The organism is Microvirga aerophila, assembly GCF_003332305.1.
GTDB lineage: Bacteria > Pseudomonadota > Alphaproteobacteria > Rhizobiales > Beijerinckiaceae > Microvirga > Microvirga aerophila.
In genome coordinates this window covers 1-48,048 of sequence record NZ_QOIO01000046.1, presented here as the reverse complement: position 1 = coordinate 48,048, position 48,048 = coordinate 1, and the positions used below count along the sequence as shown (strand labels likewise).

The window sequence follows — 48,048 nt, the reverse complement described above, 5'->3', positions numbered from 1 at the left end:
ACAGCTTCCCGGCGGACGAATGCCAGAACTACCTCAGCAACTGCGGATACGAGTTCACCTAAATCGAATCCGCTCTAAAGGGACGAACTCCTCAGCCAAGTCGCGCCATTCGGGGTTCTCCCGCTCGATCAGTGCAACTTTCCACGCCTGATGCCACTTCTTGAGCTGCTTTTCGCGAGCAATCGCGGCTTCCGGGTTCTCGAAAATCTCAAAATAGACCAGCCGATCCACATTGTAGCGCGCGGTGAAGCCTGGAACCGCGTGGGTCTTATGCTCGTACACGCGTTTATGTAGGTTGTTGGTGATTCCAGCATAAAGCGGGCCATCCTTTCTCGTCGCTAGGATATGGACATAGAATGCCTCACTCATGCGCGAGCTTCCCGGACGATCCCGGCTCTTCGCTGCGCTTCCGCCTGGATTGCCCGGTTTTCAGCCCGCTCAACGGATTGCTCTCGTCCCACCCATAGCGCACCGTATCGAAGCGCATGGAGCGCGCGTCGACCATGAGAAGCCGGCCAACCAGGCTCTCGCCGAACCCCACGACCTCGCGGATCACCTCCATGGCCATCAGGCTCCCCATGACCCCGGCGAGGGCGCCGAGGACGCCGGCTTCCGCGCAGGTGGGAACAGCTCCCGGCGGCGGGGGGGAGGGGAAGAGACAGCGGTAGGTGGGGTTCGGCGTTCCGTTCGAACCCTGCTCGAAGGCTCTTATGGTCGTCAGCGACCCATCGAACTGGCCCAGAGCCGCCGTGACGAGAGGCTTCCGCTCGAAGAAGCAGGCATCCGACACCGCATAACGGGTTTCGAAATTGTCGGACCCGTCTGCAACAAGGTTGTATTGCGCGATGATCTCTCGCGCATTCCCATCGGTCAGTCGAACCGGGTGGGCTTCGACCTTCACATGCGGATTGAGGCGCTCGACCGCGTCCGCCGCGCTGTCCACCTTTTTACGCCCGAGGTCGGATGTCGCATGGATCACCTGACGCTGCAGGTTGGACAGGGACACCTCGTCATCGTCCACGATGCCGATGGTGCCGGTTCCAGCTGCGGCGAGATACTGAATAAGGGGCGCGCCGAGCCCGCCTGCGCCGATCACGAGAACGCGAGCTTCCTTGAGTTTGATCTGTCCCGGCCCTCCTATGTCACGAAGGACGAGGTGGCGGGCGTATCGGTCGATTTCATCGGGCATCAGGGACATTGGGAGAGCTTATCCACATGGCGGCAGCCATCAACCATCCTGGGAGGAAATCGCCCGGTTGTCTTGACAGGATGCTTGGCGTCATGGCCCTTCCCGTGCCATCGTCAGGCGCAACCGGGTAACAAAGCCCGAGTGATCTAACAGGGAACTATGCCGATGACAGTCACCAAGTTCGGTCTCGCACTTGCAGGCCTCGCCTTTTCCGCTACGGCAGCCTTTGCGCAGCAGGCCGCCTTCAAGCCCGCCGTGGTCTATGATCTCGGTGGCAAGTTCGACAAATCCTTCAACGAGGGCGTCCATTCAGGCGCGGAGAAGTACAAGAAGGATACGGGGACCGACTATCGCGATTTCGAGCCGCAGAACGACGCCCAGCGTGAGCAGGCGCTCCGCCGCTTCGCCCGCGACGGTTTCTCGCCCATCGTGGCAGTGGGCTTCAGCCAGGAATCGGCCCTGAAGAAGGTCGCCGACGAGTTTCCCAAGACCCAGTTCGCCATCATCGATTCCGTGATCGAAAAGCCAAACGTGCAGTCCATCGTGTTCAAGGAGCATGAGGGCTCGTTCCTGGTCGGCCTTCTGGCCGCTCAAGCCTCCAAGACCAACAAGGTCGGCTTCGTGGGCGGCATGGACATCCCGCTCATCCGCAAGTTCGCCTGCGGCTACGTCCAGGGCGTGAAACACGCCAAGAAGGACGCCGAGGTGTTCCAGAACATGACCGGCACCACGGGCGCTGCCTGGAACGACCCGGTGAAGGGCGGCGAACTCGCCAAGAGCCAGATCGACCGCGGCGCAGATGTGATCTACCACGCGGCCGGCGGCACAGGCGTTGGCGTTCTGCGCACTACGGCCGACGCAGGCAAGCTCGGCATCGGCGTCGACTCGAACCAGAACAACCTGCATCCCGGTAAGGTTCTGACCTCCATGGTCAAGCGTGTGGACGTGGCTACCTACAATGTGTTCGACCAGGCCAAGAAGGGCACCTTCAAGGCAGGCGTCTCGGTGCTCGGCCTTGCTGAGGACGGCGTAGCCTGGGCTCTCGACGACAACAACAAGTCGCTCGTCACGGCCGACATGAAGGCTGCTGCCGACAAGGCCGCAGCCGACATCAAGTCCGGCGCCATCAAGGTGCACGACTACATGTCGGACTCGAAGTGCCCGATGTAAGGTGAAATCCTACCGGGCGCGGGTCTCGAGACCCGCGCCCGGTAGCCTCTTTGCGTGTTCGTCTTTCATTTTTGATTGATCCCGGCCTTGGGTTTGACGCGCCGGGAGGATTGTCGAGGCTTATGTCCCCCGCCATCCAGCTGTCCGCCATCAACAAGAGCTTCGGCGAGGTTCACGCCAACAAGGACGTCAACCTCGTCGTGGAGCGCGGCACGATCCACGGCATCGTCGGCGAAAACGGGGCCGGGAAATCGACCCTGATGTCGATCCTGTACGGGTTCTACGAGGCGGATTCCGGCGAGATCCAGGTGGGCGGAAAGCCGGTCGCCATCCGCTCTCCGGCCGACGCCATCCACGTCGGTATCGGCATGGTGCACCAGCACTTCATGCTGGTCGAGCCGCTCACCGTGGTTGAGAACGTGATGCTCGGCGCCGAAGGCGGTGTTCTCCTGCGGGGCGGCGAAGCCAAGGTGAGGGCGGAGCTTGCGCGCTTGTCCCGCGATTACGGCCTTGAGATCGACGTGAATGCCACGGTGGGCGATCTGTCGGTCGGTCTCCAGCAGCGTGTCGAAATTCTGAAAGCGCTTTATCGCGGCGCCGACATTCTCATTCTCGACGAGCCTACCGCCGTGCTCACGCCCCCCGAGGCGGATGCGCTCTTCGAATTGCTGCGGGCGCTGAAGGAACAGGGTAAGACGGTCATCCTCATTACCCATAAGCTGCGCGAGATCATGGCCATCACGGACCGGGTCTCGGTCATGCGCCGCGGCGAGATGGTGGCCACCGTCGAGACCGCCAACACATCTCCGCCGGAGCTCGCGGAGCTCATGGTCGGACGTCGCGTTCTGCTACGCGTCGAGAAGGAGGAGCGCACACCCGGCGTACCATTGCTGGAAGTCGAGAACCTGTCGGTGATCGATCATCGCGGCGTGCAGCGGGTTGCTGATGTCTCCCTCACGGTTCGGGCCGGCGAGATCGTCGGCATTGCGGGCGTTGCGGGCAACGGGCAGAGCGAATTGCTGGAAGCTCTTGCGGGTATGCGCCAGCCCGTTGTCGGAACCATGCGCTTCGGAGGCCAAGAGATCCGCTTCAGCGAGCACAACCCGCACCGCATGCGCCAGCTTGGACTTCTGCACGTGCCGGAGGACCGCCTACGCATGGGGCTCGTGCCAGCGTTCCAGGCTTTCGAGAGCGCGGTGCTCGGCTTCACAGATGAGCCGCAACTCGGGCGTGGGCCTATTCTGGATCATGACCGCATGGTCGCGGACCTTGCGGCCAAGATGGAGCATTACGACGTGCGCCCGCCCGCGCCGCGGCTCAAGACCTCGAAATTCTCCGGCGGCAACCAACAGAAGATCGTGCTCGCCCGCGAAATCGAGCGCAGCCCGAAAGTTCTCCTGGTCGGGCAGCCCACGCGCGGGGTCGATATCGGCGCCATCGAATTCATCCACCGGCGCTTGATCGCGCTGCGGGATGCGGGCGTGGGCATTCTTCTGGTCTCGGTTGAGCTCGACGAGATCATGAACCTGTCCGACCGCATCCTCACCATGTGCGGCGGCCACATCACCGGCGAACGCAAGGCATCCGAGACCAACGAGCAGGATCTCGGTCTCCTCATGGCTGGCGTTACTGACGAGGCCGCCTGATGCAACCGCGCATCACCCTTGTGACTCTTGGCGTGACCGATCTGCCGAGGTCCCGCGCCTTCTACGAAGCCTGGGGCTGGACAGCTTCGTCCGCAAGCCAGGAGGGAGTCGCCTTCTTCCAAGCGAATGGCTTGGCGCTGGCGCTCTTCGGCCGCGCCGATCTCGCCAAGGATGCGGGAGTCGAGGACCAGCCCACCGGCTTTGCGGCCATATCGCTTGCATACAACGCGCATACGAAGGACGAAGCCGACGAGGTTTTTGCTCGCGCGCTTCAAGCCGGCGCCCGTGCGGTCAAGCCCTTGCAGGATGTGTTCTGGGGCGGCTATTCGGGCTACTTCGCCGATCCTGACGGCCATCTCTGGGAGGTGGCCTGGAATCCCTCCTTCCCCCTCGATGAGCAGGGCCACATGTTCCTGCCGGATAGTCTCAAGTGAGCGCTCCCATCGACCTGCCCAAATGGGCCGACACCATCGTGGTGCCCGCCGTCTCGGTCGTCGCGGCCTTTCTGGTGGCTGGCCTCGTCGTGCTCAGCATCGGCGAGAATCCGCTGACCGCCACCCGGTGGCTGCTGCAGGGCAGCCTCGGCACCGGCGAGGGCTTAGGTTTCACCCTGTTCTACATGACGGACTTCATCTTCGTGGGATTGGCGGTGGCGGTCGCCTACCATGCGGGCCTGTTCAACATCGGCGGAGAGGGGCAAGCGACGCTTGCGGGCCTCGGCGTGGCCCTTGTCCTCAACAATCTCACGTTCCTGCCAGGCTTCCTTCTGATCCCGCTCGGCATTCTCGGCGCCGCCGCCTTCGGGGCCGCTTGGGCGGCCATTCCCGGTTATCTCCAGGCCAAGCGCGGCAGCCACATCGTGATCACGACGATCATGTTCAACTGGCTCGCAAGCGTGCTGATCGTCTATCTGCTGGTGAACGTGCTGCGGGAGCCGCAATCCATGAATCCGGAGACCCGGGCCTTCCCGGAGCAGTCCTACATCCCGTTCATGCACGATGCCCTGGCTGTTTTCGGCATCAAAGTGCCGGCCTCTCAGCTCAATCTCACGCTCTTCCTGGCGCTCGCCGCCTGCTACGGTGTCTGGCTGCTCATCTACCGCTCGCGCCTGGGCTATGCGATCCGCGTCGTCGGCTCGAACCCGACGGCGGCGGTTTATGCGGGCATTTCGCCAGCGCGCGTCATCGTCATCGCCATGGTCATTTCCGGCGCACTGGCGGGCGGTCTCGCGGTGAACGAACTCATGGGCTATCAGCACCGCCTGCTGCTCGAATTCACGGCTGGCTACGGCTTCGTCGGGATCGCCGTCGCGTTGATGGGGCGCGCCCATCCGGTCGGCATCATCCTGGCGTCGCTCCTGTTCGGCATCCTCTATCAGGGCGGCGCGGAGCTTGCCTTCGAACAGCCGGCCATCACCCGTGATATGGTGGTGGTCATCGGCGGCATCATCATCCTGTTCGCGGGTGCTCTCGACGGTCTGTTCCGGCGCCTCGTTGCCAGGATGCTGATGCGATCCAGCATGGCGAGGGCTTGAGCCATGGATCTCGGAGTTCTCGTCACCATCTTCGACTCATCCCTGCGGCTGTCCATCCCGCTCCTTGCCGCCTGTCTGGCAGGTCTGTGGTCGGAGCGTTCGGGGGTCGTCGATATCGGGCTTGAAGGCAAAATGCTCGTGGCGGCCTTTGCGGCGGCGGCGGCGGCTTATATTTCAGACTCCGCGTGGGTCGGTCTCTTGGCCGGCATTGCTGCCTCGGTCGTCTTTGCGCTCATTCATGGCTTCGCGTCCATCAGCCAGCGCGGCAATCAGATCGTGTCGGGCGTTGCCATCAACATGCTGGCGGCGGGCTTGACGGCAATTGTCGGCAATGCCTGGTATGGGCAGGGCGGACGCACGCCGCCTCTGGAAGGCGCGCAGCGCTTCGGGGATGCGATTTTCGGCCACTCGGCGCTTGTCTATTTCGTTCTGCTGGCTGTGCCGCTCACCTGGTTCGTGCTCGGACGAACCCGCTTCGGTCTGCGCCTGAGGGCGGTCGGCGAAAACCCTGCGGCTGTCGACACGGCGGGCATTTCAGTGACGGGCCTGCGCTATGCAGCCGTCGCTATCGCCGGAGTGTTGTGCGGACTGGCGGGAACCTACTTGTCGGTCGGCCAGTCTGCGGGTTTTCTCCCCAACATGACGGCGGGCAAGGGCTTCATCGCGCTCGCGGCGCTGATCTTCGCCAAATGGCGGGCTTGGCCGGCGCTGGGCGCCTGCTTCCTGTTCGGGCTTCTCGATGCAGTTGCCATCCGACTCCAGGGCATTTCTCTGCCCGGCATCGGCGAGGTGCCGGTTCAGGCAATCCAGGCCCTGCCTTACCTCATGACCGTCATCCTGCTGGCAGGCGTCATCGGAACCGCCATTCCGCCCCGCGCATCCGGCGTGCCCTATGTGAAGGAGCGCTGATATGGCGTCCGTCGACGAACTTTTTGAGGCCGCCAAGGCCATTCAGGCGAAGGCCTATGCGCCCTATTCGCGGTTCAAGGTCGGAGCCGCCATCGCGACGGCCACAGGCAAGGTGTTCGCCGGCTGCAATGTGGAGAACGCCGCTTACCCGGTCGGTAGCTGCGCGGAAGCAGGGGCCGTTTCGGCTATGATCGCCGCCGGCGAAAGCCGCATCGCGCAGATCGTGGTGATGGGCGAGGGTGAGAACCTCGTGACACCTTGTGGCGGCTGCCGCCAAAGAATCCGCGAATTCGCCGCCTCCGATACGCCAATTCACATCGCAGGACCTGAAGGGATCCGGAAGAGCTTCACCCTCGACGAATTGTTGCCCTTCTCGTTCGGACCCGACAATTTAAGCAGCCCATAAGGCAAACCCTGAAAGGGCTATGCCGCACAACAAGAGACGATGATGCACCAGAAGGTTCAGGAGGCCGCCGAGTTCGTGCGCACCCGCGGCTTCGATGGCCAGTTCGACGCAGCGTTCGTGCTCGGCACGGGGCTCGGCACTTTGGTCGATGACCTGACTGATGCCGTCAGCCTTCCCTATGCGGATATTCCGCATTTTCCGAGGAGCGGCGTCTCGGGCCATGCCGGACGTCTCGTTGCCGGCACGCTTGAAGGAAAGCGCGTCCTCCTGTTCCAGGGACGCGCCCATTATTACGAGACCGGCGATGCCGGCGCGATGCGCGTGCCCGTTGCGCTGGTGCGAGAGCTTGGCATTCCGGTGCTGGTCCTGACCAATGCGGCCGGCTCCGTTCGCGCTCACATCCGGCCTGGCAGCCTCGTGGCCATCGGCGATCACCTCAACCTGTCCGGCGGCAACCCCCTCCTGCGCGATCACACCGAGGGGCGTTTCGTGTCTCTGACCGGTGCCTATGACGACGGGCTCCGGGAGACGTTGCAGAGGGCCGCGAAAAGCACAGGCATTGAGGTGCCGGAGGGCGTCTATGCGTGGCTGTCGGGCCCAAGCTTCGAGACCCCGGCCGAGATCCGCATGGTGCAAGTCCTAGGCGGCGATCTCGTGGGTATGTCCACCGTGCCCGAGGTGATCCTGGCGCGCTATTACGGTCTCAGGGTCGCGGCGGTTTCGGTTGTGACCAACCTTGCAGCCGGGATCGAGGGGGCGTCGCCATCGCATCAGGAAACCAAGGATACGGCGGCTGAAGCTTCCGATCGGTTCAAGTATCTCATTCGTGCATTCGTGGCGGAGCTTTCCCATGTCTGATGTCGAAATCGCACAGCGCGCCCTGCGCTGCCTCGATCTCACCGATCTCACGGAGACCTGCACCAATCAGGCCATCGATACGCTTTGCAAGAAGGCCATAGACCCACGCGGCCCTGTCGCGGCGGTGTGCCTCTGGCCGCAATTCGTGGTGCGCGCGCGCGACGCGCTGAAAGGCTCGTCCGTACGTATTGCCACGGTGGTCAACTTCCCGGCAGGCGGCGAGGATGTAGGCCGCGTCACGGACGACGTGCAGGAGGCTTTGTCCGACGGTGCGAACGAGATCGATCTTGTGCTGCCCTACGAGGCCATGCGGCGCGGTGATCTCGGGATCGCGACTGAAATGGTCGAGGCCGTGCGTGAAATGATCGACCAGGGCCGCCTTCTCAAGGTCATCCTGGAAACTGGCGAACTCAATGATCCCGCGCTGATCGAGACAGCAAGCCGACTTGCCATCGACGCGGGGGCGGATTTCATCAAGACCTCGACGGGCAAGACGCAGGTTTCCGCCACGCCTGAGGCGGCCGAGATCATGCTCGACGTAATCAAAGCTTCGGGCCGTCCCGTCGGTCTCAAGCCCTCCGGCGGCATTCGCACGGTGGCAGATGCGAAGCTCTATCTCGACACAGCCGACCGCATCATGGGACCGGGCTGGGCAAGGCCGGCCACATTCCGCATCGGGGCCAGCAGCGTCTATGACGCGCTGATCGCCGCCATCGAGGGGCGCGCCGCAGCGACAGCCGCCGGGACCTACTGACATGAGCCACCACCTTCCACAGGAAATCATTCGCCACAAGCGCGACGGCGGCGTGCTCGCGGCCGAGCAGATCCAAAGCTTCATCGAGGGCCTGACCTCCGGCCGGGTGTCGGAGGGGCAGGCTGCCTCCTTTGCCATGGCGGTGTTCTTCCGTGGCCTTTCCGTGCCGGAGCGTGTCGCGCTGACTCGCGCCATGACCCAGTCAGGCGAGGTGTTGAAGTGGGATCTTCCTGGTCCCGTACTCGACAAGCATTCGACCGGCGGCGTTGGCGACACGGTCAGCCTTGCGCTCGGACCTGCGGTGGCGGCCTGTGGCGGCTACGTGCCGATGATCTCCGGACGTGGCCTTGGACACACGGGCGGGACACTCGACAAGCTCGATTCCATTCCAGGCTATGTCTCGCAGCCGGATATCGAAACGTTCCGGCGTGTCACGCGCGAGGTCGGCTGCGCCATTATCGGCCAGACCGCTGATCTCGCTCCGGCCGACAAGCGACTCTATTCCATCCGGGATGTGACGGCGACCGTCGAATCCATCGACTTGATCACGGCCTCCATCCTTTCGAAGAAGCTCGCCGCCGGGCTTCACGGTCTCGTCATGGACGTGAAATTCGGCTCTGGCGCATTCATGGACAATACCGCTGACGCGCGCGCCCTGGCCGAGAGCCTCGTGCTGGTTGCCAATGGCGCCGGACTTCCCACGAGCGCCCTGCTGACCGACATGAATGAGTCGCTCGCATCCGCCGCCGGCAATGCGGTGGAAGTCGCGTACACGGCCGATTACTTGACAGGCCGCCGCCGTGAGGCGCGGTTCCATGAGGTGACCGTGGAACTCAGCGCCGAGATGCTCGTGCTGGGCAAACTCGCGGCGGACATCTCCGAAGCACGCGCCAAGATCGAGGATGCGATTGCGTCCGGCAAGGCCGCAGAAATCTTCCAGCGCATGGTCGTGGCGCTCGGCGGCCCTTCGGATCTTCTTGAGAACCACAGGAAGCATCTCACGGCTGCACCGGTCGTCCGCCCCGTTCATGCGGAGCGTCCCGGAACCGTGCAGAGCGTTTCGACGCGCGAAGTCGGCATTGCGGTCGTGGCTCTAGGCGGAGGGCGCACGAGGCCGCAGGATCCGGTTGATCATGCGGTCGGGCTGACGGAACTTGCGGGCGTCGGCGAAAGGGTCGATGGTGAGCGCCCCCTCGGCATCGTGCATGCCCGCAGCGAGGAAGCCGCGGAAGCTGCCGCTCGGGCTGTTCGCGCGGCTTACATGGTTGGCGAAACATCGGCCCCGTCGGGAAAGTTGATCCTCGAGCGTATCGGAGCAAACGCGTGACCCTCCTTATCGCCGTCACATGGGATCCTCAGCCATGGGTAGAACGCTTCAAGAAACACTTGCCCAAACATGACGTCGCGGTGTTGGGCCATGGCGACTTCGACAGAAGCCGCATTCGTTATGTGGCGACCTGGGGTCCGAAGCCCGGAAGCCTGTCGGACCTGCCGGCGCTTGAGGCGATCTTTTCGCTCGGAGCCGGTGTTGATCATCTGATGGGTTATCAGGGCCTGCCCGATGTGCCCATCGTACGTGTGGCGCAGGACGACCTTACCCATCGCATGAGCGAGTACGTGGTGCTGCACTGCCTTATGCATCTGCGCGATCAACGACGGTTCGACGCCGCTCAACGCGCCAAGCAATGGGATCAGGAGCGTTCTCCGCCGATCGCAAGCGAAGTGCGTGTCGGCGTGATGGGGTCGGGCGTGCTGGGGCAGGATGCAGCGCGCAAGCTCAAGGTCATGGGTTTCGACGTGGCTGCATGGAGCCGCAGCCCGAAGAACGGCGACGGCTACAGGATCTACTCTGGCGATGATGGCCTTGCAGAGTTCCTGGCCCGCACGGACATTCTCGTGAGCCTCCTGCCGCTGACGCCGGAGACGCGCGGCATCCTCAACCGCAGGCTCTTCGAAAAGCTTGCCCGCGACGGGCAGCTCGACGGTCCGATCCTGATCAATGCCGGCCGCGGCGGCTTGCAGGTTGAGGAGGACATCGTCGCATGCCTCGACGACGGAACACTGAAGGCCGCGACTCTCGACGTGTTCCAGGTTGAGCCATTGCCGCAGGATTCGCCGTTCTGGACGCATCCGCAGGTCACCGTGACACCGCACAATTCAGCGGTCAGCGATCCCGAGATGACGGCGCGCTACATTGCAGACCAGATTCGGCGGCATGAAGCGGGAGAGCCGTTCCAGAACGTGGTGGATCGCAAGCGCGGTTATTGATCCTCAGATCAATCCGTATCCGCGCAGTCCATCCCAAAGCAGTTTCAGGGCCGTGATGGCGAGCAGACTGTAGCATAGGCGGTAAAGCTGCCGCTGATCCAAACGCTGATGCATCCTGTAGCCAGCCCAGACGCCGATGGGGATGACCGGGAGGCACAGGCCCATCAGCGTCCATAGCTCGGTGCTGGGTTTTGCAAGCACAAGCCACGGAATGGCCTTCATCACGTTCCCGACGGCGAAGAAGCTGCTGCTCGTGCCCGCATAGACGGCTTTCGGCAATCCGAGGGTCAGGAGATACATGGCGATGGGTGGGCCGCCCGAATGGGCCACCATCGACGTGAGGCCTGAAGCGGTGCCGGCAATGAGGGCTTTGGGAGTCGAGCGGGGTCGCTGCACGACCTGTCCCCCGCCGCGGAACCACAAGCCCGTGAAAACCAGCGTTGTCAGCGCCACCACGATGGCGACGGCGTTCCGGTCGATCACGGTCATGACCAGGAACCCAAGCCCGATGCCGCAGGCAAGGCCGGGCAGCAGCACGATCAGGTCGATCTTCGACCATGTGCCGGGACGCCAGTAATAAAGAGCGGCGACATCCATCACGATGAAGAGGGGAGCCAGCAAGGCTCCGGCGGAAACCGGATCCATGACGAGCGCCAGGAGCGGAATGCCGATGACCGCGAGCCCGCCTCCGAAAGCGCCCTTCATGAACGCGATCAGAAAGACGCCGCAGGTCGCGACAATCAGAACAGTTGGATCAGGCACCGGCTTGGCCGCCGTGGCCTAGAGGCGCTTGATCGCGGTGATCGGACCATAGCTCGTGCGGCGGATGCGCTCTTCCGCAACCGCGAGCGGTTCGACATAGACTGTCATGGTATGGCCCGTGGCGTGGATCATGTTGGTCTCATCCACCATGAGGCCCACATGGCCCTTCCAGAACACCAGGTCGCCGCGCTGCAGGCCGCCGAGGCCGGGAGTGATTTCCACAGGACGTCCTAGACGCTCCTCCTGCATGTCGCTGTCCCGGGGCGCTTTGATGCCGGCAGCCGCCAGAACGGTCTGCACAAGGCCCGAGCAGTCGAGGCCGATGCTGGTCTTGCCGCCCCAGAGATAGGGGGTATGCAGAAGGCGTTCGGCAACGCTCACATAGTCCATCTCGAAGGTGTCCAGACCGGTCAGGTGAGCGGAGAAGACGAAACCACCCGCCGCAAGGCGCGCATAGTCACCCTCGATCCCCGCAACGGCGAGTTTCGAGTTGAGCGTGAGATAGCCTTGGTCGGGCAGTTTCAGGCTGGGGCCAGGATACACATAGGTGCGAACGGCGCTGACCCTGTGGGTGGTCTCTGGTCCCGGATCACCCAGGGCTTCGCTCGACAGATAACCCACATAGCCGTCATCGTGCAGCTGAACCCAGGCCCAGCCCTCATGCTCGTCGTAAACCGTGACGCTTTCGCCGCGGATCGCCTGGGTGTCGATAGGCGCTTCCCGCGACGGATGACGATGCAAAGATGCATAGGCTGCGACAACCTGTTGGCGCGTGCCGGTCACGAAACGTTCCGCCTCCACCTGCCCGCGCAGCTTCTCGTCGGCCAAGTCGGCGCGGAACGGGGTGATGCGGCGGTCGAAGGTCATCGGGGCAGCTCCTTGGCATGGGCGGTGATGACATCCCCTAGCCGTTCCACCGCCAGAGCGCCAGCCACCGTGCGCTGGATGACGACATTGCGCCGGTCCGCTTCGTCCCTGCGACGGGCGACAAGGTCAAGCTTGCCCATGGTGTCCAGGGCTCGCGTGATCACGGGCTTGGTGACGCGAAGCTTCCTGGCAAGCCCCCGCACCGTATGCGGAGGAGGTTCAAGATAGATGGTCAGCAGAATGGCGATCTGGCGCGAAGACAGGTCCCCACCGTGATGCACAAGGTCAAGATGCACGTCGTGCCAGAGCTTCAGCGACTGGAAGGCACGCAACTCTACAGACATGAGGGCACCGTTCGTTTCGGCGCCGTATTATTTGACCTTGAACAAAAGGGTGCAAGTCCCTCCGGCGGCCATTCTCAGGAGCGGTATCGATCCTTCAGGAGCGCATAGATCAGCCGGGCCGCCTGCACTTCGCCGCCTTCGGGACGGCCAGGCTTGGCGGCGTTGTTCCAGGCGAAGATGTCGAAATGCACATGGGCTTTGGCGGCGCTCACAAACCGGCGCAGGAACAGGGCGGCCGTGATTGAGCCACCCATGGGCCCACCGGTGTTGTTCATGTCCGCATACTTGGAATCGAGCTGGGCCTGATAGGGCGCCCAGAGGGGCATGCGCCACACTGGATCGTTCACGGCTTCTCCATGACGGGAGATCTCGGCCGCAAGCGCATCGTCGTCGGTATAGAACGGTGGCAGATCGGGACCTAGCGCTACGCGGGCGGCGCCTGTCAGCGTGGCGAAATCGACGATCAGGTCGGGATTCTCCTCGTCCGCCAGCGTGAGTGCGTCGGCCAGGATGAGGCGGCCCTCGGCATCCGTGTTGCCGATCTCGACTGTGATGCCCTTGCGGCTCGGCAGGATGTCGCCGGGGCGGAAGGCATTGCTGGAGATCGAGTTCTCCACGGCCGGGATGAGGACGCGCAGGCGCACCGGCAGGCCCGCGCCCATGATCATGTCGGCAAGCGCAAGGGTTGCGGCCGCGCCGCCCATGTCCTTGCGCATGAGCAACATGGATGAGGATGGCTTGATATCGAGGCCACCTGTGTCGAAAGCGACGCCCTTGCCGACAAGGGTGATCCGAGGCGCATCATCCTTGCCCCAGGTGAAGTCGATAAGACGCGGGGCCGTGGACGAAGCACGACCAACAGCATGGATCATGGGAAGGTTCTGCTTGAGCAGATCGTCACCGACGATGCTGCTGAAGGAAGCGCCATGCCTCTCGGCGAGGTGGCGCGCCGCTGTCTCAATCCCGTCCGGGCCGAGATCGTTCGTCGGCGTGTTGATGAGATCCCGGCTCGACGCGATCGCATCGGCAATGCGGGACACCTCGCCCGCATCGACCCCCTTGGGAACCACGAGGCGGACCGACTTGGATGCACGCTTGCGATACCGATTGAACGAGTACGCGCCGAGAAGCCACGCGAGCGTTGCAAGCTCCGGGCGCGCAACGTCGGTCTCGAAACGATAGACGCCGTCAGGCAAAACATTTGGAAGCTTGCCCACCAGGAATGGGTCGACGCGCTTGGCGCTCTCCTCATCGACGCCGAAGGCGACGCCCAGAAGATTGCCCTCCGCATCAGGCAGAAAGCAGTGAGTTCCGGCTTTTGCCTCGAAGCCTTGAGCATTTGCAAAGCCTCGGGCGCTCAATGGAAGTGTCGCGGCCACCTCAGGCCATGTGCCCTTATCGGCAAGCCAGATGGGAAGTGCGGGCTCGGACGCGGAGGCAAGAAGCGGATGAGGCATCGATAAACTCAATGGCAAGAGGTTGCTGGACTCAATGCGAGCAGAGAGGTCGCCGTCTGTTCGGTCGGTTGGTCTACGCCTTGGCCCGGGAATGATGGCGCACGATCCGCGCCAAGCCGGCGATCAGTGCTTCCTGCGGCGAGCGAACCTGCGTGGCGATGCCGTGACGGCCCAGCGCATGGATATAGAGATCCGCCCGCGGCGACTCGGCCAGAATCGTAACGGAAGCAGGCTTGCCGAACTGGGACAAGGCTCCGTTGATCTCGTCGCCGGTGAGAAGTCCCGAGAGGTAGGGAGCCAGAAGTCCGGTATCCATTCGTCCGGATACCACGGCGGCCCGCGCGCCGAACAGCAGATGAAGCAGGCCCACGTGGCTCGTCCCGCTGTTGCGGTCGGCTGCGGCCAGCCCGAGATTGAAGCCCTTGGGGTCCTCGGGCTCGGTCGCCGGCCGGCCGATCATGGAATGCTCTCGCAGGACCGCATACATTTCGCCCGTCATGTAAGTGGCGAAGCGCTCGATCTGTCCGCCCTTGATCTCGATCCATTTCGGATGCGTGCCAGGCGAGCACACGATTCCGTCTTCAACGCCCGATCCGAGGACGAGCGTTTCCTCGCCGCGCATCACATCCGATGTGCCGGGAGCGGGCTCGCAGAAAAGTCCCGGCACGATGTAGGCGTTGCGTCCATTCCCAAGATCGACAGGGATCATCGCATTGGCGATTTCCTCGGGGCCAGCAGGGCATGTGGCGTAGGGGGCCATGACCCAACCTTCGCGGCTGCCTACCATTCCGACGAGAAGCACAGGGGCATCGGGTTCGGCTTCGAGCCAGTGCCCGCATTGCCGCATGAACACATCGCGGTGCTGTCCGGATTTAAGGGCGGACACCCCTTCCTTCGACGACACCTCGTCGAGAATGGTCTCGTGTTCGATGAGATATCCGCGGAAACGGGTGGTTCCCCAATCGGCGACAATGAAACGCAAAGGCTTTGATCCTGCTGACTCGTGAGCGTGGGCCTAACGGACTATTCGCTCAGCGCGTTCCATACATCCGGTCACCGGCATCGCCGAGGCCCGGAACTATATAGCCGTGATCGTTGAGATGGTTGTCCACGGCCGCTGTCCAGATATGCACGTCGGGATGAGCCCCGCGCAGTTTCTCGATGCCTTCGGGGGCCGCCAGCAGGCAGACGAAGCGCAGATCCTTGGCGCCCCGTTCCTTCAGGCGGTCGATGGCCGCCACGGCGGAATTGGCCGTCGCCAGCATGGGATCGAGCACGAGGACCATGCGGTCGGCTAGGTCCGACGGAGCCTTGAAATAGTACTCGACGGCCTGCAGAGATTCCGGATCGCGATAGAGGCCGATATGAGCCACGCGTGCGGCAGGAACGAGGGTCAGCATGCCGTCGAGAAAGCCGACGCCCGCGCGAAGGATCGGCGCGAAGACGAGCTTCTTGCCGGCGATCTGCGCGCCTTCCATCGTGGTCATCGGCGTTGCGATCTCGATCCGCTCGATCGGAAGGTCGCGGGTGACCTCGTAGCAGAGAAGCATGCCGATCTCGTTGAGGAGCTGGCGGAAGCCCTTCGTCGAACGCTCTTTGTCCCGCATCAGCGTCAACTTGTGCTGGACTAGCGGATGATCGACTATCGTGACGCCCTGCATGCCTTGTCCCTCTTTGATCGCCGTGTGCTGATTCATCTAAAATACCGTTCCGTCGCTGATGATGGTGAGGGGAGGCGAGCCGTCCTGGCGCCGTTCCTTGGCCAGTCTGCGTCCCGTCGCCCAGGTGCCGCCTTCGAGCACCTTGGCAAGGGGGAAATCCTCTGCCTTGAAGCCCAGCTTCGTTCTGATCGGTTCTGCAATGCGGTCGAGGAGCGCCACCGTCAAGGCCCGCCACTCGACCACCAACGGGGAATCAACCGTGTGGGGGCGGTCTGCATCTGCGGGATCCTTCAGGGACAGAACGCCTGCATCCAGAAAAAGACCGCCATTGCGGTACTCGGGCAGGCCCGTGAGACCGTCGACATCAACGACCGTATAGCCGGCCCACTCAAGCGGTTCGATCAGCGAATAGGACAGCCACTGGGACAGTTTGTGGAACGGCACCATTCCCTTTGTCATGTCGGGTGCGTCCACCAGCGGATGATGCCACGTGTCGCCGAGATCCACGCCGCCGATCTTGGTGCGGCCGGGCCAGATGGGACCGAGGTGATTGAGCAATGCTTCCAGAATGGAGGTCGCTTTGATGGTCTCGCCATCCGCGGTCGCGGCGATCACGTCGAAAAGTCCGCCGGGCCGCGGATCATCATGCTGGCCGAAAATATCTGGATTGGTGGCAACGACTCTGCCCAGGCGGTTGAGAAGGGCCGCCCGGCCTTCGACGCCGATCAGCGGATTGTCGGGAGAAACCTGGAAACCTGCCGCAAGGTCATCCGGCATGAACGCCAGCAGGATGTCCGCGTCCACACGAAATGGGTCCTCGGGACGGCTGGAGAAGGCTCCCCCGATGAACATGTCGAAACTTGCAACCGCCAGACCCTCCGAGCGAACGAAGGTCTCGCCTGTGCGGCCTTCCTCGTAGCGCCATTGGGGGCCGGCTCCCGCATCGAGCAGGACGGACACGATGGCGAGGTCGAAGGCCGCGCGGGCCATCTGAGCAGCGTCGGTCCAGGGCGCGCCGTGCATGACCGCATCCCACCGGTCATAGCCACCTGCCGAAAAGTGGCGCCAGCGGGCATGAAAGGGAATGTCGAGGGACGGATAGGCCGTGCGGATCGTGGCTACCACTTGGTCGGCGCAGGCATCGAGCCGGCTCAGATCGACAGTGAAATGCGCAAGCCGTCCTTCAAGGCCGAGCTGGAGCAGATGATGGGCGCGTTCTCGCACCGCTGCGGCTGACAAGAGGCCCAGGGCAGCCTGGGTGTCTGATGGAAGGTTCGGTTGATCCGTCACGCAAGGCCCCAATGCTCTCCGAAGGAGGAGCGATATCACAGTCTCGGCCTGCGCATCACTGGCAGGCCGAGCCAGTTGAAGAGAAGGTTAAGACCTAGAAGCGCTCCAGATCCCTGCCTTTGACTTGGCTGAGGTCGGATGCATCCGGTGCGCCATCCGGCGTGTAATATCCGGCCGCTTTCTTGGCTTCCAGCTCCACCTGGGCGTCCGGTGGCACCAGTTCGGCGGGGATTGGCACTCGCTCCACCACCTCGATGCCGGAGCCCGTGATGGCGTCGTACTTCATGTTGGACATGGACATGAGCCGGTCGATCCGGCGGATGCCGAGCCAGTGCAGCACATCGGGCATGAGCTGCTGGAAGCGCGCATCCTGCACGCCCGCCACGCATTCCGTGCGCTCGAAATAGGTCGTCGCCGAGTCGCCGCCCTCCTGCCGCTTTCGCGCATTGTAGACAAGGAACTTGGTCACTTCGCCCAGCGCCCGGCCTTCCTTGCGATTATAGGCGATGACACCCACGCCGCCGGATTGAGCTTCCCTGACGCATTCCTCGATTCCATGAACAAGGTAGGGGCGGCAGGTGCAGATGTCCGAGCCGAACACGTCGGAACCGTTGCACTCGTCGTGAACACGGCAGGCGATCCTGCGCTTCGGGTCGCTCAGGCCAGCCACGTCGCCGATGATGTACACCGTGATGTTTCCGATCGGCGGCAGGAAGACGCTCATATCGGGACGCGTCACGAGTTCCGGGAACATGCCGCCCGTCTGCTCGAACAGCGTGCGCCGAAGCTCCCCTTCGGAGCAGCCGAAGCGAGCCGCGATGCCGGGCAGGTACCAGACGGGATCGACCGCCACCTTGGTGACAGAGATGTCGCCGGATTCGTGCAGCACGCCCCCGTCGGCCTTGAGGCGCTTCAATCCCATGGCGGACAAGATTTCCGGCATGTTGAGGCGCGCCTTGGTGATGGCGATGGTGGGGCGGATGTCGACGCCGCCCGCAATTTCGTCTCCATAGACCTGTCCGACCAGATGCCCCCAGGGATCAAGGGAAACGATCTTGCCAGGCTCGAACCATTGCGGATGCGGGCCGATTTCGGCGGTCGGGTGTGTGTTGTGAAGATCCGGCCGCGCCACGGGGTTGAGAGCCCGGGATGAAATCGCAAGCGCCCGATACAGGGAATAGGAGCCGCCGTGGGCGCCGATCACGTTGCGGTCGGCCGGATTGGTCACCGATCCGATGACCGGCCCGCGCTCCTTCGGGTCCTGCGCGCCCCACCTGATGGGATGGCGGCTCGTGGCCGTGGAGGGCTCAGGATGGGAGGTGAGACGGATATGGGTCGAGCGGTTGGGTGAGCTCATAAAATCATCTTCCACGCGTGAACGGGAAGACTCCCCAAGGACCGTGCGGAGAGTCTCCTTACGATCTATGGGAATCTGATCCAAAGTTGCGGTGACGTCAACGTCTTAGAGCGCCGCTTTGCAAGCCCGTCGTCGCAGTGGCTCAAAGCCAGGACTTTCCCTTGCGGCTCTGCGGTGCGCCCAGATGGGTCAAAACGCTTGCGCCAATATCCGCGAAGCTGCTGCGTTTTCCGACCGTGCCAGCCTTGATGTCCGGCCCGAAGCACAGGATTGGGATATGTTCCCGGGTGTGGTCGGTGCCGCGCCAGGAGGGATCGTTTCCGTGATCGGCGGTGATGATGACGAGATCGCCTGGGCGTAGGGACGCCTCGATCTCCGGCACGCGCCGGTCGAAGGCTTCGAGTGCGGATGCATAGCCGGGGATGTCGCGCCGATGACCGTATTCACTGTCGAAATCGACCAGGTTGGCGAAGACGAATCCCCCGTCCGGCAGATCCTTCATGGCATCGATGGCGGCCGACAGGCAGGCGTCGTTGCCATTGGGCTTCACCTCGTGGCCCGTACTGCGATGGGCGAAGATGTCGCCGATCTTGCCCACGGTGACGACGGAACGGCCGGATTTGGTAAGAATGTCCAAAATGGTATCCGAAGGCGGAGGCGTCGCGAAATCCTTGCGGTTTCCGGTGCGCTTGAAGCCCGCCTCCGCTGAGCCGACAAACGGGCGAGCGATCACGCGGCCGATCTTGTAGTCGTCGCATAGCTCTCGGCCGATCCGGCAAAGATCGTAAAGGCGTTGCAGCCCGAACGTTTCCTCGTGGGCGGCGATTTGCAGCACGCTGTCAACGGAGGTGTAGCAGATCGGCATGCTGGTGCGCATGTACTCCGCGCCGAGCTCATCGATGATGGCGGTGCCCGATGCATGCTTGTTGCCCAGAATGCCCGGAAGGCCGGCGCGCTCGATCAGCGCGTCCGTGAGCTCTTTTGGGAATGACGGGACAGTATCGGGGAAATAGCCCCACTCGAAGTCGACGGGAACGCCCGCGATCTCCCAGTGGCCCGAGGGAGTATCCTTGCCCCTCGATGTCTCGACGCCGTAACCCCAGCTTCCCGTCAGGCTGCCCTTCGGCTCAAGGTTCGGCGGCATGCGACCAGTGGAGGCCTCGCAGGCGAGGCCCAAGCCCAGTTCAGCCATGTGGGGCAGATGGAGGGGACCCTGGCGGAGGCCAGCCCGGTCGCCGCCGCCCGCCGCACAGGCTTCGGCGATGTGCCCGAGCGTGTCGGCTCCGGCATCTCCGTAGGCACTCGCATCCTCAGCACCGCCGATGCCGACGGAATCGAGCACGATAAGGAGGGCGCGGGGCATGCTTTTCAGATCCTTTCAACCGAGAGACACACGACTGATACGTCATTACGGCCGATTAGGCGATGCCTTCTCATGATGGTGGTGCCCCCCATGATTGTGCCCCTTGTGATCATGCTCCTTGCGGCCATGCTCGCGACTGTCGAGGGGGCATTCATCCTCGTCAGAGTGGTCGTGCGGCGCGCCCACCTCGATCTGAACAGTGGCGTGACCGATGCCGAAATGCTCCTTAAGCTCCCGCTGGGTCGAGGCGAGGAAATGGTCGCCGGGGTGGCCGCCCGGCATGACCAGATGCACGGTCAGGGCCGTTTCAGTCGTACTCATGGCCCAAATATGCAGATGATGCACGCGGGCAACGCCTGGGCGGTCCTCCAGGAAGCGCTGAACATCGGACACGACGATGCCGCTCGGCACACCTTGCAGCGACAGCGTCAGAGACTGCCGCAAAAGCCCCCAGGTGCTCCAAACGATCGCGGCACCGATCAGAAAGCTGAGAACCGGATCGATCCAGGTCGCGCCCGTCCACAGAATAGCCGCGCCCCCGAGAACGACAACGAGGGAAACCGCCGCATCCGCCACCATGTGGAGAAAAGCGCCGCGAATGTTGAGGTCATCGTGGCTGCCGCGCATGAACAGGAAGGCCGTGAAGCCGTTCACGAGGATGCCGATGCCTGCGACCACCATCACCGTAAGGGCCGCAACGGGCGCAGGATTGACCAGACGGTCGATGGATTCCCATACGATCCCACCGACGGCCACGAGCAGCAGCAACGCGTTGAAAAGCGCCGCAAGGATGGAGCCCGAGCGGAGGCCGTACGTAAAGCGTTCCGTGCGCCCGCGCTTGGCCAGCAAAGCAGCGCCGCCCGCAACCGCAAGGCCCAGCACGTCGCTCAGGTTATGCCCTGCATCCGACAGCAAGGCCATGGAATCCGCAAGAATTCCGTATCCAGCCTCGATGGCGACAAAGCCCAGATTGAGAACGATGCCGATCAGGAAGGCGCGGCCGTGTCCAGACGGATGCGCATGGCCATGATGATGATGGCCTGCCGAGTGACTGTGTGCGTGCATGGTCCAATCGCCGCGCTTCTATTCCCTGACGGCGCTCGATCCGACCGTTTCGAGATTGAACGCCGCCGCAAAGAGGGCTCGGGTGTAATCCGTCCTCGGACTTGCGAAAATGCTCTCCGCCGATCCTTCCTCAACAATCTTACCATCCTGCATGACCACGACGTGGTTCGCCAGAGCCCGAACGACTTTGAGGTCGTGACTGATGAACATGTAGGCCAAGTCACGCCGTTTCTGGAGATCGCGCAGGAGTTCGACGATCTGGGCCTGCACCGACATGTCGAGGGCCGATGTCGGCTCGTCGAGCATGATGAATTGCGGCTCCAGCGCGATGGCGCGCGCAATCGCGATGCGCTGCCGCTGGCCGCCCGAGAATTCGTGCGGATAGCGGTCCATGGTGGCGGGGTCGAGCCCGACATCATGGAGGGCTCGGGCAACCACGTTGCGGCGCTCCGCGTAGGAAAGCCCCCTGTTCTGAACAAGCAGACCCTCCTCGACGATTTCCGCAACCGACATGCGAGGCGAGAGGGATCCGTAAGGGTCCTGGAACACCACCTGCAGGTCCTTGCGCATCGGGCGGATTTCCTTCGCGCGCAAGCCGTCAATACGGTTGCCGAGAAAAACCACCGGCCCTTCGGAGGCAACGAGCCGCAGGATCGCAAGACCAAGGGTCGTCTTGCCTGATCCAGATTCTCCCACGACGCCCACGGTCTCGCCTCGGCGCACGCGAACGGACACGCCGTCGACTGCTTTCACATGGCCGACGGTTCGCCTCAGGAAGCCACGCTTGATCGGAAACCAGACCTTGATCGGCCCCGCCTCGACGATGACGGGCGCGTTGCTCGGTACCGGATTGGCTCGCCCTTTTGGCTCCGCGGCAAGGAGCCTCTTGGTGTAAGGGTGCCGCGGATTTGCAAAAACATCCGCAACCGCGCCCTGCTCGACGATCTTGCCCTCGAGCATCACGCAGACACGGTCGGCCACCTTGCGCACGATGCCGAGATCGTGGGTGATGAACAGCATGGCCATGCCGAGTCTGCTCTTGAGGTCCGCCAGCAGTTTCAGGATCTGCGCCTGCACGGTCACGTCGAGGGCGGTTGTGGGTTCATCGGCGATGAGGAGGTCGGGCTCGTTCGCCAGGCTCATGGCGATCATGACGCGCTGGCGTTGACCGCCGGAGAGCTGATGCGGATAGGCGCCAAGCCTGCTTTCCGCATCGCGAATGCCGACGAGTTCCAGGAGTTCCAACGTGCGAGTTCGCGCTGCGCGCTCGGAAAGCCCCCGGTGAAGCCTGAGGATTTCGCCCACCTGCCGCTCGATGGTGTGAAGCGGATTGAGCGACGTCATGGGTTCCTGGAACACCATGGTGACGTCGTTGCCCCGCACGCGGCGCATCTCATTCTCGTCGGCGGCGATCAGGTCCTTGCCCTTGAACACGATGCGGCCCGAGGGGTGGTGGGCCGAAGGGTAGGGCAGAAGCTTCAGGACCGAGAGGGCCGAGACGGATTTGCCGGATCCGGATTCGCCCACGAGCGCCACGGTCTCGCCGGCCTTGATGTCGAAGGAAATCCGATCGACCGCGAGCATGTCCCGCCCGCCCTGCCGGAACGCGACTGAGAGGTCCTGGACTGAGAGCAGAGGTTCTGTCACCGGAACGCCTTTCTCGGATCGAACGCGTCACGCACGGCTTCGCCGATGAAGATGAGCAGGCTCAGCATGAGGGCGATCACGAAAAAGCCCGCGAGGCCAAGCCAGGGCGCCTGTAGGTTCGCTTTCCCTTGAGCAAGCAGCTCGCCGAGCGACGGGGAGCCGGGCGGAAGGCCGAAGCCGAGAAAGTCCAGGGACGTGAGCGTCGTGATCGAGCCGTTGAGAATGAACGGCAGGAATGTGAGCGTCGCCACCATGGCGTTGGGCATGAGGTGCTTGAACATAATGGTGGCGTTGGAAAGTCCCAGAGCCCGCGCCGCGCGCACATATTCGAAGTTTCTCGCCCGCAGGAACTCGGCGCGCACGACGCCGACCAACGACACCCAGGAGAAGAGGAGCAGGATGCCGAGCAGAATGAAGAAACTCGGCGTGATGATCGACGAGATGATGATCAGGAGGTAGAGGGCCGGGATCGCCGTCCAGATTTCGATGAAGCGCTGGAACAGCAGGTCGACCCAGCCCCCGAAATAGCCCTGCACGGCGCCAGCCAGCACGCCGATCACGGATGAAATGCCCGCCAGGATCAGGCCGAACAGAACCGAGATGCGAAACCCGTAGATGAGGCGCGCCGCCACGTCCCGCCCCTGGTCGTCCGTGCCGAGCCAGTTCCACTCGATATCGCGACAGCCCGTGCCGCCGGTGCGCTCCGCGATGGGGCGGCATTGTTCGTCCGTGAGCATCCAAGTGGGCGGCGCGGGAGCCGGCACTGGAAGATCGAGGTTGTGCGTGTTGTAGGAATACCGGATCGGCGCCCAAAACAGCCAACCGTTTTCCTGAATTTCTTTGCTGATGACTGGATCGCGGTAATCGGTCTGGGCCAGGAAGCCGCCGAATTTCTCCTCCGGATAATCCACGAAGGCAGGATAGAGCAGTTCGCCCTTGTAGGAGGCCAGGATGGGCTTGTCGTTGGCGATGAGCTCCGCGAACAGGCTCAGGACGAAGAGCACGAGAAAGATCCAGAACGACCAGTACCCGCGCCGGTTCGCCTTGAAGTTCTGCAGGCGGCGGCGGTTGAGGGGCGACAGGCGGATGAAGCCTTCCTTCGGCAGGGGAGGCGCGACGGGTGCGTTTGCGGCCGGAGACGCGATGGGAACGCTCTCGTTCATCTCACGCCTCCCTGGTCTCGAAGTCGATGCGGGGGTCAATCCATGTATAGGTCAGGTCCGACACGAGGTTCACCGCAAGACCCACCAGCGAGAAGATGTAGAGGTTCGCGAACACGACCGGGTAGTCGCGGTTGACGATCGACTCGAAGGACAAAAGGCCCAGGCCATCGAGCGAGAAGATCGTCTCGATGAGCAGAGCGCCCGCAAAGAACGCGCCGATGAAGGCGCCGGGGAAGCCCGCGATCACGATCAGCATGGCGTTGCGGAACACATGGCCGTAGAGCACCTGGCGCTCGGACAGCCCCTTCATGCGCGCGGTCAGCACGTATTGCTTGCGGATTTCATCGAGGAACGAGTTCTTCGTGAGCAGGGTCGAGGTCGCAAACGCGCCAAGCGCCATGGCCGTGATGGGCAGGGCGAGGTGCCAGAAATAATCGAGCATCTTGCCCGCAAGAGACAGCTGCGCCCAGTTCTCCGAAGTCAGTCCGCGCAAAGGGAAGAATTGCCAGAACGAGCCGCCGGCAAAGAGAACGATCAGCAGGATCGCGAACAAAAATCCCGGAATCGCATAGCCGATGATGACGACGGCTGATGTCCAGATGTCGAAGGAGGAGCCGTCTCTCACGGCCTTCTTGATGCCGAGCGGAATGGAGATCGCGTAGGACAGAAGCGTCATCCAAAGACCCAGGGACACAGAGACGGGCAGCTTCTCCTTGATGAGTTCGAGCACCGAGATGTCGCGGAAATAGCTCTTGCCGAAGTCGAAGCGCGCGTAGTCCCAGAGCATCTTGAGGAAGCGCTCATGGGCCGGCTTGTCGAAGCCGAACTGGGTTTCGAGCTGCTTGATGAACTGTGGATCGAGTCCTTGTGCCCCGCGATAGCGGGAGGAGGACGCCTCCGTGGAGCCACCTCCGCCGGGGTTTTGCCCGCCCGAGAAGTCGCCGCCCCCGCCTGAGATGCGGGAGGTTGCGCCCGAATCCTGCCCCTGCAGCTGCGCGATGATGCGCTCCACCGGGCCGCCAGGGGCGAACTGTACGATCACGAAGGAGATCAGCATGATTCCGAGAAGCGTCGGGATCATGAGAAGGACGCGGCGCGCGATATAAGCCAGCATCAGGCGCCGGCCTGCGCGCGGCCGATGCGGCCGAGATGAGTGTCGTTAAAACCAGTGCCGTATTTCAATCCATACCCCAGCATGCGGTCGAACCCGATATGAGCAGCCCAGATTGCGGCTCCGCCTAGAAGGATAGGGCTGTCGGCGAGAAAACCGACCCCAACCAGGAGAGCGGGCCCAACCATCGAGTGGAGTGCATTGTAGACCATAGCCCCGAGCCTGGGGCCAGCCCCGTAGGCGGCAAAGCTCACGTCGGGCGCAAAGAACAGGGCGACGTAAAGCCACCAGGAGAGATCCATGAAGCCATAGACGGCGGTCGCCAGGGCAAGGAGCGCCATGCCTTCCAGGCGCAGCAGCACTTTGGGCACGCCCGCGACGGATGCATGATCAAGCGGCTGCCCCAAACTCACCCTCGTCCGATTCGCTTCGCCTTCTCGGCGTCGTACCACCAGGTCCCGGGCGCGCCGGAGCCGAAGCGCGGTTTCGTTTCCGGCCGGGAGAACTGGTCCCAATAGGCGAGCCAGTCCGTTGCCTTGAACCACATGGGCACCCAATAGTGCCCGGCCCGGAGGACACGGTCGAGGGCCCGGCAGGCAATGGTCAGCTCATCGCGGGTCTTTGCCTGGGCAATGCGCTCCACCAGGGCGTCGACGGCCGGATCCATGACGCCCGCGACGTTGCGGCTTCCGGGGGTCGTAGCGGCCTGCGATCCATAGACGATGCGCAAGCTGTCGCCGGGCGTGCTCGATCCGCCCAGAGCTCGGCTCGCCATGTCGAAATCATAGTCGTCCATCCGGCGCTGATACTGCGCTGCATCCACGATGCGGGAGCGCGCTTCGATGCCGAGGCGCTTCAGGTTGGCCTGGAAGGGCTGGGTATGGGGCTGCAGGGCCGATTGGAAGTCGAGAAACTCGATGGTGAAAGGCTGCCCGTTCGGCAGCTTGAGGACGCCGCCGTCGCGTTTGCAGCCCGCCTCGCGCAGGAGCTCATCCGCCCGCCGCAGAAGACGCCGGTCCTGGCCGGAACCATCTGAGACAGGCGGTACATAGGGCTCGCCGAAGACAGTTTTCGGAAGCTTGTCGCGGAAGGGTTCGAGGAGCTTGATCTCCTCGGGCGAGGGCGAGCCCGTCGCCTTCATGTCCGAGTTCTCGAAATAGGATGTCACGCGCTCATAAGCGCCGAACATGATGTTGGCGTTCGTCCACTCGAAATCGAACGCAAGGCCAATGGCTTCACGGATGCGCGGATCCTTGAAGGCTTCGCGCCTGGTATTGAAATACCAGCCCTGAATCGGCGAGGGCGCATTGTCCGGGATCTCCTCCCGCTTGACGCGTCCCTCATGAACGGCCGGGAAATCGTATCCCGTCGACCAGAGGCGCGAGGTGTATTCTTCCTGGAAATTGAGGGTGCCGTTCTTGAAGGCCTCGAAGGCGACGGTGCGGTCGCGGAAGTATTCCCAGCGGATGCGGTCGAAATTGTTCTGGCCCACATTCACCGGCAGATCTTTGGCCCAGTAATCCGGAACGCGCTCGAACTCGATGAAGCGGCCCTGCTCGAACCTGCCGAGGCGGTAGGGCCCCGATCCAAGGGGTGCTTCGAGGGTGGAGGCCTCGAAGTCGCGGCCCTGCCAGTAGCGCTCCGAGAAAATCGGCATTCCGGCGACGGTCAGGTGCAGGTCGCGGCTGCGCTGCGGCGACAGCTGAACGCGTAAGATGTCCTCAGCCTCGGCCTCCGCCGAGACCAGTTGTGTCAGGATGGAGCGAAAGACCGGGTGGCCCTTTTCCTTGAGGATGTTCAGGGAGAACGCCGCATCCTTGGCGGTTAGCTTGGAGCCGTCGTGAAAACGCGCTTCCGGCCGCAGGATGAAACGATAAGTCAGTCTGTCGTCGGAAATCCGGATGCTCTTGGCGACAAGTCCATAGAGCGCATCGGGTTCGTCCCCCGAGCCCGCCATCAGGCTGTCGAAGGTGCTGCCCATGCCGGCGGCGCCGTCGCCTCTCAGGACGAAAATATTGAGCGTATTGAAGGTGTCGAAGTTCTGGTTGCCGGTCGCCTGCTTGATCTGGATCGCGAGCGTTCCGCCTTTTGGCGCAGACGGATTCACGTAAGCGAAATGCTTGAAGTCCGGTCCGTACTTCAGGTCGCCGAAGCTTGATAGCCCATGGGTCTCGGTTTCCCGACCCTCCTGGGCCAGCCCCATGCGCGACAAGACGGGAAACGTCGCAATGGCGACGCCGCCTTTGAGAATCTCCCGACGGGTCGAATGCGTCATCGCGGTGCTCCAGTCTTTGCAGCCTTGGCCTCATCATACCACCAGACGGTGGGGAAGCCGGATGCGCCATAACGGGGAGGAGTCTCGGGGCGACCGAAGCGGTCCCACCGGGCTGTCCTCTGCTTCAGGTAGGTCCATTGCGGAACCATGTATTCGTGCGCGAGCAGAACCCGGTCGAGGGCCTTCGTGGCAGCCACGAGCTCAGCGCGGTCCTTGGCGAAGATGACCCGGTCGATCAAGGCGTCGATGCCCGGATCGGCAATGCCCGCGAGGTTGCGGGACCCTTCCCGTTGCGCGGCCTGAGAGCCCCAGAACTCGCGCTGCTCGTTGCCCGGCGACAGGGACTGGCCCCACACATTGGAGACGATGTCGAAATCGAAGGAGCGGGTCCGGTTGACGTATTGTACGTCGTCCACCGTGCGCACGGAGGTGACGATGCCGAGACGATCGAGGGAAGCCTTGTAGGGAAGGAACACCCGCTCGTCATTGGGAGAGGCGGCCAGAAGTTCGACCGTGAGGGTCTCGCCCTTGGCGTTGACCCGTCGACGGTCCTTCAGCTCCCAGCCGGCTTCGCGCAGGAGCTTGTCGGCTTCGCGCAGGTTGTTGCGCACAGCCTCCGGACTGTCGCTCACCGGATTGGCATAGGCGGTCGTGAAGACCTGCGCCGGCACCTTGTCGCGAACGCTCTCCAGAATGGCCAGCTCCTGGCCGTCGGGGAGGCCGGACGAGGCGATTTCCAATCCGTGGAAGTAGCTCGATACGCGCTCGTATTGGCCGGAGAAGATGGTCTTGTTGATTTCCTCATATGGAAACGCGAGGTTGAATGCCCGGCGCACCCGCGAATCCTTGAACTTGTCGCGGCGCAGGTTGAGCACGAAGGCCTGCATGACGCCGGAGGCCCGCAAGGGGAATTCCTCCAGGATCACGCGTCCTTCCTGTTGGGCCGGAAAATTGTAGCCCGTCGCCCAGTTGCGGGCGCTGTTCTCGCTGCGAAAGTCGATCCGGTCTCCCTTGAAGGCTTCCAGCAGAACCGTCGCGTCCCGGTAATATTCGTAGCGGATCTCGTCGAAATTGTTGGTCCCGACATTCACGTTGAGGGTCTCACCCCAGTAGTCCTTCACGCGCTCATAAGTGGCCGTGCGTCCCGGCTCGAAACTCTTGAGCCGATAGGGTCCGGAACCCAGCGGCGGCTCGAGGGTGGTCTGGGTCACGTCGCGCTTGCGGCCGTCCGGGGCGGTGCCCTCCCACCAGTGCTTGGGCAGGATGAGAAGCTGGCCCATGATCTGCGGCAGCTCCCGGTTGCCCTTCTGGTCGAAGGTGAATTTGACCTCACGTTCACCCATCCTTTCGGCCTTGGTCACGTTGCCGTAATAGAACGCATAGGTGGGGCTGTTGGCTTTCAGGGTCTCGAACGAGAAGATGACGTCGTCGACCGTCACGGGCTTTCCGTCGTGCCAGCGCGCCTCGGGGCGAAGGCGGAAGCTGACCGAGGAGTAGTCGTCCGGGTGCGCGAAAGCCTCGGCCAGGAGGCCGTAGGAGGCGCTAGGCTCGTCGAGCGAGGAGGTGGTCAGGGTCTCGTAAATGAGGCCCAGGCCCTGTTCGGGCGACCCTTTCACGCCGGCCACCACGATGTTGAAGCTGTCGAAGGTTCCCTGTGCGCCGAGGCGCACCATGCCGCCCTTGGGGGCATCAGGGTTCACATACTCGAAACGTTTGAAATCCGCGGGATATTTCGGTTGGTCCAGCAGCGCCGCGCCGTGGCGCCATTGTGCCTCCTGGGCCGCAAGCGGGGAGAAGGCCAGACAAGCGGCCAGCAGGCTTGGCAGAAGTAAACGGATCACAAGGCGTCTCCTGAGGGGCGAGGCGTCTTTCAGTCAGTTACATTTTTGTCCGGAACGGGGCGAACGCAAGGGACGGCGCCCAAAAGAAAAGCCGGGCTCCAGGCCCGGCTTCGAAAGCTTGAGAATATCCGCAGACTTTACTGGGCGGCCGGAAGCGGCGCCGGGTTGTCCGACAGGGTGCGCAGGTAAACGAGCAGATCGGCGCGCTCCTGGGCCTGGGCAACGCCTGCGAAGGCCATGATGGTGCCGGGGACCGCGCCCTTGGGGTTGTGGACGAAGTCGTTGAGCGCCTCGTACGACCACTCGCCGCCCTTGCCCTTCAGAGCCGCCGAGTAGTTGAACCCCGCATGGGATGCGACCGGACGGCCGACCACGCCGTAGAGGTTCGGGCCGACCTTGTTGGCGCCGCCATTCTCGAAGGTGTGGCAGGAGGCGCACTTCTTTGCCGACGCCTGACCCTTGGCCGGGTCCGCCTTGGCCAGGAGGACGGGAAGCGGCTCCGCCGGAGCTGCGGCCGCGGCAGCGCCGCCGGCGGCTTCTTCGGGAGCCGGAAGATCGTAGCCCGGAACTTCGGGCTTGTGCGGAGCAAACACACCGCCGGCGATGACGTTGACGCCGACCACGAAGAGAAGCGAGCCGAACACGGCGCCTGCGATCTTATTGGTCTCGATATTCATGAATTAGGCTCTCCTCGCCTTCTTAAAACCGGCGGAACCAGCGCAACGGATGGGTCGGGTGCGGGCGGGTGCCCGCGATCGTGGGCGTTGCTTAGCCGTAGAGATGGGGTTTTGACAATGGGGTCCTCAGGGGTTTTCGCCGCTCTCGTGGTCGCAGAGCCTTGTCTAGCGTCGGAATTCTGCAAGACCACCCCTGCGTCGCCTTTGCCGCACCGCCGAAGAGAGGCGGGACCGTACCCATGACAAACACCTCCTGCCTTGATAAGGACGCGCAGCTTCCATCTGGCGTCCTCCATGTCCGATCCTCTCGTCCTCATTCCCGCTCGCCTCTCCGCGACCCGTTTGCCGAACAAGCCTCTGGCCCTCATCGGAAGCGAGCCCATGATCGTTCATGTCTGGCGCCGCGCCGTCGAAGCGGGAATCGGCCCCGTGGCCGTTGCGACGGACGCCCCTGAGATCGCAGAGGCCGTTGCCTTGGCGGGCGGAAAAGCCGTGCTGACCCGGTCTGATCACGTGTCAGGGTCGGACCGCATCTTCGAGGCTGTGGAAAAGCTCGATCCCGAGGGACGGCACGATGTCGTGGTGAATGTTCAGGGCGATCTCCCGACCATTGACCCGAGGGCCATCGCGGCTTCCATCGCGCCGCTCTCGGACGCTGCGGTCGATCTCGCGACCCTCGTGGCAGTCATCGAGCGGGACGAGGAGAAAACCAATCCCAACGTGGTGAAGATGGTGGGGAGCGAGATTTCCCCCGGCCGTTTCCGCGCGCTCTACTTCACGAGGGTGACCGCCCCTTATGGCGACGGGCCGTTGTACCATCACATCGGGCTCTACGCGTACCGGCGCAAGGCCCTGCAGCGTTTCGTCAGCCTGCCGCCGGCTCCGCTGGAGATGCGCGAGAGGCTGGAGCAATTGCGCGCGCTCGAAGCCGGCATGCGCATCGACGCGGTGGTCGTTGACGACGTGCCGCTAGGGGTCGATACCCCCGACGATCTGGAAAGGGCGCGCGAGGTCCTCGCGGCCCGGAGGAAGCCATGAAGAAACTCATTTCGTTTCAGGGTGAGCCGGGAGCCAACTCCCACACCGCCTGCGAGCAGGCCCGTCCCGACTGGCAGGTGCTACCCTGTCCAACCTTCGAGGACGCCTTTGCAGCCGTGTCCGAAGGGCAGGCCGGGCTTGCCATGATCCCGATCGAGAATTCGATCGCAGGGCGCGTGGCGGACATCCACCACCTGCTGCCCACCTCCGGCCTGCACATCATCGGCGAGCACTTCCTGCCCATCCACTTCCAGCTCATGGGCGTTCCGGGGGCCGATCTCGGCACGATCAAGGACGTGTACAGCCACGTTCATGCCCTGGGCCAATGCCGGAAGATCATCCGCAAGCTGGGGCTCAAGGCCCATGTGGCAGGCGATACCGCAGGCTCGGCTCGCGAGGTGGCCGAGTGGAAGGACCCGACCCGAGCGTCCCTTTCGCCCCGGATGGCGGCCGGCATTTATGGCTTGAAGATCCTGGCCGAGGACGTTGAGGACGAGGCGCATAACACCACCCGCTTCGTCATCCTGTCCAAGGCGCCGCAATGGGCTCCCGCAGGGCGGGTACCCACGGTCACCAGCTTCGTGTTCCGGGTCCGCAACCTGCCGGCTGCCCTCTACAAGGCCTTGGGTGGTTTCGCCACCAATGGCATCAACATGACCAAGCTGGAGAGCTACATGCTCGAAGGCGAGTTCCTGGCGACCCAGTTCTACGCCGAGGTGGACGGTCATCCCGAGGACCTGAACCTCAAGCGTGCGCTCGAAGAACTCGAATTCTTCTCCCGGGAATTGCGCATCCTCGGCGTCTATTCGGCCGATCCGTTCCGCGAAAAGATCAAGGAAGCGGCGGAGTGACAGGGAGTGCGGGGCCGATAGCCGTCGGCCCCTAGCTCTTGGCTCCTAGCCCTTGGCCCATTCGCGAATCAGATGGCGGGCGATGGCGATCGGGGAGGGCGCGGCGAATTCCTCGTGCTCCTCGGCCAGCATGCGCCGGATATCCTCCTTTGAGAACCAGCGGGCATCCTCCAATTCCGTCCTGTCGATGACGATGTCGTCGGTCTCGGCCTCGCCGATGCAGCCGATCATGATGGATGACGGGAAGGGCCAGGGCTGGGACGTGACGTATTCGACCCGGCCGACCCGCACGCCGGCCTCTTCGAAGGTTTCGCGCCTGACGGCGTCGTCGATGGTCTCGCCGGGCTCCAGAAAGCCCGCCAGGCACGAATACATTTTGGGCGCGAAACGGGACTGCCGACCAAGGAGGCATTTGTCTCCCCTGGCGATCAGCATGATGACGACCGGATCCGTGCGCGGGAAATGCTGGGTGCCGCAGGCCGAGCAGTCGCGCCGGAAACCCGCCTGAGCAGCATCCGTGGGTGCGCCGCAATTGGCGCAGAAGCGATGCCGGGCGTGCCAGTCGAGCATCGACTTCGCCATGGCCAGAATGCCCAGTTCCTCCGCCGGCACCAGGCCGCGCACGGCGATCGAGCGCAGGTCCGTGACCTCGAAGGCCGGATCGGATTGAAACAGCTCCGCCGCTTCGGGAGCCGCCAGGGTGGCGATGACCGGACGGTCGCGAAGGGTGCCGAGAAAGACCTGCTCGCGATGGCCCGGGAGTTTCCTGAGAACCGCCGCCGGCAGCAGCGCAGTCCCGGGCTCCCCGGCCGTGAGGATCGGCAGGTCGCCGGTCACCAGCACCATGGCGGCTTCCGGGTTGTCCGCATGGCGGGCAAGGGCGTCGGGGTCCCGCTCGGCGCTGTGGCGAACGAGAGGGTTCGTGATGTAGCTGATGGGTGTTGTCATAGGGGTCAAGCTGCCGCGAAAAGTGCGCCGGCCCGCTCGATCAGGGCGGTCGCCGCATGGTCAGGATAGGGAATCCGGGTTCCGTTGCCCCAGACGGGACCAGGCCAAGCCGGGTCGGAGCGGAAACGCCCGATCACGTGCACATGGAGCTGCGTCACGATGTTGCCGAGCGCTCCCACGTTCACCTTGTCGGGTTTGGACAGCGTCATCATGACCCGGGTGGCGATGCGGGTCTCCTGCATCAGCTGTGCTGCCTGTTCGTCCGACAGGTCCGTCAGCTCGCTGACATCGGCGATGCGGGGCACCAGCACGAACCACGGAAAGCGGGCATCGTTGAGGAGCAGAACCGACGAAAGCGACAGGTCGCCGATCGGGATCGTGTCGGCCTCAAGGCGAGAATCGAGTTGGAAGATCGAGGTCATACGGCCACGTTAGCCGAGCTTGTGATCCAATGTCAGCCGCCATCCGGAGTTTCGATGCGCGGGCCGGGATGACGCTTCGGGGCGCTGTTTCTAACTTGCGTTCCCCGGGTGAAACCCTCATATAGGCGGTGGGAGGTTGGCGAGGGACGTCTCACTCGCCAACCGGGTCAGGTCCGGAAGGAAGCAGCCCTAACGAGACCGAACGGGTCTTCGTCCAGCCTCCCACCCTGGCGCTCCGTCAAGAGCGCCCCAGTTTGATCCCAAGCCTAGCAGCCAATGGACGAAACCACAGCCGGCACGCCCCTGATCGACGAGCCGGCCTTGCCCGGTTTCCCCGCCGCGCCCGTGATGTCGCAGGCTTCGCCTTACCGCGTTCTCGCCCGCAAATACCGCCCCCGCACCTTCGACGACCTGATCGGCCAGGAGGCGATGGTGCGCACCCTCTCGAATGCGTTCGAGACCGGCCGCATTCCGCAGGCCTGGATGCTGACCGGCGTGCGCGGCGTCGGCAAGACCACCACGGCCCGCATCCTGGCCCGAGGCCTCAACTATCAGAAGGCGGATGGCTCCGGCGCGCCGACCATTCACATGCCCGAGCCCGGCATCCACTGCGAATCCATCATGGAATCGCGGCACGTGGACGTGCTGGAGATGGACGCCGCCTCCCACACCGGAATCGACGACGTTCGCCAGATCATCGACGGCATCCGCTATTCCCCGGTTTCGGCCCGGTACAAGGTCTACATCATCGACGAGGTTCACATGCTGTCCGAGAAGGCGTTCAACGCCTTCCTGAAGACGCTTGAGGAGCCGCCGCCCCACGCGAAATTCATCTTCGCCACCACGGAGATCCGCAAGGTCCCCGTGACGATCCTGTCCCGCTGCCAGCGCTTCGACCTGCGCCGCATCGAGGCCGACAAGCTCGTGGCCCATCTCGGGCGCATCTGCGACGCCGAAGGCGTGACGGCCGACCAGGATGCCCTGGCGGCCATCGCCCGCGCGGCGGAGGGCTCGGCCCGCGATTCTCTGTCTCTTCTCGACCAGGCCATTTCTCACGGAGCCGGCATCGTCAGGGCGGACACCGTTCGCGACATGCTGGGGCTCGCCGACCGCGCCCTGGTGATCGACCTTTTCGAGGCGGTGATGCGAGGCGATGTCCCGGCCGCTTTCGCGGGGCTCCGGTCGCAATACGATTCCGGCGCCGATCCAGGCGTCATCCTGTCGGATCTGGCCTCCTTCTCGCATGTGGTCACCCGTCTCAAGCTAATTCCCGACGCCGCAAAGGATCCGGCCCTGTCGGAGGCCGAGCGGCAGCGGGGCATGGAGTTTGCTCAAAGGCTCTCCGTCAGAACGCTCTCTCGCACCTGGCAGATTCTTCTCAAGGGTATTCCCGAGGTCCAATCCTCGAACCGCCCCGTGGCGGCCGCCGAAATGGTGCTCGTGCGGCTGGCTTATGCAGCCGATCTGCCGACCCCCGACGAGGCCCTTCGGATCCTGAAGGAAGGCGCCGCGCCTGTATCGGGCAACGGATCGCCGACGCCCCCGCCCACGTCATCCGGTCCCGCTACATCCGGCAACATGGCGCTCGCGACCTCCCAAGCCAGGCCGCAGCGAAGGCCGGAACCCGCCGGCGCCGCGCCGGCCGTGCGCCTGCGCCGCTTCGAGGATGTGGTCGCCATGGCGGGCGAGAAGCGGGATATCGTCCTGAAAGCCGCGCTCGAACGGGACGTGCGGCTCGTGCGCTTCGAAGAGGGGCGCATCGAGCTCAGCCTTGCAGAGGGCGGCAGCCGCACCATCGCGAACGATCTCGCCCGCGCTCTTCAGCTATGGACCGGCGAGCGCTGGATGGTCGCCCTGTCGTCGGAAGAGGGGGAGCCCACCCTTCGTGACCAGGCGGTGGCTGCGGAGCGGGAGCGCAAGGAGGGAGCCGCGAGCCACCCCCTGGTGCAGGCCGTTCTCGCCAAGTTTCCCGGTGCGCAGATCGTGAACGTGGTCGAGCGCGCCGAGAAGGGCGACGGCGTGGATGCCGAAACCGAAATTCTGGGCGAGGCCGACGCGCTGACCGCGCACGAGGCCGAAGCTGACGACGATCTGGAGTGAGGAAGCGGTCATGAAAGACATCATGGGATTGATGAAGCAGGCGCAGGCCATGCAGCAGAAGCTGCAGGACGCGCAGGCCGAGCTGGACAATGTCGAGGTGGAAGGCACCGCCGGCGGCGGTGTCGTGACCGTGAAGGCGAGCGGCAAGGGCAACCTCAAGGCCATCAGCATCGATCCTTCGCTGATGAACCCGGACGAGAAGGAAATTCTCGAAGATCTCATCGTGGCCGCCATGAACGACGCCCGCGGCAAGGCCGAGCGCGCCGCTGAGGCACGCATGGCCGAATTGACCAAGGGGCTTCCCCTGCCGCCGGGCATGAAGCTGTTTTGAGGTCTTGATGGCTCAGCACGTCGCCGGTCCGGAAATCGAACGCCTTATCCAGCTGCTGGCCCGCCTGCCGGGCCTTGGCCCCCGCTCGGCCCGCCGGGCCGCTCTGCAGCTGATCAAGAAGCGGGATACGCTTCTCAACCCGCTGAGCGACGCCATGCGTGTCGCCAATGAGCGGATCGTCGTGTGCTCGTCGTGCGGCAACGTCGATACGTCCGAGCCCTGCACGATCTGCAAGGACCCTCGCCGTGATGCGTCCATCTTGGTGGTGGTGGAGGACGTGTCGGACCTCTGGGCGCTTGAACGGTCGGGCGCGGTCAATGCGCTCTACCACGTGCTGGGGGGCGTTCTATCGCCCCTGGACGGCGTGCGTCCCGAGCACCTGAACCTCGACCGCCTCGTCGCTCGCGCGTCGGAGCCCGGAGTGTCGGAGATCATTCTGGCGCTCAACGCCACCGTCGACGGGCAGACGACCGCCCACTACATCACCGAACTCCTGACCCATCTCCCCGTGAAGGTGACGAAGCTCGCCCATGGCGTGCCGGTCGGCGGCGAGCTCGATTACCTGGACGAAGGCACCCTCTCGGCCGCGATCCGTCAAAGGACGGCGTTCTAGGGCCGAGCCGGTTCTGAAAGACCATTCGTGAAAAAGCGTTTGCCTGCGGGAAACCTTTCGCGCAGGCGGGTCTCGCAGGTGACAGCCCTCGACGCCATTGCTAATCACTGCGCAACGAAGCCCTTGCCCGAGTGATCCATGTCCAATACCGACCTCGCCCAAACCATCGATGCCGCCTGGGAAGACCGGGCCAATGTGAATCCCGCCACCAGGGGGGCGGTTCGCGAGGCCGTGGAGCAGGCGCTCCATCTGCTCGATTCAGGCAAGGCCCGCGTGGCCGAGAAAGCCGGCGCCGAGTGGCAAGTGCATCAATGGCTCAAGAAGGCCGTTCTGCTCTCCTTCCGTCTCAATGACATGAGCGTCATCAAGGGCGGGCCCGGCAACGCCGTCTGGTGGGACAAGGTGCCGTCCAAGTTCGATGGTTGGTCGGAATCCGAATTCCAGGCGGCGGGCTTCCGGGCTGTGCCGAACTGCACGGTGCGCCGCGGCGCGTATATCGCGCCCGGCGTGGTGCTGATGCCGTCGTTCGTGAACCTCGGCGCCTATGTGGATGAGGGCACCATGGTCGACACATGGGCGACCGTTGGGTCCTGTGCGCAGATCGGCAAGCATGTGCACCTGTCCGGCGGCGTCGGAATCGGCGGCGTCTTAGAGCCGTTGCAGGCCAATCCCACCATCATCGAGGACAATTGCTTCATCGGGGCGCGCTCCGAAGTCGTCGAGGGCGTGGTCGTCGGCGAAGGCTCGGTGCTGTCCATGGGCGTCTTCCTCAGCGCCTCCACCAAGATCATCGACCGCACGACCGGCGAAACCTTCGTCGGCCGCGTGCCGCCTTATTCCGTGGTCGTCCCTGGTTCCCTCCCGGGCAAGCCCCTCCCGGACGGTACGCCCGGCCCGTCCCTCTACTGCGCCGTCATCGTGAAGCGGGTGGATGCGCAGACCCGGGCGAAGACCGCCATCAACGAGCTGCTGCGCGACTAGAAATATGTCCAGGGGCCGGTTCTTAATATCTGCTGTCTTTGGGCTAGCGCTATATTTTCTGCTAGGCTTCGCTGGAGTGGTAGTGTTCACAGACCATGCCGATTTTATCCATGATTGGACAGAAGCCGAGAGAACACACCATCTGGCTTTTGTGTCATTGATTTCTGCAATTCCGCCCTTGATCTTGATTGCGCCGGTCATTCACAAGAGGCTTCGATATTTACAGGTTAGTGGATGGTGGATTCTGCCATCATATTCTCTGGTTTTGTGTGCGCTCGCCCTTGATTTTTATATTTCGACACGGACCATAAGTACTTGGCTTTGGATTCTTATAGGCGGTGCCTTCTTGGGAATCGCATTTGGAGACCGGTTGCTTCTACGGGGCAGGATAAGGCAATGATGGAAGTAGATGCTTTATCCTTGGCTCAACACCTAATTCGCTGCCCCTCCGTGACTCCCGAGGAGGGCGGTGCGCTCACCTTCATCGAGGGGGTGCTGCGCGAGGCGGGTTTCGAGGTGCACCGTCTGGTTTTCACCGCGCCCGGTACGCCGGACGTGGAAAACCTCTATGCCCGCTACGGCTCGGGCGAACCCTATCTGCTCTTCGCAGGCCACACCGATGTGGTGCCGCCCGGAGACGCGACGCGCTGGCGGCATGATCCCTTTTCGGGTGTGATCGACGGCGAAGAGCTTCATGGGCGCGGCGCGGTCGACATGAAGGGCGGCATCGCCTGCATGATGGCGGCGGCGCTGGAATTCATCCGCGAGACCTCCGACTTCAAAGGCTCGATCGGCTTCCTCATCACCGGTGATGAGGAGGGACCCGCCATCAACGGCACGGTCAAACTGCTCGAATGGGCCAAAGCGCGGGGCGAGCGCTTCAACCACTGCATCCTGGGCGAGCCCACCAACCCAAACCGGCTCGGCGACATGATTAAGATCGGCCGGCGCGGCTCGCTGACGGGCCGGATCGTCGTCGAGGGCAAGCAGGGGCACGTGGCCTACCCGCATCTGGCCGACAATCCGGTTCCGGGAATGATCCGTCTCGTCGATGGACTCCTGCGGGAGCCGCTCGATCAGGGCACGGACCATTTCGATGCATCGAACCTGGAGGTGACGACGATCGACGTGGGCAATCCGGCCTCCAACGTCATTCCGGCGGAAGCTCGCGCAACCTTCAACATCCGCTTCAACGATCTCTGGACTCCGCAGAGTCTGGAGGAGGAGGTTGAGCGGCGGCTGCGCGAAGCGGCCGGGAACACAGTGCGCTATCGGCTCGCCATGGACCCAACCAATGCGGTCGCGTTCCTGACCCCGCCGAACACGTTCGTCGGCTTCATCGCCGACGCGATCGAGGCCGAGACCGGGCGGCGTCCCAAACTGTCCACCACGGGCGGCACGTCGGATGCTCGCTTCATTGTGAAGGATTGCCCGGTGGTGGAATTTGGCCTCGTCGGACAGACCATGCACCAGGTCGACGAGCGTGTGGCGGTTGCCGATCTAGACCGATTGTCAACGATCTACCGCAAGGTATTGGACGCCTACTTCGCGGCGTCCGCCGACGCGCTTCAAGCGTAGCTTTCGACTAAAGTCGATGTCGGGTCGGAACGTTTTCCGGCCCTGGCCGGTTTTCGTGAGCATACCACTCATCGGGGGCGCTCGTGATCGTAACCGCTGACGAAGTCAACCGCTCGTTCAAAGGCACAGTCGATCTGCTGAACAGCAGGGTCGAGGGCCTCAAGGCCTTCGACATGAGCGAACGGGGCTTCTGGCGCTCCTTCATGGCGATCTGGCTGACGCTTCCGGCCTACATCGTGTCCCTTGCCTTCGAGCGCCTTCGTCTCGGAATGCTCCAACCCGATCGCGTCCTGCTCGATAATGTGTGGGTCGATATCGTCGTGGCGCTGGGTCATCTGGCGAACTTCGTCGCCCTTCCGTTTGCCATGATCTTCGTGGCGCGTCGCTTCCGGCTCACTGAGCGCTATGCGCCCTTTGTGATCGTCACCAACTGGATCACGGTCATCGGCCTGCTGGTGCTTTCGGTCCCGGCGATGCTTGTTCTGCTCGGGTGGGCGCCGCCGCCGCTCGCCAGCATGTTCAGCCTGGCCTTCGCCATCATCATCCTGCGGCTGCAATGGTTTGCCACCAAGGCGACGCTCGGCGTCGGGGGGCTCGCGGCCATGGGGATCGTCATGCTCGGCATCGTGCTCAATTCCTTCGTCGGAATGGCGGTGCGAGGCCTGCTCGGCTAGGGATAGTCGACACCGATCAGATAAAGTCCGGTGGACGGCGCCATAGGGCCGCAGCGCTTGCGGTCTTGGGCTTCGAGGGCAGACCGCACATCGTCCACGGCCCAGCGTCCGGCTCCGACCCGCTCCAGCGTTCCCACCATCGAGCGCACCTGATGGTGCAGGAATGAACGGGCGGATGCATAAATCCGGATCTCGTCGCCGATGCGCTCCACATCTAGCCGGTCGAGAGTGCGGACCGGGCTGTTCGCCTGGCACTCGGCAGCCCGAAAGGTCGTAAAGTCGTGACGTCCGATCAGGCTTTGTGCGGCCTCATGCATCAGGGATGAATCCAGCCGCCACGCCACATGCCAGACCCGCGTCGCCTCAAGGGCCGGTGGGGCGCGGCGGTTCAGGATCCGATAGACGTAATGGCGCTTGATGGCCGACAGGCGGGCGTTGAAGGTCTCGGGCACCGACTCGGCCGACAGGATCGCCACCGGGGCAGGTTTCAGATGCGCGTTGGTAGCGTCGCGCACGGTGTCCGTGCGCCAATCCTTCGCAAGATCCACATGGACGACCTGGTGGGTGGCGTGGACCCCGGAATCGGTGCGTCCCGCGCAATGGATGCGCACCTTTTCGCCGGCAAAGCGCTCAATGGCGTCCTCGATGGCCTGCTGCACAGACAGGCCATTCGTCTGGTGCTGCCAGCCGGTGAAGGGCGTCCCGTCATATTCGACCACGAGCTTGTAGCGGGGCATGATGACTAAAGCTCCGCGAAGGGGCGGGCATACCGCACCGGTCCACGGGCGCGGCGGCCCTCGTCGGTGAGGGCCAGCGCCTGGAGATAAGAGCCATCGTATGGAGTTTGCAAACCCGCCGCATGCTCGGTCGTGAAGCCGAACCGGCCATAGTAGGCAGGGTCTCCCAGGACCAGCACGAGGTCCTCGCCTGAACCCGCGAGCCGGTTCAGGCCCTCCCGCACGAGTGACGACCCGATGCCTCGGCGCTGCCTCTCCTTGACGACCGCGAGCGGCGCAAGGGCGCTGGCCCGCGCTGGGCTATGCGAAAGTGCGAGTCGCGAGAACGCCACATGCCCCACGATCTCGTCCGCATCGGCCACCAGGGACAGGACGATATCGCCGTTTCGGCGCAGGGTCCCAACCAATTCGGCTTCCGCCGCTCCCCCGAAGGCGCCCCTGTGAACGGCGTCGATCGCCGCATGGTCTTCAGGTGTCTCCGGGCGGATCACGAAGGTCATGCAAAAGACATCCCGGCCTCGATCCGAACTCCTCTCAGGAAATCGTCAGCGTTCATGGGAGCCTTGCCGGCGCGCTGCACCTGGAGAAGCCGCAATGCGCCTTCGCCGCAGGCCACGATGCCCCCTGGGTCCAAGAGGATTCCCGGTGCGCCCGATCCCTCGTCGATCCTTGCCCGCAGAACTTTCACCCGCTCCTCGCCCTTGCCGAAATCGGCCGTGAAGAACGCGCCCGGGAAGGGCGAGAGGCCGCGGATATGATCGTGAACGGCTTGGGCGGGCTTTGCCCAATCGATCCTGGAATCGTCGTTCTTGAGCTTGTGGGCATAGGTCACGCCCTGCTCGGGCTGGGGCGTGAAGTTCAACCCGCCGCGGGAGAGGGCGGCAAGCGCCCGCACCATGAGGTCGGCGCCGAGCCCCATCAGCTTGTCGTGCAGTTCCCCGGCGTTCATCTCGGGCGTGATCGCCACCCGCTCGACCATGGCCACGGGGCCTGTGTCGAGGCCTTCCTCCATCTTCATGACCGCGACGCCCGTCTCGGCATCGCCCGCCATGATGGCGCGCTGGATCGGGGCCGCGCCGCGCCAGCGGGGAAGCAGCGAGGCGTGAAGGTTGAGGCATCCGAGTTCCGGCGCGTCGAGGATCGCTTTCGGCAGGAGCATCCCATAGGCCACGACGACAGCCACGTCCGCCTCGTGGCTTCGAAAGATGTCGGCGGCGTCGTCCGTCCGCAGGGTCTTCGGGGTGAAGACCGGCAGTCCGAACCGCTCCGCCATTTTGTGGACCGGCGAAGGCTTGAGCTCCATCCCCCGGCCCGCAGCGGCGGGCGGGCGGGTATAGACCGCAACGACCTCGTGCCCCTGTCCGACGATTTCGGACAGGGTGGGCACGGCGAAGTCCGGTGTCCCCATGAAGACGACGCGAAGGCTCATGCGCCCGCCTCGCGCTTGGCAGCCTTCTTGAACTTGGTGATGACCCGGTCCCGCTTGAGCTTGGACAGGTGGTCGATGAACAGGACGCCGTTGAGGTGATCGATTTCGTGCTGCACGCAGGTGGCCATCAGGTCCTCGGCCTCCTGCTCGACGGTCTCACCCTGGAGATTCATGTAGCGGAAGCGCACCCGGTCCGGCCGCTCGACCTCCTCATAGTATTCAGGGATCGACAGGCAGCCTTCCTCGTAGACGCGTTTTTCTTCGGACGCCCAGACGATCTCCGGGTTGAGCAGCACCATGGGATGGCGCTCTCCCTCGGTCTTGGACACGTCCATGGTGACCATGCGCAAGGGCACGCCGACCTGGATGGCCGCCAAGCCGACGCCAGGGGCGTCGTACATGGTATCCAGCATGTCGTCGGCCAGTTTCCGGATCTCGTCCGTGATTTCCTTCACGGGTTCGGAAACAAGGCGGAGCTTGGAGTCGGGCAGGATGACGAGAGGTTTGATGGTCATGATTTGCGGGAGATAAGGGCTTGGCCTGGGATGGTCAAATCGTTCGTCTTATGTTCGGATGTTTCAGTCAACCGGAAGTTCAAGGCCCATGAACGACGTCGTCCTTATTCTTGGCTCCTATCCCCTGACATGGGGCAAGCTCGTGATCTGGATGGCGGCGGGAAGCTTCGGGCTGCTGGTGATCGTCACCCTGCTGCTCCTCAAGTCGCGACGCGAAAGAGCCTTCGAGGCCGCCATTTCGGACGAGCGGGCGCGGGAAATGGACGACAAGGTGGGCGAACTCACCCGCATTCAAGCCGAAATGACGGGTCGGATGCAGACCATTGCGGAAGTCTTCGGCACCCGCCAGAGCGACTTCGTCCGGCTGATTTCGGAGCGGATCGACGGTCTCCAGCACCGGATGGGGCAGGGGCTCGAGGCGACGACCCGGCACCAGACGGAGAACCTGTCCAAGCTCAACGAGCGCCTCGCGGTCATCGACGCGGCGCAGAAGAACCTGAAGGACCTGACCGGCGAGATCGTGGGTCTCAAGGATATTCTGTCCAACAAGCAGACCCGCGGAGCCTATGGGCAGGGCCGGATGGAGGCCATCATCCGGGATGGACTTCCCCAGGGGGCATTCGAATTCCAGCCCACGCTCTCGAACCGCACCCGTCCTGACTGCCTTGTGCGCCTGCCGGGCGACCCCCGGGGCCTCGTGGTCGACGCCAAGTTCCCCCTCGAGGGTTTCACGCTCTTCCGTGACGCCAAGAGCGATGAGGTTCGCACGAGAGCTGCCGCCAAGGTCCGGGGCGACATGCTTGTTCATGTGCGTGACATTTCGGAGAAATATCTCATCCCGGGCGAGACCCAGGACATCGCCATGATGTTCGTGCCCGCGGAGTCGATCTATGCCGACCTGTCCGAGCATTTCGACGATGTGGTTCAAAAGGCGCACCGGGCCCGCATCGTGATCGTGTCTCCGTCCCTGCTCACGCTTGCGATCCAGGTCATGCAGGCCATCGTCCGGGATGCCCGCATCCGGGAAGAGGCGCAGGTGATTCAGGTGGAGGTTCAGAAGCTTCTGGAGGATATCGAGCGGCTTGATGGACGTGTGGCGAAGCTCGACGCGCATTTCCGTCAGGCGCAGGATGATGTGGCGCAGATCAGGGTGTCGACCGACAAGATCGTGAAGCGCGGCCAGAAGATCGAGATGCTCGAATTCGACGAGGGGGAGGCGGCCGCCCGGGCCGAGTTGCTGCGCCTTCAGGGCCGGAGCCTAAGGGCCGTCGACTGAACTTGCTGAATATCCCGTCAGGGCCGGCGACAGGCTGGAACCGCCACGAACGCCACAACGTTCTTCCAGCGTCAAACCACGCGGTACAGTGAAGCCGGCGCGTCGCGCTGGCTTGTTCCACATGATGGAAGGAAATACGCCATGGCCCTTTTTTCGAAGGACATCAAGACTTTGGATGATCTCTTCGTCCATACCCTGCAGGACATCTACTACGCCGAGCAGCAGATCACGAAGGCTCTGCCCCAGATGATCGAAATGGCAAGCGATCCTCAGCTGAAGCAGGCGTTCCAGACCCATTTGGGTGAGACCGAGCAGCAGATCCAGATGGTGGAGCAGGTGTTCCGCATGCATGGCCACGATCCGAAGGGCGTCACCTGCCCGGCGATCGACGGCATCATCGACGAGGCTCAAGAGATTGCCGGCGACATCGATGACCCGCAGGTTCTCGACGCCGCCCTGACGGCCGCCGCCCAGGCGGTGGAGCATTATGAGATCACCCGCTACGGCACACTCGTTGCTTGGGCCAAGCAGCTCGGCCGCGACGATTGCGCCAGCGTGCTTCACCAGATCCTCGAGCAGGAAAAGGCAACCGATCAGAAGCTCAACCGCATTGCGGAGAGCAAGATCAACACGAAGGCCGCCTAAAGGCTGCCTCGCTCTCACGATCCAGCGTCTGGCCGAAGCTGTCAGATCGGTGGAAATGAAAAGGCCTCTCCCAAGCGGGAGAGGCCTGAGTTTTAGATTCGCTTGTGTGCGTCTCAGATGATGAAGAACTCTTTCTCCGTCATCTTGAGGTTGTTGTTCAAGCTGGCGATCTCCACGGCCTTGGCCTTGCCGGATCCGTCCGCATCGAAGGTCAGAACGCCTGTCTTCTTGTTGTAGGCAAGGTAGTCGTTTTTGTCCTTATGGCCTTTGAGCGAGAAGAAGTCCTTCTTCACCTTGTCGGGCTTCACGAAGGTCCCCTTGCCGATCTTCTTGAAGAAGTTGCTTTCCAGATAGATGCTGTCGCTCTGGACGTCGTAGTCCGTGATCCTGTCCATGTTGGTCTTCTTGTTCGCCTTCTTGTCGAACACGAAGATGTCCGCGCCGCTGCCCCCGCTGAGCACGTCCTTGCCAAGGCCGCCGTTCAGGACGTTGCTGCCATCATTGCCCTTGAGCGTGTTGGCGCCTTCGTTCCCGGTTAGGTTGATGGCGAGAGCGCCTACAGCGGCCGTAAGCCCTTCCACCCCCGATCCCGAAGTCAGCGCAAGATTGATGCTTGTGACGATCGTATCCGTTCCCTGCCCCGCGGCTTCCGTCACCACGTCAAGCGCGTTGTCGACCATATAGGTATCGTCGCCGGCGCCGCCGCTGAGCATATCCGCGCCAACGCTTCCGTCGAGGACGTTGTTGCCGGCATTCCCGTTGATGACGTTGTTGAGTTCGTTGCCGGTCAGGTTGATCGCCGCATTGCCCTGCTGCGCGGAGAGGAACTCTACGGATACCCCCGCCTTCAGGCTATAGCTTGCGCTTGCGATGACGGTGTCGTTGCCCTGACCAGCATCCTCGATCAGCATGTCGGCATCGGTATCGACCATGTAGAGATCGTCGCCTGCGCCACCGATCAGAGTGTCGGCGCCGTCTCCTCCATCGAGGGTGTCGTTGCCTTCCATGGCGGTAATCTTGTCGTTGCCATTTCCGCCATTGAGCGAGTCGTTGCCGTTCTGATACTCCTCAATGATGTCATCGCCATCGCCGCCATAAACGGTATCGTTGCCGCTGGCTGCCTTCAGCAAATCTGTGCCTGCACCGCCATCGATGACGTTGTTTCCGTCATTGCCATAAATTTCATTGTTAAGGGCATTGCCGGTGCCCGTGAGGTTGCCGAAGCCGTTCTCAAGCGCGAGATATTCGACGTTTGAACCTAGAGCGTAATTTATCTTGGAAATGACCCGATCTAAGGTTCCACCCGTTGCGTCTTCACTGACGACGTCCTCTGCCGAATCGACAAAGTAATCATCATCTCCCTCCCCACCAATCATTATATCGGCGCCAGCACCGCCGATCAGGAGATCTTTGCCGGACCCACCCTCCAGTCAGTCAGCTCCGTTGCCCCCATCGAGAATGTCGTCGCCTTCGGCGCCGCTGAGTATATTCACTCCACTGTTGCCGGTGATGCGATTGTTGGCAGCATTTCCTGTGCCGTTCAGCACGGCTGAGCCGATGAGTTCGAGATGTTCAAGCGCGGTGCCTGCGAGAGAGAACGTCAGCGAGGAGATGACGTTATCGTCGAGGTCCGCACCCTCTTCCGTGATTATATCAGTGTCGCTATCAATGATATAAGTGTCATTGCCTATGCCGCCGATGAGCTCATCTGTGCCTGCGCCGCCATCGAGTGTGTCGTTGCCATCATGACCCTCAAGTCGATTGGAGCCCGATGTTCCGACGATCTTGTTGTTGAGGGAGTTGCCTGTGCCATTGATGCTGTCGTTGCCAGTCAGGATGAGATCTTCAATGGTACCGGCGAGTTCGAATGTAACTGATGCCTCCACTGTATCGTGGTCTTGATCGTTATTCTCGATAACGACATCGTTCACATGATCGACGATGTAAGTGTCGTTGCCGAGGCCGCCAGTCATCTGGTCGGCGCCGCCTCCACCGTCCAGCCTGTTGTTGCCGCGATTCCCTGTCAGCTTATTCACGTCGCTGTTACCAGTTCCAGCGATGTTGCTTGAGCCGGTCATAATTAGGTTTTCGACATGATTGCCTAGAGTGAAGTTCACCGAGGCTTCGATTGTGTCGTCGCCCTCACCAATCAATTCGGTGACAAGATCGCCGATGTTATCAACGACGAAGGTGTCGTTACCAAGCCCGCCAATGAGTTCATCCGCGCCGAGGCCACCATCGAGAGTATCGCTGCCCTCGCCGCCGTCGAGGGTATTGCCGATCGCATTGCCTGTGATTTTATTTTCGAGGTGATTGCCTATGCCCTCGGCTGCAGTGCCGGTCAGGATGAGGTCTTCAACAGTTGTGCCTTCAAGGCTGAAGCCGACAGATGCGCGCACCGTGTCATGGCCTTCGATCCCCTCTTCAATGACAGTGTCATTGTCATTGTCGACGATATAGGTGTCATTCCCGAGACCGCCCGTCATCTCATCGGCGCCAGCGCCGCCGTTGAGGATATTGTTCCCGCTGTTCCCAATGATCACGTTGGCAAGCGCATTGCCCGTGCCGTTGATGTCGGCCTCGCCGGTCAGCGTGAGGTCTTCCAACAGGCTGCTGAGGGTGAAGTTGATCGACGCTTCGACCCGGTCGATGCCTTCGTTGATCTCTTCCTCGAAAACGACATCACCTGCATCGTCGACAATATAAACGTCGCCGCCGTCACCGCCTTCGAGCGTGTCTGCGCCAGCGCCGCCATTCAGGATGTCGCTGCCCTGGCCTCCAACGAGACTGTCGTTATCGCCTCCACCCTCAAGGCTATCGTTATCGTCCTCACCCTCGAGAGTGTCGCTGCCGTTGCCACCGGTGAGGGTGTTCTGTCCGGCATTACCGATGATGTGGTTGTCGAGGCCGTTGCCGATGACGCTCCCGCCTGGGGGCGCAGGCGGGAGAGACGGAAGCGTGAAATCTTCCTCACCCTGCTCAAGCGTGTAGGTATTGGTGGATTGATCGTAATCGGCCATGACGAGCCCCCAAGCGTTAAAGTATCAATATAACGTTTGTTATATGATACCTTTGTGCCTAGCAACGGGCTGCTGTCTTAGGTGTCGCTGTCCTACTTACAACTATCTCACAGCGTCCATTCCTCCTTAGAGAGTTACGGACGGGCAGACACCACACAGTCGCGCAGAAAATCAGCCAAATCATTCGTGATGTGGTCGATATGCGGCGTTTTCACCGCCTCCTGCTCGAATTCTTCCCGAAAGGGGTCGACCGTCTTGGGAACGATAAGGGTCGTGGTCATGCCGAGCTCGTGGGGCACCACGAGGTTTTTGGCGATGTCCTCGAACATAGCTGAGCGGGAGGGCTCCACCGCATGCTTTTCCAGGAACATTTCATAGGCCCGCCGGTCGGGCTTTGGCACGAAATTGGCGGCTGCGATGTCGAACACGTCTTCGAAATGGTCGAAAATGCCCAGCTTCTTCGAGACGTTCTCGGCATGCTTGCGTGAGCCGTTGGTCAGGATCAGCTTGCGGCCGGGGAGCTTCTCGATGGCCTCACCCAGGCTGGCATTGAGCTCAATATCGGTGTGATCGATGTCGTGGGCGAAATCCAGGAAATCGTAGGGGTCGATATCGTATTCATCGATCAGGGCGCGCAGGGTCGTACCATATTTGTGATAGAAATACTTCTGCAACGACCGGGCCGAGAGGCCGTCGATCCCGAAAAGATTGGCGATATAGAGGGTTATGCGCTCGTCGACCTGTGGCCACACCCGGGATGTATGCGGGTAGAGGGTGTTGTCGAGGTCGAAGATCCAGGTGTCTACATGCGAGAAGCGCCGCGATTCAGGCGACGACACATGGGCGTGAGGCTCGACAGACGAAATGATGTTCATGGCATCCAGATAGCAGTGGGGCCGATCTGGCCCCACTGAATGTCATATATGTCCTCGGGGAGGCTTGTAAAAGAGCCTAAAGCATCGGACTGGAAATTCGACTCTTAGGGTTCTGGGTTGATGTGATCTGTGATTCACTTCGTCGGACGGGAGGTGGATCATGGGTCACTGCTATTCTCTCGATCTTCGTATGCGGGTTGCAGCCTTCGTCGAGGCGGGCCATTCCTGCCGGACGGCGGCCCGCCACTTTGGCGTCAGTGACAGCTGTGCCATCAAGCTGATGCAGCGCCAGCGGCGGTTCGGCTCGCCGGCGCCCGCCCGCCAAGGCCGTCCGCCGGGAGGTGGCAAACTGGTGCCTTATGAGACCTTCCTGATCCAAGCCGTCGAGGCACACCCCGCCA

General features: G+C 62.8%; 49 protein-coding genes and 1 other RNA gene. 22 read left to right on the top strand and 28 right to left on the bottom strand.

All coding sequences use genetic code 11. From position 1 onward, the window contains the following. Window positions 1–54: 54 nt before the first annotated feature. Both DRB19_RS21555 and DRB19_RS21550 read right to left on the bottom strand, forming a co-directional pair. A complete protein-coding gene (locus DRB19_RS21555; RefSeq protein ID WP_114188086.1) occupies window positions 55–369 on the bottom strand; it encodes a GIY-YIG nuclease family protein in 315 nt (104 codons plus the stop codon). Next, window positions 362–1,198, bottom strand: coding sequence for a HesA/MoeB/ThiF family protein (locus DRB19_RS21550; protein ID WP_114188085.1), 837 nt, complete (start codon window positions 1,196–1,198; stop codon window positions 362–364). The genes DRB19_RS21555 and DRB19_RS21550 overlap by 8 nt, the downstream gene beginning before the upstream one ends. Window positions 1,199–1,354: 156 nt before the next feature. Between DRB19_RS21550 and DRB19_RS21545 the strand changes: the two genes are divergently transcribed. The 10 genes from DRB19_RS21545 (at window position 1,355) to DRB19_RS21500 (ending at window position 10,734) form a co-directional block, all read left to right on the top strand. Next, window positions 1,355–2,359, top strand: coding sequence for a BMP family lipoprotein (locus DRB19_RS21545; RefSeq protein WP_114188084.1), 1,005 nt, complete (start codon window positions 1,355–1,357; stop codon window positions 2,357–2,359). A 122-nt stretch (window positions 2,360–2,481) separates the two neighbouring features. Next, window positions 2,482–4,005 (top strand): ABC transporter ATP-binding protein, encoded by a 1,524-nt coding sequence (locus DRB19_RS21540; protein ID WP_114188083.1) that lies wholly within the window; start codon window positions 2,482–2,484, stop codon window positions 4,003–4,005. After that, a complete protein-coding gene (locus DRB19_RS21535; protein ID WP_114188082.1) occupies window positions 4,005–4,439 on the top strand; it encodes a VOC family protein in 435 nt (144 codons plus the stop codon). The genes DRB19_RS21540 and DRB19_RS21535 overlap by 1 nt, the downstream gene beginning before the upstream one ends. Next, on the top strand, window positions 4,436–5,539 hold the full coding sequence (locus DRB19_RS21530; RefSeq protein WP_114188081.1) for an ABC transporter permease: 1,104 nt from the start codon (window positions 4,436–4,438) through the stop codon (window positions 5,537–5,539). Before DRB19_RS21535 ends, DRB19_RS21530 begins: the two co-directional genes overlap by 4 nt. 3 nt (window positions 5,540–5,542) lie before the next feature. Then, window positions 5,543–6,448, top strand: a complete 906-nt coding sequence (locus DRB19_RS21525; RefSeq protein ID WP_114188080.1) for an ABC transporter permease — start codon at window positions 5,543–5,545, stop codon at window positions 6,446–6,448. A 1-nt stretch (window position 6,449) separates the two neighbouring features. After that, window positions 6,450–6,854 carry a cytidine deaminase gene (gene cdd / locus DRB19_RS21520; protein ID WP_114188079.1) on the top strand — a complete coding sequence of 135 codons (405 nt, stop codon included), beginning with the start codon at window positions 6,450–6,452 and terminating at the stop codon, window positions 6,852–6,854. A gap of 39 nt (window positions 6,855–6,893) precedes the next feature. Beyond that, window positions 6,894–7,712, top strand: coding sequence for a purine-nucleoside phosphorylase (locus DRB19_RS21515; protein ID WP_174799983.1), 819 nt, complete (start codon window positions 6,894–6,896; stop codon window positions 7,710–7,712). Next, complete coding sequence (gene deoC, locus DRB19_RS21510) at window positions 7,705–8,466, top strand: deoxyribose-phosphate aldolase (RefSeq protein WP_114188078.1); 762 nt, start codon at window positions 7,705–7,707, stop codon at window positions 8,464–8,466. The genes DRB19_RS21515 and deoC overlap by 8 nt, the downstream gene beginning before the upstream one ends. Before the next feature lies 1 nt (window position 8,467). Continuing rightward, the gene (deoA, locus tag DRB19_RS21505) at window positions 8,468–9,793 is read left to right on the top strand and encodes a thymidine phosphorylase (RefSeq protein WP_114188077.1); all 1,326 of its coding nucleotides are present in this window, start codon (window positions 8,468–8,470) and stop codon (window positions 9,791–9,793) included. Next, complete coding sequence (locus DRB19_RS21500; RefSeq protein ID WP_114188076.1) at window positions 9,790–10,734, top strand: 2-hydroxyacid dehydrogenase; 945 nt, start codon at window positions 9,790–9,792, stop codon at window positions 10,732–10,734. The genes deoA and DRB19_RS21500 overlap by 4 nt, the downstream gene beginning before the upstream one ends. Window positions 10,735–10,737: 3 nt before the next feature. On the opposite strand, the gene DRB19_RS21495 is transcribed toward DRB19_RS21500, so the two are convergent. The 17 genes from DRB19_RS21495 to DRB19_RS21415 form a co-directional block, all read right to left on the bottom strand. Further along, complete coding sequence (locus tag DRB19_RS21495) at window positions 10,738–11,496, bottom strand: sulfite exporter TauE/SafE family protein (RefSeq protein WP_276330625.1); 759 nt, start codon at window positions 11,494–11,496, stop codon at window positions 10,738–10,740. A gap of 18 nt (window positions 11,497–11,514) precedes the next feature. After that, window positions 11,515–12,363, bottom strand: a complete 849-nt coding sequence (locus DRB19_RS21490; RefSeq protein WP_114188075.1) for a C40 family peptidase — start codon at window positions 12,361–12,363, stop codon at window positions 11,515–11,517. Continuing rightward, window positions 12,360–12,707 (bottom strand): MarR family winged helix-turn-helix transcriptional regulator, encoded by a 348-nt coding sequence (locus tag DRB19_RS21485; protein ID WP_114188074.1) that lies wholly within the window; start codon window positions 12,705–12,707, stop codon window positions 12,360–12,362. Before DRB19_RS21485 ends, DRB19_RS21490 begins: the two co-directional genes overlap by 4 nt. Window positions 12,708–12,781: 74 nt before the next feature. After that, window positions 12,782–14,164 carry a leucyl aminopeptidase family protein gene (locus DRB19_RS21480; protein ID WP_114188073.1) on the bottom strand — a complete coding sequence of 461 codons (1,383 nt, stop codon included), beginning with the start codon at window positions 14,162–14,164 and terminating at the stop codon, window positions 12,782–12,784. A gap of 73 nt (window positions 14,165–14,237) precedes the next feature. Beyond that, window positions 14,238–15,146 carry a 2-dehydro-3-deoxygalactonokinase gene (locus tag DRB19_RS21475; RefSeq protein ID WP_114188072.1) on the bottom strand — a complete coding sequence of 303 codons (909 nt, stop codon included), beginning with the start codon at window positions 15,144–15,146 and terminating at the stop codon, window positions 14,238–14,240. 49 nt (window positions 15,147–15,195) lie between these two features. After that, a complete protein-coding gene (upp, locus tag DRB19_RS21470) occupies window positions 15,196–15,825 on the bottom strand; it encodes a uracil phosphoribosyltransferase (protein ID WP_114188089.1) in 630 nt (209 codons plus the stop codon). Window positions 15,826–15,861: 36 nt separating this feature from the next. Continuing rightward, window positions 15,862–17,115: a URC4/urg3 family protein gene (locus DRB19_RS21465; RefSeq protein ID WP_114188071.1), complete on the bottom strand. Its 1,254-nt coding sequence runs from the start codon at window positions 17,113–17,115 to the stop codon at window positions 15,862–15,864. 94 nt (window positions 17,116–17,209) lie between these two features. Beyond that, entirely contained in the window at window positions 17,210–18,472 is a 1,263-nt protein-coding gene (locus DRB19_RS21460; RefSeq protein ID WP_114188070.1) for a GTP cyclohydrolase II, read from the bottom strand. A gap of 142 nt (window positions 18,473–18,614) precedes the next feature. Beyond that, window positions 18,615–19,835: a phosphopentomutase gene (locus DRB19_RS21455; RefSeq protein WP_114188069.1), complete on the bottom strand. Its 1,221-nt coding sequence runs from the start codon at window positions 19,833–19,835 to the stop codon at window positions 18,615–18,617. 45 nt (window positions 19,836–19,880) lie between these two features. Then, a complete protein-coding gene (locus DRB19_RS21450) occupies window positions 19,881–20,900 on the bottom strand; it encodes a cation diffusion facilitator family transporter (protein ID WP_114188068.1) in 1,020 nt (339 codons plus the stop codon). 18 nt (window positions 20,901–20,918) lie between these two features. Beyond that, window positions 20,919–22,547 carry an ABC transporter ATP-binding protein gene (locus tag DRB19_RS21445; protein ID WP_114188067.1) on the bottom strand — a complete coding sequence of 543 codons (1,629 nt, stop codon included), beginning with the start codon at window positions 22,545–22,547 and terminating at the stop codon, window positions 20,919–20,921. Beyond that, entirely contained in the window at window positions 22,544–23,710 is a 1,167-nt protein-coding gene (locus tag DRB19_RS21440; protein ID WP_114188066.1) for an ABC transporter permease, read from the bottom strand. Before DRB19_RS21440 ends, DRB19_RS21445 begins: the two co-directional genes overlap by 4 nt. 1 nt (window position 23,711) lies before the next feature. Next, entirely contained in the window at window positions 23,712–24,824 is a 1,113-nt protein-coding gene (locus tag DRB19_RS21435) for a microcin C ABC transporter permease YejB (RefSeq protein WP_114188065.1), read from the bottom strand. After that, entirely contained in the window at window positions 24,824–25,234 is a 411-nt protein-coding gene (locus tag DRB19_RS21430; RefSeq protein ID WP_373867379.1) for a DUF4260 domain-containing protein, read from the bottom strand. The genes DRB19_RS21435 and DRB19_RS21430 overlap by 1 nt, the downstream gene beginning before the upstream one ends. Further along, window positions 25,231–27,096 carry an extracellular solute-binding protein gene (locus DRB19_RS21425; RefSeq protein ID WP_114188064.1) on the bottom strand — a complete coding sequence of 622 codons (1,866 nt, stop codon included), beginning with the start codon at window positions 27,094–27,096 and terminating at the stop codon, window positions 25,231–25,233. Before DRB19_RS21425 ends, DRB19_RS21430 begins: the two co-directional genes overlap by 4 nt. Further along, window positions 27,093–28,937 carry an extracellular solute-binding protein gene (locus DRB19_RS21420; protein WP_114188063.1) on the bottom strand — a complete coding sequence of 615 codons (1,845 nt, stop codon included), beginning with the start codon at window positions 28,935–28,937 and terminating at the stop codon, window positions 27,093–27,095. Before DRB19_RS21420 ends, DRB19_RS21425 begins: the two co-directional genes overlap by 4 nt. Before the next feature lie 137 nt (window positions 28,938–29,074). Further along, window positions 29,075–29,614: a c-type cytochrome gene (locus DRB19_RS21415; protein ID WP_114188062.1), complete on the bottom strand. Its 540-nt coding sequence runs from the start codon at window positions 29,612–29,614 to the stop codon at window positions 29,075–29,077. Between the two features lie 294 nt (window positions 29,615–29,908). Between DRB19_RS21415 and DRB19_RS21410 the strand changes: the two genes are divergently transcribed. Together DRB19_RS21410 and DRB19_RS21405 are read left to right on the top strand one after the other, a co-directional pair. Continuing rightward, entirely contained in the window at window positions 29,909–30,652 is a 744-nt protein-coding gene (locus tag DRB19_RS21410) for a 3-deoxy-manno-octulosonate cytidylyltransferase (RefSeq protein WP_114188061.1), read from the top strand. After that, window positions 30,649–31,503, top strand: a complete 855-nt coding sequence (locus tag DRB19_RS21405; RefSeq protein ID WP_114188060.1) for a prephenate dehydratase — start codon at window positions 30,649–30,651, stop codon at window positions 31,501–31,503. Before DRB19_RS21410 ends, DRB19_RS21405 begins: the two co-directional genes overlap by 4 nt. Before the next feature lie 45 nt (window positions 31,504–31,548). Here DRB19_RS21405 and nudC read toward each other — a convergent pair whose 3' ends face one another. Together nudC and DRB19_RS21395 are read right to left on the bottom strand one after the other, a co-directional pair. Then, entirely contained in the window at window positions 31,549–32,451 is a 903-nt protein-coding gene (nudC, locus tag DRB19_RS21400; RefSeq protein WP_114188059.1) for an NAD(+) diphosphatase, read from the bottom strand. Between the two features lie 5 nt (window positions 32,452–32,456). Beyond that, window positions 32,457–32,873, bottom strand: coding sequence for an HIT domain-containing protein (locus DRB19_RS21395; protein ID WP_114188058.1), 417 nt, complete (start codon window positions 32,871–32,873; stop codon window positions 32,457–32,459). Between the two features lie 130 nt (window positions 32,874–33,003). Here DRB19_RS21395 and ffs point away from each other — a divergent pair. The 7 genes from ffs (at window position 33,004) to DRB19_RS21360 (ending at window position 39,150) form a co-directional block, all read left to right on the top strand. After that, an RNA gene (gene ffs, locus DRB19_RS21390) (signal recognition particle sRNA small type) lies at window positions 33,004–33,100 on the top strand. A gap of 49 nt (window positions 33,101–33,149) precedes the next feature. After that, window positions 33,150–34,973, top strand: a complete 1,824-nt coding sequence (locus DRB19_RS21385) for a DNA polymerase III subunit gamma/tau (protein WP_114188057.1) — start codon at window positions 33,150–33,152, stop codon at window positions 34,971–34,973. A gap of 10 nt (window positions 34,974–34,983) precedes the next feature. Next, complete coding sequence (locus DRB19_RS21380; RefSeq protein ID WP_114188056.1) at window positions 34,984–35,304, top strand: YbaB/EbfC family nucleoid-associated protein; 321 nt, start codon at window positions 34,984–34,986, stop codon at window positions 35,302–35,304. Window positions 35,305–35,311: 7 nt separating this feature from the next. Beyond that, window positions 35,312–35,917 (top strand): recombination mediator RecR, encoded by a 606-nt coding sequence (recR, locus tag DRB19_RS21375; protein WP_114188055.1) that lies wholly within the window; start codon window positions 35,312–35,314, stop codon window positions 35,915–35,917. Window positions 35,918–36,055: 138 nt separating this feature from the next. After that, a complete protein-coding gene (gene dapD / locus DRB19_RS21370; RefSeq protein ID WP_114188054.1) occupies window positions 36,056–36,898 on the top strand; it encodes a 2,3,4,5-tetrahydropyridine-2,6-dicarboxylate N-succinyltransferase in 843 nt (280 codons plus the stop codon). A gap of 396 nt (window positions 36,899–37,294) precedes the next feature. Next, window positions 37,295–38,476, top strand: coding sequence for a succinyl-diaminopimelate desuccinylase (gene dapE / locus DRB19_RS21365; protein ID WP_373867380.1), 1,182 nt, complete (start codon window positions 37,295–37,297; stop codon window positions 38,474–38,476). 83 nt (window positions 38,477–38,559) lie between these two features. Then, on the top strand, window positions 38,560–39,150 hold the full coding sequence (locus tag DRB19_RS21360; RefSeq protein ID WP_114188053.1) for a hypothetical protein: 591 nt from the start codon (window positions 38,560–38,562) through the stop codon (window positions 39,148–39,150). Here the strand turns inward: DRB19_RS21360 and truA are convergent. The 4 genes from truA to def are packed head-to-tail and all read right to left on the bottom strand — an operon-like array spanning window position 39,147 to window position 41,831. After that, entirely contained in the window at window positions 39,147–39,887 is a 741-nt protein-coding gene (truA, locus tag DRB19_RS21355) for a tRNA pseudouridine(38-40) synthase TruA (protein ID WP_114188052.1), read from the bottom strand. The two genes, DRB19_RS21360 and truA, sit on opposite strands and share 4 nt — an antisense overlap. Window positions 39,888–39,892: 5 nt before the next feature. Then, complete coding sequence (locus tag DRB19_RS21350) at window positions 39,893–40,387, bottom strand: GNAT family N-acetyltransferase (RefSeq protein WP_114188051.1); 495 nt, start codon at window positions 40,385–40,387, stop codon at window positions 39,893–39,895. Continuing rightward, window positions 40,384–41,316, bottom strand: a complete 933-nt coding sequence (fmt, locus tag DRB19_RS21345) for a methionyl-tRNA formyltransferase (protein ID WP_114188050.1) — start codon at window positions 41,314–41,316, stop codon at window positions 40,384–40,386. Before fmt ends, DRB19_RS21350 begins: the two co-directional genes overlap by 4 nt. Continuing rightward, entirely contained in the window at window positions 41,313–41,831 is a 519-nt protein-coding gene (gene def / locus DRB19_RS21340) for a peptide deformylase (protein WP_114188049.1), read from the bottom strand. Before def ends, fmt begins: the two co-directional genes overlap by 4 nt. An 88-nt stretch (window positions 41,832–41,919) precedes the next feature. Between def and DRB19_RS21335 the strand changes: the two genes are divergently transcribed. Together DRB19_RS21335 and DRB19_RS21330 are read left to right on the top strand one after the other, a co-directional pair. Continuing rightward, window positions 41,920–43,107, top strand: a complete 1,188-nt coding sequence (locus DRB19_RS21335; protein ID WP_114188048.1) for a DNA recombination protein RmuC — start codon at window positions 41,920–41,922, stop codon at window positions 43,105–43,107. Window positions 43,108–43,248: 141 nt separating this feature from the next. Continuing rightward, window positions 43,249–43,752, top strand: coding sequence for a YciE/YciF ferroxidase family protein (locus DRB19_RS21330; protein WP_114188047.1), 504 nt, complete (start codon window positions 43,249–43,251; stop codon window positions 43,750–43,752). A 113-nt stretch (window positions 43,753–43,865) separates the two neighbouring features. On the opposite strand, the gene DRB19_RS21325 is transcribed toward DRB19_RS21330, so the two are convergent. From DRB19_RS21325 to DRB19_RS21315, 3 genes are all read right to left on the bottom strand, one after another. Further along, complete coding sequence (locus DRB19_RS21325; RefSeq protein WP_276330626.1) at window positions 43,866–45,182, bottom strand: calcium-binding protein; 1,317 nt, start codon at window positions 45,180–45,182, stop codon at window positions 43,866–43,868. After that, window positions 45,183–46,772: a calcium-binding protein gene (locus DRB19_RS21320; protein WP_114188045.1), complete on the bottom strand. Its 1,590-nt coding sequence runs from the start codon at window positions 46,770–46,772 to the stop codon at window positions 45,183–45,185. 134 nt (window positions 46,773–46,906) lie between these two features. After that, a complete protein-coding gene (locus tag DRB19_RS21315) occupies window positions 46,907–47,647 on the bottom strand; it encodes a pyrimidine 5'-nucleotidase (protein WP_114188044.1) in 741 nt (246 codons plus the stop codon). 160 nt (window positions 47,648–47,807) lie between these two features. On the opposite strand from DRB19_RS21315, the gene DRB19_RS21310 reads away from it, so the two are divergent. After that, on the top strand, window positions 47,808–48,048 hold a 241-nt coding region (locus DRB19_RS21310), incomplete at its 3' end, for an IS630 transposase-related protein (protein WP_245439450.1).

What these genes read in the sequence shown, in the direction of transcription:
- def (WP_114188049.1), bottom strand. Translation starts at nt 41,831, where the DNA reads ATGACCATCAAACCTCTCGTCATCCTGCCCGACTCCAAGCTCCGCCTT.
- DRB19_RS21320 (WP_114188045.1), bottom strand. Translation starts at nt 46,772, where the DNA reads ATGGCCGATTACGATCAATCCACCAATACCTACACGCTTGAGCAGGGT.
- DRB19_RS21315 (WP_114188044.1), bottom strand. Translation starts at nt 47,647, where the DNA reads ATGAACATCATTTCGTCTGTCGAGCCTCACGCCCATGTGTCGTCGCCT.
- dapE (WP_373867380.1), top strand. Translation starts at nt 37,295, where the DNA reads ATGATGGAAGTAGATGCTTTATCCTTGGCTCAACACCTAATTCGCTGC.
- recR (WP_114188055.1), top strand. Translation starts at nt 35,312, where the DNA reads ATGGCTCAGCACGTCGCCGGTCCGGAAATCGAACGCCTTATCCAGCTG.
- DRB19_RS21410 (WP_114188061.1), top strand. Translation starts at nt 29,909, where the DNA reads ATGTCCGATCCTCTCGTCCTCATTCCCGCTCGCCTCTCCGCGACCCGT.
- cdd (WP_114188079.1), top strand. Translation starts at nt 6,450, where the DNA reads ATGGCGTCCGTCGACGAACTTTTTGAGGCCGCCAAGGCCATTCAGGCG.
- DRB19_RS21480 (WP_114188073.1), bottom strand. Translation starts at nt 14,164, where the DNA reads ATGCCTCATCCGCTTCTTGCCTCCGCGTCCGAGCCCGCACTTCCCATC.
- deoA (WP_114188077.1), top strand. Translation starts at nt 8,468, where the DNA reads ATGAGCCACCACCTTCCACAGGAAATCATTCGCCACAAGCGCGACGGC.
- DRB19_RS21435 (WP_114188065.1), bottom strand. Translation starts at nt 24,824, where the DNA reads ATGCTGGCTTATATCGCGCGCCGCGTCCTTCTCATGATCCCGACGCTT.
- DRB19_RS21525 (WP_114188080.1), top strand. Translation starts at nt 5,543, where the DNA reads ATGGATCTCGGAGTTCTCGTCACCATCTTCGACTCATCCCTGCGGCTG.
- DRB19_RS21385 (WP_114188057.1), top strand. Translation starts at nt 33,150, where the DNA reads ATGGACGAAACCACAGCCGGCACGCCCCTGATCGACGAGCCGGCCTTG.
- DRB19_RS21450 (WP_114188068.1), bottom strand. Translation starts at nt 20,900, where the DNA reads ATGCACGCACACAGTCACTCGGCAGGCCATCATCATCATGGCCATGCG.
- deoC (WP_114188078.1), top strand. Translation starts at nt 7,705, where the DNA reads ATGTCTGATGTCGAAATCGCACAGCGCGCCCTGCGCTGCCTCGATCTC.
- DRB19_RS21440 (WP_114188066.1), bottom strand. Translation starts at nt 23,710, where the DNA reads ATGAACGAGAGCGTTCCCATCGCGTCTCCGGCCGCAAACGCACCCGTC.
- DRB19_RS21380 (WP_114188056.1), top strand. Translation starts at nt 34,984, where the DNA reads ATGAAAGACATCATGGGATTGATGAAGCAGGCGCAGGCCATGCAGCAG.
- dapD (WP_114188054.1), top strand. Translation starts at nt 36,056, where the DNA reads ATGTCCAATACCGACCTCGCCCAAACCATCGATGCCGCCTGGGAAGAC.
- DRB19_RS21555 (WP_114188086.1), bottom strand. Translation starts at nt 369, where the DNA reads ATGAGTGAGGCATTCTATGTCCATATCCTAGCGACGAGAAAGGATGGC.
- DRB19_RS21485 (WP_114188074.1), bottom strand. Translation starts at nt 12,707, where the DNA reads ATGTCTGTAGAGTTGCGTGCCTTCCAGTCGCTGAAGCTCTGGCACGAC.
- DRB19_RS21490 (WP_114188075.1), bottom strand. Translation starts at nt 12,363, where the DNA reads ATGACCTTCGACCGCCGCATCACCCCGTTCCGCGCCGACTTGGCCGAC.
- truA (WP_114188052.1), bottom strand. Translation starts at nt 39,887, where the DNA reads ATGCCCCGCTACAAGCTCGTGGTCGAATATGACGGGACGCCCTTCACC.
- DRB19_RS21550 (WP_114188085.1), bottom strand. Translation starts at nt 1,198, where the DNA reads ATGTCCCTGATGCCCGATGAAATCGACCGATACGCCCGCCACCTCGTC.
- nudC (WP_114188059.1), bottom strand. Translation starts at nt 32,451, where the DNA reads ATGACAACACCCATCAGCTACATCACGAACCCTCTCGTTCGCCACAGC.
- DRB19_RS21425 (WP_114188064.1), bottom strand. Translation starts at nt 27,096, where the DNA reads ATGACGCATTCGACCCGTCGGGAGATTCTCAAAGGCGGCGTCGCCATT.
- DRB19_RS21405 (WP_114188060.1), top strand. Translation starts at nt 30,649, where the DNA reads ATGAAGAAACTCATTTCGTTTCAGGGTGAGCCGGGAGCCAACTCCCAC.
- fmt (WP_114188050.1), bottom strand. Translation starts at nt 41,316, where the DNA reads ATGAGCCTTCGCGTCGTCTTCATGGGGACACCGGACTTCGCCGTGCCC.
- DRB19_RS21335 (WP_114188048.1), top strand. Translation starts at nt 41,920, where the DNA reads ATGAACGACGTCGTCCTTATTCTTGGCTCCTATCCCCTGACATGGGGC.
- upp (WP_114188089.1), bottom strand. Translation starts at nt 15,825, where the DNA reads ATGCAGGGCGTCACGATAGTCGATCATCCGCTAGTCCAGCACAAGTTG.
- DRB19_RS21515 (WP_174799983.1), top strand. Translation starts at nt 6,894, where the DNA reads ATGATGCACCAGAAGGTTCAGGAGGCCGCCGAGTTCGTGCGCACCCGC.
- DRB19_RS21540 (WP_114188083.1), top strand. Translation starts at nt 2,482, where the DNA reads ATGTCCCCCGCCATCCAGCTGTCCGCCATCAACAAGAGCTTCGGCGAG.
- DRB19_RS21455 (WP_114188069.1), bottom strand. Translation starts at nt 19,835, where the DNA reads ATGCCCCGCGCCCTCCTTATCGTGCTCGATTCCGTCGGCATCGGCGGT.
- DRB19_RS21395 (WP_114188058.1), bottom strand. Translation starts at nt 32,873, where the DNA reads ATGACCTCGATCTTCCAACTCGATTCTCGCCTTGAGGCCGACACGATC.
- DRB19_RS21545 (WP_114188084.1), top strand. Translation starts at nt 1,355, where the DNA reads ATGACAGTCACCAAGTTCGGTCTCGCACTTGCAGGCCTCGCCTTTTCC.
- DRB19_RS21330 (WP_114188047.1), top strand. Translation starts at nt 43,249, where the DNA reads ATGGCCCTTTTTTCGAAGGACATCAAGACTTTGGATGATCTCTTCGTC.
- DRB19_RS21535 (WP_114188082.1), top strand. Translation starts at nt 4,005, where the DNA reads ATGCAACCGCGCATCACCCTTGTGACTCTTGGCGTGACCGATCTGCCG.
- DRB19_RS21460 (WP_114188070.1), bottom strand. Translation starts at nt 18,472, where the DNA reads ATGAGCTCACCCAACCGCTCGACCCATATCCGTCTCACCTCCCATCCT.
- DRB19_RS21350 (WP_114188051.1), bottom strand. Translation starts at nt 40,387, where the DNA reads ATGACCTTCGTGATCCGCCCGGAGACACCTGAAGACCATGCGGCGATC.
- DRB19_RS21415 (WP_114188062.1), bottom strand. Translation starts at nt 29,614, where the DNA reads ATGAATATCGAGACCAATAAGATCGCAGGCGCCGTGTTCGGCTCGCTT.